Source organism: Tissierella creatinophila DSM 6911, from assembly GCF_001940565.1.
In the GTDB taxonomy this organism is placed as follows: domain Bacteria; phylum Bacillota; class Clostridia; order Tissierellales; family Tissierellaceae; genus Tissierella_A; species Tissierella_A creatinophila.
Window position 1 is genome coordinate 57,672 of sequence record NZ_LTDM01000053.1, and the last position, 57,671, is coordinate 115,342.

At 31.4% G+C, this 57,671-nt stretch carries 63 protein-coding genes and 1 pseudogene (2 of these 64 cut by a window edge); 6 read left to right on the plus strand and 58 right to left on the minus strand.

Annotated features, from left to right (window positions below; all coding sequences use genetic code 11):
• The 8 genes from TICRE_RS10300 to TICRE_RS10325 all read right to left on the minus strand — a co-directional run.
• On the minus strand, positions 1-1,515 hold the 5' portion of the coding sequence (locus tag TICRE_RS10300; RefSeq protein WP_075727773.1) for a metallophosphoesterase. 1,503 nt of this gene lie to the left of the window's left edge; 1,515 of the gene's 3,018 nt are visible here — the first part of the coding sequence; the start codon lies at positions 1,513-1,515; its stop codon lies beyond the left edge, outside the window.
• 122 nt (positions 1,516-1,637) lie between these two features.
• The gene (locus tag TICRE_RS13790; protein ID WP_269843999.1) at positions 1,638-1,769 is read right to left on the minus strand and encodes a hypothetical protein; all 132 of its coding nucleotides are present in this window, start codon (positions 1,767-1,769) and stop codon (positions 1,638-1,640) included.
• Complete coding sequence (locus tag TICRE_RS10305) at positions 1,770-3,422, minus strand: recombinase family protein (protein WP_233120194.1); 1,653 nt, start codon at positions 3,420-3,422, stop codon at positions 1,770-1,772.
• Positions 3,423-3,442: 20 nt separating this feature from the next.
• Entirely contained in the window at positions 3,443-4,348 is a 906-nt protein-coding gene (locus tag TICRE_RS10310; protein WP_075727777.1) for a recombinase family protein, read from the minus strand.
• Positions 4,349-4,358: 10 nt separating this feature from the next.
• Positions 4,359-5,957: a recombinase family protein gene (locus tag TICRE_RS10315; RefSeq protein WP_075727779.1), complete on the minus strand. Its 1,599-nt coding sequence runs from the start codon at positions 5,955-5,957 to the stop codon at positions 4,359-4,361.
• Positions 5,958-6,038: 81 nt separating this feature from the next.
• Entirely contained in the window at positions 6,039-6,200 is a 162-nt protein-coding gene (locus tag TICRE_RS13500; protein ID WP_198927546.1) for an SHOCT domain-containing protein, read from the minus strand.
• Positions 6,201-6,826: 626 nt separating this feature from the next.
• Positions 6,827-7,291 carry a sigma factor-like helix-turn-helix DNA-binding protein gene (locus TICRE_RS10320; protein ID WP_075727781.1) on the minus strand — a complete coding sequence of 155 codons (465 nt, stop codon included), beginning with the start codon at positions 7,289-7,291 and terminating at the stop codon, positions 6,827-6,829.
• A gap of 347 nt (positions 7,292-7,638) precedes the next feature.
• The gene (locus tag TICRE_RS10325) at positions 7,639-8,199 is read right to left on the minus strand and encodes a hypothetical protein (protein WP_075727783.1); all 561 of its coding nucleotides are present in this window, start codon (positions 8,197-8,199) and stop codon (positions 7,639-7,641) included.
• A 208-nt stretch (positions 8,200-8,407) separates the two neighbouring features.
• Here TICRE_RS10325 and TICRE_RS10330 point away from each other — a divergent pair, with 208 nt between their 5' ends.
• The gene (locus tag TICRE_RS10330; protein WP_075727785.1) at positions 8,408-8,821 is read left to right on the plus strand and encodes a helix-turn-helix domain-containing protein; all 414 of its coding nucleotides are present in this window, start codon (positions 8,408-8,410) and stop codon (positions 8,819-8,821) included.
• A 67-nt stretch (positions 8,822-8,888) separates the two neighbouring features.
• On the plus strand, positions 8,889-9,416 hold the full coding sequence (locus TICRE_RS10335) for an ImmA/IrrE family metallo-endopeptidase (RefSeq protein ID WP_198927547.1): 528 nt from the start codon (positions 8,889-8,891) through the stop codon (positions 9,414-9,416).
• Between the two features lie 61 nt (positions 9,417-9,477).
• On the opposite strand, the gene TICRE_RS10340 is transcribed toward TICRE_RS10335, so the two are convergent.
• Genes TICRE_RS10340 through TICRE_RS10350 form a run of 3 tightly spaced genes read right to left on the minus strand, consistent with a single transcriptional unit; the run spans position 9,478 to position 11,396 of the window.
• Positions 9,478-10,179 carry a hypothetical protein gene (locus TICRE_RS10340; protein WP_075727787.1) on the minus strand — a complete coding sequence of 234 codons (702 nt, stop codon included), beginning with the start codon at positions 10,177-10,179 and terminating at the stop codon, positions 9,478-9,480.
• On the minus strand, positions 10,169-11,053 hold the full coding sequence (locus TICRE_RS10345; protein ID WP_075727789.1) for an ImmA/IrrE family metallo-endopeptidase: 885 nt from the start codon (positions 11,051-11,053) through the stop codon (positions 10,169-10,171). Before TICRE_RS10345 ends, TICRE_RS10340 begins: the two co-directional genes overlap by 11 nt.
• Entirely contained in the window at positions 11,031-11,396 is a 366-nt protein-coding gene (locus TICRE_RS10350; RefSeq protein WP_075727791.1) for a helix-turn-helix domain-containing protein, read from the minus strand. The genes TICRE_RS10345 and TICRE_RS10350 overlap by 23 nt, the downstream gene beginning before the upstream one ends.
• Before the next feature lie 190 nt (positions 11,397-11,586).
• Between TICRE_RS10350 and TICRE_RS10355 the strand changes: the two genes are divergently transcribed.
• Complete coding sequence (locus tag TICRE_RS10355) at positions 11,587-12,174, plus strand: restriction endonuclease subunit S (RefSeq protein ID WP_269844001.1); 588 nt, start codon at positions 11,587-11,589, stop codon at positions 12,172-12,174.
• Here the strand turns inward: TICRE_RS10355 and TICRE_RS10360 are convergent.
• From TICRE_RS10360 to TICRE_RS10420, 14 genes and pseudogenes are all read right to left on the minus strand, one after another.
• Complete coding sequence (locus TICRE_RS10360; RefSeq protein WP_075727793.1) at positions 12,114-13,037, minus strand: site-specific integrase; 924 nt, start codon at positions 13,035-13,037, stop codon at positions 12,114-12,116. The two genes, TICRE_RS10355 and TICRE_RS10360, sit on opposite strands and share 61 nt — an antisense overlap.
• A gap of 28 nt (positions 13,038-13,065) precedes the next feature.
• Entirely contained in the window at positions 13,066-13,608 is a 543-nt protein-coding gene (locus tag TICRE_RS10365) for a restriction endonuclease subunit S (protein ID WP_198927557.1), read from the minus strand.
• A 34-nt stretch (positions 13,609-13,642) separates the two neighbouring features.
• A complete protein-coding gene (locus TICRE_RS10370) occupies positions 13,643-16,729 on the minus strand; it encodes a type I restriction endonuclease subunit R (RefSeq protein ID WP_075727797.1) in 3,087 nt (1,028 codons plus the stop codon).
• A gap of 18 nt (positions 16,730-16,747) precedes the next feature.
• On the minus strand, positions 16,748-17,374 hold the full coding sequence (locus TICRE_RS10375) for a restriction endonuclease subunit S (protein WP_075727799.1): 627 nt from the start codon (positions 17,372-17,374) through the stop codon (positions 16,748-16,750).
• Entirely contained in the window at positions 17,371-19,947 is a 2,577-nt protein-coding gene (locus TICRE_RS10380; RefSeq protein WP_075727801.1) for a type I restriction-modification system subunit M, read from the minus strand. Before TICRE_RS10380 ends, TICRE_RS10375 begins: the two co-directional genes overlap by 4 nt.
• A 92-nt stretch (positions 19,948-20,039) precedes the next feature.
• Positions 20,040-20,249, minus strand: coding sequence for a hypothetical protein (locus tag TICRE_RS10385; RefSeq protein WP_075727803.1), 210 nt, complete (start codon positions 20,247-20,249; stop codon positions 20,040-20,042).
• 91 nt (positions 20,250-20,340) lie between these two features.
• Positions 20,341-20,673 (minus strand): helix-turn-helix domain-containing protein, encoded by a 333-nt coding sequence (locus TICRE_RS10390; protein WP_075727805.1) that lies wholly within the window; start codon positions 20,671-20,673, stop codon positions 20,341-20,343.
• Positions 20,674-21,004: 331 nt separating this feature from the next.
• Positions 21,005-21,271, minus strand: coding sequence for a helix-turn-helix domain-containing protein (locus TICRE_RS10395; RefSeq protein WP_075727807.1), 267 nt, complete (start codon positions 21,269-21,271; stop codon positions 21,005-21,007).
• Between the two features lie 12 nt (positions 21,272-21,283).
• A pseudogene (locus tag TICRE_RS10400) lies at positions 21,284-22,189 on the minus strand (type IV secretory system conjugative DNA transfer family protein); the annotation flags it as partial.
• Positions 22,190-22,216: 27 nt separating this feature from the next.
• Positions 22,217-22,429: a hypothetical protein gene (locus TICRE_RS13505; RefSeq protein WP_198927549.1), complete on the minus strand. Its 213-nt coding sequence runs from the start codon at positions 22,427-22,429 to the stop codon at positions 22,217-22,219.
• Positions 22,426-23,274 (minus strand): DEAD/DEAH box helicase family protein, encoded by an 849-nt coding sequence (locus TICRE_RS13510; protein WP_075727809.1) that lies wholly within the window; start codon positions 23,272-23,274, stop codon positions 22,426-22,428. The genes TICRE_RS13505 and TICRE_RS13510 overlap by 4 nt, the downstream gene beginning before the upstream one ends.
• Positions 23,247-23,495 carry a hypothetical protein gene (locus TICRE_RS13515; protein ID WP_075727811.1) on the minus strand — a complete coding sequence of 83 codons (249 nt, stop codon included), beginning with the start codon at positions 23,493-23,495 and terminating at the stop codon, positions 23,247-23,249. The genes TICRE_RS13510 and TICRE_RS13515 overlap by 28 nt, the downstream gene beginning before the upstream one ends.
• 890 nt (positions 23,496-24,385) lie before the next feature.
• Positions 24,386-25,003, minus strand: a complete 618-nt coding sequence (locus TICRE_RS10415) for a class I SAM-dependent methyltransferase (RefSeq protein ID WP_075727813.1) — start codon at positions 25,001-25,003, stop codon at positions 24,386-24,388.
• A 144-nt stretch (positions 25,004-25,147) separates the two neighbouring features.
• The gene (locus TICRE_RS10420; protein ID WP_408645657.1) at positions 25,148-25,384 is read right to left on the minus strand and encodes an SHOCT domain-containing protein; all 237 of its coding nucleotides are present in this window, start codon (positions 25,382-25,384) and stop codon (positions 25,148-25,150) included.
• 490 nt (positions 25,385-25,874) lie between these two features.
• Here TICRE_RS10420 and TICRE_RS10425 point away from each other — a divergent pair, with 490 nt between their 5' ends.
• On the plus strand, positions 25,875-26,567 hold the full coding sequence (locus TICRE_RS10425; RefSeq protein ID WP_198927551.1) for a GGDEF domain-containing protein: 693 nt from the start codon (positions 25,875-25,877) through the stop codon (positions 26,565-26,567).
• Between the two features lie 167 nt (positions 26,568-26,734).
• Here TICRE_RS10425 and TICRE_RS10430 read toward each other — a convergent pair whose 3' ends face one another.
• The 18 genes from TICRE_RS10430 to TICRE_RS10505 form a co-directional block, all read right to left on the minus strand.
• The gene (locus TICRE_RS10430; protein WP_075727899.1) at positions 26,735-26,950 is read right to left on the minus strand and encodes a heavy-metal-associated domain-containing protein; all 216 of its coding nucleotides are present in this window, start codon (positions 26,948-26,950) and stop codon (positions 26,735-26,737) included.
• A gap of 67 nt (positions 26,951-27,017) precedes the next feature.
• Positions 27,018-27,656: a methyltransferase family protein gene (locus TICRE_RS10435; RefSeq protein ID WP_075727817.1), complete on the minus strand. Its 639-nt coding sequence runs from the start codon at positions 27,654-27,656 to the stop codon at positions 27,018-27,020.
• A 35-nt stretch (positions 27,657-27,691) separates the two neighbouring features.
• Positions 27,692-27,850 (minus strand): hypothetical protein, encoded by a 159-nt coding sequence (locus TICRE_RS13310; RefSeq protein WP_158016525.1) that lies wholly within the window; start codon positions 27,848-27,850, stop codon positions 27,692-27,694.
• A 27-nt stretch (positions 27,851-27,877) separates the two neighbouring features.
• The gene (locus TICRE_RS10440) at positions 27,878-28,267 is read right to left on the minus strand and encodes a NusG domain II-containing protein (protein WP_233120198.1); all 390 of its coding nucleotides are present in this window, start codon (positions 28,265-28,267) and stop codon (positions 27,878-27,880) included.
• A gap of 40 nt (positions 28,268-28,307) precedes the next feature.
• The gene (locus tag TICRE_RS10445; protein ID WP_084191934.1) at positions 28,308-28,478 is read right to left on the minus strand and encodes an aspartyl-phosphate phosphatase Spo0E family protein; all 171 of its coding nucleotides are present in this window, start codon (positions 28,476-28,478) and stop codon (positions 28,308-28,310) included.
• Between the two features lie 4 nt (positions 28,479-28,482).
• Positions 28,483-29,316, minus strand: a complete 834-nt coding sequence (gene lgt, locus TICRE_RS10450; RefSeq protein WP_075727821.1) for a prolipoprotein diacylglyceryl transferase — start codon at positions 29,314-29,316, stop codon at positions 28,483-28,485.
• A gap of 45 nt (positions 29,317-29,361) precedes the next feature.
• Positions 29,362-31,608 carry a spermidine synthase family protein gene (locus TICRE_RS10455; RefSeq protein WP_075727823.1) on the minus strand — a complete coding sequence of 749 codons (2,247 nt, stop codon included), beginning with the start codon at positions 31,606-31,608 and terminating at the stop codon, positions 29,362-29,364.
• A 14-nt stretch (positions 31,609-31,622) separates the two neighbouring features.
• On the minus strand, positions 31,623-31,889 hold the full coding sequence (locus TICRE_RS10460; protein ID WP_075727825.1) for a DUF2933 domain-containing protein: 267 nt from the start codon (positions 31,887-31,889) through the stop codon (positions 31,623-31,625).
• A gap of 32 nt (positions 31,890-31,921) precedes the next feature.
• On the minus strand, positions 31,922-32,917 hold the full coding sequence (locus TICRE_RS10465; RefSeq protein ID WP_075727827.1) for a cytochrome D1 domain-containing protein: 996 nt from the start codon (positions 32,915-32,917) through the stop codon (positions 31,922-31,924).
• Positions 32,907-33,554 (minus strand): hypothetical protein, encoded by a 648-nt coding sequence (locus TICRE_RS10470; protein WP_075727829.1) that lies wholly within the window; start codon positions 33,552-33,554, stop codon positions 32,907-32,909. Before TICRE_RS10470 ends, TICRE_RS10465 begins: the two co-directional genes overlap by 11 nt.
• Positions 33,551-33,826 (minus strand): zinc ribbon domain-containing protein, encoded by a 276-nt coding sequence (locus TICRE_RS10475; protein WP_075727831.1) that lies wholly within the window; start codon positions 33,824-33,826, stop codon positions 33,551-33,553. The genes TICRE_RS10470 and TICRE_RS10475 overlap by 4 nt, the downstream gene beginning before the upstream one ends.
• Positions 33,827-33,862: 36 nt before the next feature.
• Positions 33,863-34,003 (minus strand): LDCC motif putative metal-binding protein, encoded by a 141-nt coding sequence (locus tag TICRE_RS13520; protein WP_198927552.1) that lies wholly within the window; start codon positions 34,001-34,003, stop codon positions 33,863-33,865.
• A gap of 214 nt (positions 34,004-34,217) precedes the next feature.
• Positions 34,218-35,582: a sigma-54-dependent transcriptional regulator gene (locus TICRE_RS10480; protein WP_198927553.1), complete on the minus strand. Its 1,365-nt coding sequence runs from the start codon at positions 35,580-35,582 to the stop codon at positions 34,218-34,220.
• Positions 35,548-36,729, minus strand: coding sequence for a two-component system sensor histidine kinase NtrB (locus TICRE_RS10485; protein ID WP_158016527.1), 1,182 nt, complete (start codon positions 36,727-36,729; stop codon positions 35,548-35,550). Before TICRE_RS10485 ends, TICRE_RS10480 begins: the two co-directional genes overlap by 35 nt.
• Positions 36,730-37,102: 373 nt before the next feature.
• Positions 37,103-37,336, minus strand: a complete 234-nt coding sequence (locus TICRE_RS10490) for a heavy-metal-associated domain-containing protein (RefSeq protein ID WP_233120195.1) — start codon at positions 37,334-37,336, stop codon at positions 37,103-37,105.
• 65 nt (positions 37,337-37,401) lie between these two features.
• Complete coding sequence (locus TICRE_RS10495; RefSeq protein ID WP_075727837.1) at positions 37,402-39,849, minus strand: heavy metal translocating P-type ATPase; 2,448 nt, start codon at positions 39,847-39,849, stop codon at positions 37,402-37,404.
• Between the two features lie 31 nt (positions 39,850-39,880).
• A complete protein-coding gene (locus TICRE_RS10500) occupies positions 39,881-40,147 on the minus strand; it encodes a metal-sensing transcriptional repressor (RefSeq protein WP_075727839.1) in 267 nt (88 codons plus the stop codon).
• A gap of 333 nt (positions 40,148-40,480) precedes the next feature.
• The gene (locus tag TICRE_RS10505) at positions 40,481-42,568 is read right to left on the minus strand and encodes a copper-translocating P-type ATPase (RefSeq protein WP_198927554.1); all 2,088 of its coding nucleotides are present in this window, start codon (positions 42,566-42,568) and stop codon (positions 40,481-40,483) included.
• Positions 42,569-42,973: 405 nt separating this feature from the next.
• Here TICRE_RS10505 and TICRE_RS10510 point away from each other — a divergent pair, with 405 nt between their 5' ends.
• A complete protein-coding gene (locus tag TICRE_RS10510) occupies positions 42,974-43,873 on the plus strand; it encodes a YIEGIA domain-containing protein (RefSeq protein ID WP_075727841.1) in 900 nt (299 codons plus the stop codon).
• A 16-nt stretch (positions 43,874-43,889) separates the two neighbouring features.
• A complete protein-coding gene (locus tag TICRE_RS10515) occupies positions 43,890-44,081 on the plus strand; it encodes a capping complex subunit for YIEGIA (protein WP_075727843.1) in 192 nt (63 codons plus the stop codon).
• A gap of 161 nt (positions 44,082-44,242) precedes the next feature.
• Here TICRE_RS10515 and TICRE_RS10520 read toward each other — a convergent pair whose 3' ends face one another.
• The 15 genes from TICRE_RS10520 to TICRE_RS10590 all read right to left on the minus strand — a co-directional run.
• A complete protein-coding gene (locus TICRE_RS10520; RefSeq protein ID WP_075727845.1) occupies positions 44,243-44,512 on the minus strand; it encodes a hypothetical protein in 270 nt (89 codons plus the stop codon).
• A gap of 72 nt (positions 44,513-44,584) precedes the next feature.
• A complete protein-coding gene (gene arsA / locus TICRE_RS10525; RefSeq protein WP_332881343.1) occupies positions 44,585-46,336 on the minus strand; it encodes an arsenical pump-driving ATPase in 1,752 nt (583 codons plus the stop codon).
• A gap of 15 nt (positions 46,337-46,351) precedes the next feature.
• Complete coding sequence (gene arsD / locus TICRE_RS10530) at positions 46,352-46,729, minus strand: arsenite efflux transporter metallochaperone ArsD (protein WP_075727849.1); 378 nt, start codon at positions 46,727-46,729, stop codon at positions 46,352-46,354.
• A gap of 21 nt (positions 46,730-46,750) precedes the next feature.
• Entirely contained in the window at positions 46,751-47,152 is a 402-nt protein-coding gene (locus TICRE_RS10535) for an arsenate reductase ArsC (RefSeq protein ID WP_075727851.1), read from the minus strand.
• 71 nt (positions 47,153-47,223) lie between these two features.
• Positions 47,224-48,288, minus strand: a complete 1,065-nt coding sequence (arsB, locus tag TICRE_RS10540; protein ID WP_075727853.1) for an ACR3 family arsenite efflux transporter — start codon at positions 48,286-48,288, stop codon at positions 47,224-47,226.
• Positions 48,289-48,343: 55 nt separating this feature from the next.
• Entirely contained in the window at positions 48,344-48,709 is a 366-nt protein-coding gene (locus TICRE_RS10545) for an ArsR/SmtB family transcription factor (RefSeq protein WP_075727855.1), read from the minus strand.
• Positions 48,710-49,034: 325 nt separating this feature from the next.
• Positions 49,035-49,301: a helix-turn-helix domain-containing protein gene (locus TICRE_RS10550; protein WP_075727857.1), complete on the minus strand. Its 267-nt coding sequence runs from the start codon at positions 49,299-49,301 to the stop codon at positions 49,035-49,037.
• A gap of 13 nt (positions 49,302-49,314) precedes the next feature.
• Positions 49,315-51,141 (minus strand): VirD4-like conjugal transfer protein, CD1115 family, encoded by a 1,827-nt coding sequence (locus TICRE_RS10555; RefSeq protein WP_075727859.1) that lies wholly within the window; start codon positions 51,139-51,141, stop codon positions 49,315-49,317.
• A 54-nt stretch (positions 51,142-51,195) separates the two neighbouring features.
• Positions 51,196-52,605, minus strand: coding sequence for a toprim domain-containing protein (locus tag TICRE_RS10560; protein WP_075727861.1), 1,410 nt, complete (start codon positions 52,603-52,605; stop codon positions 51,196-51,198).
• Positions 52,606-52,720: 115 nt separating this feature from the next.
• Positions 52,721-54,268 carry an ATP-binding protein gene (locus tag TICRE_RS10565; protein ID WP_075727863.1) on the minus strand — a complete coding sequence of 516 codons (1,548 nt, stop codon included), beginning with the start codon at positions 54,266-54,268 and terminating at the stop codon, positions 52,721-52,723.
• An 86-nt stretch (positions 54,269-54,354) separates the two neighbouring features.
• Positions 54,355-56,052 (minus strand): MobP3 family relaxase, encoded by a 1,698-nt coding sequence (gene mobP3 / locus TICRE_RS10570; protein ID WP_075727865.1) that lies wholly within the window; start codon positions 56,050-56,052, stop codon positions 54,355-54,357.
• Positions 56,053-56,058: 6 nt separating this feature from the next.
• A complete protein-coding gene (locus TICRE_RS10575) occupies positions 56,059-56,481 on the minus strand; it encodes a hypothetical protein (RefSeq protein WP_233120196.1) in 423 nt (140 codons plus the stop codon).
• 407 nt (positions 56,482-56,888) lie between these two features.
• Positions 56,889-57,143: a DUF6103 family protein gene (locus TICRE_RS10580; protein ID WP_075727867.1), complete on the minus strand. Its 255-nt coding sequence runs from the start codon at positions 57,141-57,143 to the stop codon at positions 56,889-56,891.
• Positions 57,144-57,185: 42 nt separating this feature from the next.
• Complete coding sequence (locus TICRE_RS10585; RefSeq protein WP_075727869.1) at positions 57,186-57,572, minus strand: DUF6103 family protein; 387 nt, start codon at positions 57,570-57,572, stop codon at positions 57,186-57,188.
• Positions 57,573-57,584: 12 nt separating this feature from the next.
• On the minus strand, positions 57,585-57,671 hold the final stretch of the coding sequence (locus TICRE_RS10590; RefSeq protein WP_075727871.1) for a DUF3846 domain-containing protein. It continues 294 nt past the right edge of the window; only the last 87 of its 381 coding nucleotides appear in the window; the start codon falls outside the window, past its right edge; its stop codon occupies positions 57,585-57,587.

The window sequence follows — 57,671 nt, forward strand, 5'->3', positions numbered from 1 at the left end:
ATCCTTATAAAAATCTGAGATAATATAGTTTTCTATATCAGATTCATATTTCAAAGCATTCTTTACAGGCTCTATTAAATTAACATCAAATATTTCATTACTTGATAGTATTACATATCCAACATTATTAACAAGATACTCTAATAACTTATCTCGGCTCCCAATATGGTTTATACTATTAAAGTCATCAACAAAAACTATTTTTTTATCCCTATCCAATTGTTCATATCTGTTAAAATCTACTGATTCTTCACTATATTGTTCTTCAAATAAATCCCTAAGTAATTTATTGATTTTCTTGGATTTATAATCATCACTTCCTAAATATAGTGGTGTAAAGCCCCTCCCTAACGATGCCTTATAGAGATACTTTAAAAGTGCTGATTTTCCACTACTGTTTCTTCCAGTAATATTAATACATTTAATTTCAGACAAAACACTAAAAAAGCCTTCCTCATCTAAAATCTTTTTCTTAATTTCAGATTGGGCCTTGTATTTAGTGTTTAATTCTGGAAAAACAAAATAATCAGTAACATCATCTGCTAAATTCTGATTATCTGCATAAAATTGTTCTATAAAATCATCATTAGGTTCAAACTCATTATTTTTCTTTTTAATTTTATGAGGACCAAACAAATCTTCTTTAATAAATATACTCTCTTTCTTATTCCATTTAAAAATGGTATTTTCAATGGTAAAATCAGTAGAATCAAATATCATTGCAGAAAAAGTACTTTCATGGGTAAATCTACCACTATACTCTCCACCTTTAGAAATAATTGTTCCATTTTTATTATTTTCTATTTGTTGAACTCCCTTGGCTATATGCTCATGTCCTTGAAAAACAACTTCTGAATTTTTAAGTAAAGTATCTTCTAAATTATTTTTAGTATCCCATCTAAACCATTCTGTACTATGATGCATAACAGTGATAGCTAAATCCACAGTTTCCTTCTTTAATAATGAGTACAGTTTATCTTCTGGAAAATAATGAAGCTCTTTATTATCCATTTTTTTAGTTGAAAAAGGGGCAGTATTAATAAGATTAGCCTGAATAGTAAAATTACCAAATTGGATTATTTTTACATCACATGATCTATTATGTTTAAAACAATTTTTAGAATTAGCATAATCCCAAAAATTTTTCATTAAGGCATGGTCTTTTTCAAGCTCATCATCAATATTTTTACCGTTTTTAAATAGTTCAATAATATCTTCGGAAGTACGACTACTTGTCCCATAACTAATATCATGATTGCCAGGTACAATTAATAATTTGATATATTTATCAAGTTTTTTACCCAGTTTCGATAAAATTGTACCTATAAATCCTCGCACAACTTTATATTCATTTATAGCTCCTGAATATGCTAAATCACCTGAAGCTACTAGTATACATTCATCAATGTCGCCAAGCGAATTAAGAGAATTAATCATTTGCTCAAGTTTATGATTATTTAAATCTGAACCGTCTTTGCAATGTATATCCGTTAAATGTAAAAATAAAATTTTCATATGACTAGATTTCAACTCCCTATAAATATTAATGACTATGGTTTGAAATAGCCATACTTCAATTTTATATCATACTCTATCTTTTCTCAACCTAAAAACCCATTATCCTCCAAATATATAGATTATTCTGTCGACTTATTTCTACAAAATATGCCAACATCAAAACCCTCAGTCTTATCTAAGAACTTTAATCTTGGTATATTATGACCATTGGAGCAGTAACTTTTCTTTAATTCGTTACTACTCTTTATCATTTAGTCATAGTAGTCCACCATCTGTTCCATCACTATTCCTGATTCAAATTGTATCTCTAGTCTTTCCCTTCGATTGACTCTAATAGTATTAATTAATCTTCTTACTAGGTCTTCATCAAATTCCCTTACCTGGGGTCTTACTGTCTTTATGGTGCTTTCCATTTCATCTAGTCGTTCTTCATATCTTTCAGCTTGTTTTTTCTCTTGTACGAGCCTTAATTTTTCCTCTTTAAGCTGATTTATCTCTTCTGATATCCTTTTATACTCATCATCAAAGTCTTCTGCTACAGCTCCTAGCTTTGCATTTTCTTCTATTAGTTCTAGCATCTCTTTTTGAAGTAATTCTATATCTTTATCATATTCTGTAGGTATTTCTTTTATTGAATATCCACCAATTACCCTTATAACATTCTCTCTAAATGCTCCTATAAAATCTCCTGTATCTTCTACAACACTGTTTATGGCTTTCATTATAGCATCATGTAATAATTCTTCTTTAAGGGTTGGTGAGTGTTTACAGTTTGATTTCGTTCCATTCTTTAGTCTGTTTTCACATCTCCATACTGCATATTTTTGTCCATATTTTGACCATACTTGTCTTCTATAGGGATGTCCACATTCCTCACATATTAAGATTTCAGTTAATGCGTATTTTGAACTGTATTTACTTCTTTCTTTTTTTATTTTATTAGTCTTTCTTGTAACTGCTGATTTATTAAGACTGGATCTTCTAGCTCTCTCTTCCTGTGCTTTATAAAATAATTCCTTTGGTATAATTGCTTCATGATTATCTTCTATATAATATTGAGGTACTATACCATCATTCTTTACTCTTTTTTTAGTTAGGAAATCTACTGTATAGGTTTTCTGTAGTAGGGCATCCCCCATGTATTTTTCGTTTACTAACATTCTACTTATTACACTAGTATTCCACTTATCCTTTCCAGTAACTGTCTTTATTTTATCTTCTTCCAAAGATCTTGTTATCTGCACTAGACTACTTCCTTCTAGGTACATTCTAAATATCCTTCTTACTATTTCTGCTTCTTCTGGTTCTATAGCTAGATTTCCTTTGTCATCCTTAGTGTAGCCCATAAACTTTTTATGATTTACTGATATTATTCCATTTTCAAATCTTCTAGTAATTCCCCATTTAGTATTTTCACTTAAGTTTCTACTTTCTTCTTGTGCCTGGCTGCTTAGTATGGTTATTAGTAGTTCTCCTGAGCCATCTAGGGTGTTTATATTTTCCTTCTCGAATAATATTGCTATATTCTTATCTTTTAACTTCCTTATTGTTTGGAGAGAGTCTACAGTATTTCTAGCAAATCTGCTGACTGATTTTGTTAAAACCATATCTATTTTCCCTGCCATACAGTCATCAATCATAGCATTAAAATCATCTCTCTTTTTAGTATTAGTTGCTGACTTACCATCATCTGCATATATACCAGCACTTTTCCAGTTTAAATTATCTTGTATCTTTTCCGTGTAGTAAGCTACTTGGGCTTCATAGCTACCTTCTTGTGCTTCTAGGGTAGTACTTACTCTACAGTAGGCAGCCACTCTTAGTTCCTTATGTTCAGGCCTTATTCTACTATCATGAATAATCTTTGGTGGTATAATTGCTACATTTTTCTTTACTGCTCTCAAAATTCTTCCTCCTTTCCACTTTATTTATATTCCTCTTCCATGGTAATTCCATTTATCAATTTTACTTCTATCTTTCCATCTTTATATATGATCATTTTCTTTATAATCCTTTTAAATAAATCTTCATCAAATTCTATTAGTTTCTCTTTATCTCTTAATCCTTCTTTTATCTTTTTAGTGTTATAATCGTAATCATCTATTTTAGAAATATCATAATAAGCCTTTGCTCTTTGAAATACTAGACTTGCTAATTCTTTAGATGAGTACATTCCCTTCTCTTCTAATTCTTTAATTCTTTCTTCTATAACTCTAATCTCCATATTAAATTTAGGAGTTTTTTCTTTTTTTCCCCTATCCAGCATCCACATTCTTGATAGCAGGGTATTGGTTCCTGATATAAACATATCTTCTATATCCTCTTGGTCTAGGATTAAGCTTTTACATTTCATTTTCCTCTGATAAGAATGATTATTGCATTTCCATTTAACTTCTTCTTCAGGTTTACCTCCATTAGTGATGTACTGACGATAATATTCTCCACAATCTCCACATATTAATTTATCTATAAATATGCTTTCCTTTTTTCTGTTATTAATTTTATGAGTCCTAGAATATTGCTTACCCCTTAATTTTCTTTGTCTTTGTACTGCTTGGAAGGTTTCTTCATCTATAATTTGTGCGTATATTTCATCTCCCAAGTATTTAGTATTTTCTAATATTCTTCCAATAGATCCATGATTCCAGCTAGGTTTATTATTTGCATTAGGAAATCCCTTATCCGTTAAATCCTCAGCTATTTTCCGTATAGATGACCCCTTCATATAAACATTAAATATCTCTTTTATTACTTCTGATTTCTTAATATCTATTTCTATCTTTCCATTTGCTAGGATATAGCCTAGTGGCATATGTCTTTGCCTTTGCATATTTTCCACCTCACTTTCCTACATATTCTGTCAGCTCTAATGTATTAATAAGTCTGAAGGTAATCTCCTTATTTTTACCTATAATTATTTTATCTACTATATGGATAAATAGATTTTCATTGTAGTCTTCTATAATTTCTGGATTGTTTTCTATAATATCCAGTATCATTAAAGTACCTTCAATTTCCTTTTCAAATCCATTGTTATCTAGCATTTGATTTCTCTTTTTCTTAGTAGCTGTTATTTCTATATTAAGAGCATTTTGTCTCTCTATAAAAATAGCAGGGTCTATATACCCTTTCGAAACTACTCTACTTAGGACAAGACCCTGCTCTGTTAATTCCATTATTCTATTGTTTAAGTCTTTAATTTCGTCTTCCTGGACCTCATCTATCCTTAAGTTTCTTAAAGACTCTAGAAGTGGTACTAATATTTCCTTATAATTACTTATTAGCTTGTTCCACATTGTAATAAAGGCCTCTCTTATTACATCTTCTTTTATCGCCTTCATACTGCATTTACTAACATCCCTTATATGTTGAATGCATGACCATTGGACTGTTTCATAGGATTTCCCTATATAAATCTTTTGTCTTCTAAATGTTCCTCCACATTCACTGCAGATAATATTACTAGAAAATTCATATTTATTTAAATTCTTTCCACTGTCATCTATCCCTATCTGATTTCTTCTATATTCAAAGATTTCACCAACCAGCTTTGCTTCTTCTTTTGTAATAATAGGTTCATGATTATCCTCAATAAAATACCGAGCTTTTTCCCCCTGATTCCTTTTTCTTTGGAAGGGAAGTACCTCGGTTGTATATGTCTTTTGTAATAATAGATTTCCTTCATAAATGGGATTTTGTAAAATATCTTTTACTGCAGTATCTGTCCATTCATTTGCTGATCTTATGGTTGGAATATTGTCATGATTTAAACCCTTGGCAATTAGATATGATCCTTTACCATTTAGGTATTCTTTAAAAATTCTTCGAACTACCTTAGCCTCATCCACTTTTATGATTAATTCCCCATATTCATCATTAATATATCCATAGGCTGGTGTACTAATTTTAAATGTACCTTTTGCGAATTGATCTCTAAATGCCCATTTAATATTTGTAGATATGCTTTCTGATTCACCTTGTGCTAAGGAACTTAATATGGTTAATAGCATTTCACTCTTTTCAGATAAGGTATTAATATTTTCTTTTTCAAAATATACTCCAATTCCTAGTAGCTTTAACTTTCTTATTACTTCTATACTGTCCACCGTGTTCCTTGCAAACCTTGTTACTGATTTGGTAATTATCATATCAATCTTACCAGCTTCACAGTCTTTTATCATTTGAGTAAATTCATCTCTTCTTTTTATCTGTGTACCACTTTTAGCTTCATCTGAATATATTCCAACATATTCCCAGTCATCCCTTTTCCCTATAAATCCCTTGTAATATTCAACTTGTGCATGAAAGGATCCTTGCTGATCTATGGAATCTGTACTTACCCTTGCATAGGCACATACTCTTTTCTTTGGCTGCAATTCTAATATTACCCTTTGTCTTACAGGCTCTATTTTCCTTACTTTCTTTACTTTGTTTTTCATAGGTTTTACCTCCTTTCTCCATATATTTACCTCTTGTTAGCAACATACACTACCACAAGCTTTCATCAATATCTAGTCTTATTACACATATACTTCCGACAATTCTGGAGAAAAACTCTGATGATTTAATTCATCTATTTTTGCAAATTCTTCTTCATTTATAATCCCTCTATTTAATAGTATATTAAGTAGTTTTAAAGACATTTTATATTCTATTTCATTCAGTGTTTGCTCTTTGGTCATGACTTTTTCCTCCATTCTATGTAATTTATATTTTTAAATAATTTAAATATCTTAATATCACAAAAATAGAGACCACCTTATTTGTAAAAAACATATTACTTTGTCTTAAATAGGTGATCTCCATTGCTTCTAATATTAAAATTATTAGATTTTAAAAGTTTGTGTTGCATTTAGACACTACTATCCCCAACACAGAAAGCCTTGTAAAAGGCTTATAGGGCGATTTTATAAACTGAAGCTGGTTATTCTTCATCATAGGCATTTCACCTCCACCGGGATCTCCGCTGGCTGCCCCCATTGGGATATCTGTGGCTAGGCAGAAGTATCATTATAGGCTGATAAGATTATGGCGAACAATCTACCATGGATTGTTTTTAGGAACAGATGGGGACCGCTCTTCACCTTAAAAGGCCGACTTTTATATAAAAGTATATTTTATACAGGTGGTCTTGGCGCATCTTCCTTTGTCGCTTTTCCGTCTCTGGCTTATCAGTTAAAGTATTTATAAAATCGGATATTTAGTTTTCAATGTTCATATCTTTCTTGTTTTAAAATAAAAAACAGAGAAGAGAAATATATCCCTTCATCTGTTTCCACATTTGAACCCCATTTTACGAAGTCTAAATTTAAAACTTTTTTAAATTATTTTCTAGTTTCTTTTTTCCAATGTCTAAACTGTACTGAACTGCACGTATAGAACAGTTTTCCATTTTTGCAATTTCTTTTAGTGAAAATCCGTAATCATAATATAAAAGCAATCTTTTTCTTTGAACATCAGGTAATTCCCCTATAGCCTGCCAGAATAATTTCTTCATTTCCTTTTCCAATATAAGTTCTTCTATTCCTTTTGGCCTTTTAAAGGATCTTTTAATTAATGTTTCATCTGTAAGCTCTGAGTGTTCTAAATTTCTTTCATCTAAACGTGTAAGATTTCTATCTGTTTTATTTAATTCAAATAAAGCAGAATAAATATCTTCATTAATTTCTAATCTTTGAAACTCTCCATATCCATCTGTAAATGAGACAAAGTACTTGTCCTTATTTTTCCCTGTAATTATTTCTAAACTATAATCATTCATAAAATTTGCCATTTCCATTCCTCCAATTTTTTTTTTTTGTTTTTAGAAAAAAATTAGAGTCATGGATATCTGGCTATATAAGTTTCCCAACGTTTCATACTGCCCTCCTAATTTTGGGCAATAAAAAAGCCGAGAATAACATAATCGTTATTCTCGGCTCTTTTATATGCCGTATTATTGGAAAAGGGCATAAATATAGCCCTGGCAAATTTTTATGTGCCAAGGCTTATTAATTCTTATTTAATTTATGCCATACTCTTCCATAATACTTAGTATAGGCTAGTCCATATCCAAAGTCAGTACGGAGTTAGTATGTATTTAGTATGCAATTAGTCCACAGTTTGTCCACAGTTTGTCCACTAGTAAAAGAAATCATTTATTGGTAATACCTCTTCAATGTCACCTTCAAATATTTGTCCGAATCTTGGTAGTGCATATCCCCATAATGCTATTCCAAATAGTTTTACTGCCTCTTTTTTCTTTAAATAATAATTAGATCTTTCCATACCTAATGCTTCAAGCATTTCTCCTTCTACCATAGGATAAGCTGTTACATAAGATTTGGACAAAATCTCATGATAGAGTTTCCCATTATCATGATACTCATATACCTTTAACATTGCTGTATCTATTAAATCTATCATCCATTTAGTCTCGAATATCCCTGATATCTTATCCATAAAATCTTCTTTTCTTTCTGTTGGTGCAAAATCATTTAAATAAGTAAGTGCTACAGCTAAATCATTACTATAATATGATTCACATACTTCTCTAACATTATCTACTTCCTTCAAAGATGCCCATACCACATCCCTATAAATTGTTAGTAACAATTTTGTCTTCCTAAAGACTTGTTCTTCATTAAGCTGCATGTTTTCATACATCCTTGAAATATTTTTCATCATCCTAGTTTTTCTCATTATCCCTTCCCCCTATAACAAATTCCATTGCAATTGGCCTTATCTGCATACTATATATTTCTTGACAGGATATGCAATATGAAGTAAGATATATGCAAGTAAGTTGCGTTGTATAAATTATATGCAATCAAGTTGCTTTTGTCAATATATAAAACAAATGTTTATGCAATTATATTGCATATTCAAAATCTTATTAAGGAGGATGACTATGAAATTCGGTGAAAAACTCCGTGACCTTCGCCAAGAAAGCGGATTAACCCAAGCTGAATTAGCTGAAAAGGCAGGTATCTCTTTAAGAACTATTTCTTATTATGAGAGTGGTACCACCTATCCTAAAAATAGAAATGTATATAAAACTCTTGCCGATATATTAAATGTGGATGCAAATTATCTAAGAAATGAAGGCAATGAATTTATAACATTGGCTAAACAAAAGTATGGTTATCGTGGTGCAAAACAAGCAGAAGAAATTGTAGCAGAAGTTACAGGCTTATTTGCTGGTGGTGAATTATCGGAAGAAGACAAAGATGAAGTTATGCAAGCACTACAACAGGCTTATTGGGATGCAAAGGAAGAAAATAAAAAGTACACTCCTATTAAATATAAAAAAGACAGCGATTAATATTAATCAATGGGTAATCATTTAGTAGAACAAACAAGGAGTAGGCTTCTTTTTGGGAGGTGCTATTTTGGTTGACTCTTATGAAATATTTAATAAAGCGAATAGTATAATAAAGAAATTAGGAACTAGGGATCCTTTTGTCATTGCAGATGAACTTGGTATTAAAGTTTATTTTAATGAATTTAAGGATTTATTAGGTATGTACAGAATTATCCTAAGACAAAGATCCGTTTTCTTAAATAGTAATCTTGATCATCACTGGCGACAAATGGTTTTGGCTCATGAAATTGGTCATGATATATATCATAGACATTTAGGGGAAAGTGGACTTAAGGAATTTACACTTTTTAAGTCTATAAATAATACAGAGTATACTGCAAATACCTTCGCTGCACATCTCCTTTTGGATAATGATTCAGTTCTTGAATATGCAAAGGAAGGCTTTGATCCATCCCAAATTGCCAGTATATTAAATACGGAAACTAATCTTGTGCTTATTAAAATTTGTGAAATGAATAGAATGGGATATGACTTCAAGATTCCGTTCCAACCTGAAAAGAACTTTTTACGGAATATAAAAGTAACAAACTCCTAGAAAATATAATATTTTCTAGGAGTTTGTCTTTTAAATATATATATTTAAATTAACTTCTAATTTAATTAACATAGTCCTCATATAGGATATTCATTTGATTAATGAATTCTCCCCATTCTGGGTTTGTCCTCTTTTCAAATTCAGTTAAATAGTACTGATACTTATACAACATTCTCAGCCGTTTTTTATCTCCCTTATTATTTATATATAAATAATAAATAAGTTCAAACATATGAATGGCATTAACATTATCAAGTCCCGTAGACCATTCTTCTGCTTTTTCTATTAGCTTGAGTGCATTATTATCATGAGCTGCAAAATAAAGAAGACCTTTTACTGCAATATAAGAAAGGCTTTTTACTTCACCACGATCATCCTTATTGTCTATTTCTGGATCATAGTTTGTATAGGGATAAATCTTTGCTTCAATCGTATTTCTAAGAAAGCTTTCAACTTCTGTAAGATTCCTATCAAAATGAATAATAATTTTAGGTGGAATTTCCTCTCTTAATTTCTTAATATATTCTTTTAATTCCAGACTAACAAGTTCTTGTTGAACAGCTTCATGGATTGCAAGATTTGGAAATGTAGTAAAAATCGGATCAAGCCAAGTTTCTCTGTAAAGTGGAAAACTAAAACTGCTCTTTGCATATCTACTTCGGTCAGGAGGTATTAAAAAATTTGCATCTAATGTTATTATCTGTTCAGAATTATTAAAAATGCTTATTAATGATGAATTTGGATTCATTAAATTAATCCTCATCTAGATTTCCTCCAGAAAAGAAATCTTCGAATTCCTCTAAGTCTTCATCAGAAACTGTAATCTTGTATCCAAAATCATCAGGGGTCTTATCAAACAAATCTAATACTTCAGCAAATTTATCTTCATCAATTAAACCATCCTCAAAATTTCTTATGATAATTTCGATATCCTTAGCAGATGTTCCTATTTTATTAGTCTTTTTATTTAATTTACTATATACTTCACTATTAAAAGCAATCCCTATTTTTGCATGCTCACTCTCTAAGTTTCTTACATCAATATCATAAAACCTATTATATTGTTCTTTTGATATTGCACTAATTTCACTTAATCTTTTAACTATGGACCTATAGGGAAGCCACCAAGAGCATTGAAGTCTTACCATAAATCTCATAAGGGTTTTGTCTGAAGTTTTTTCTAGTTTTGATGTTTTAAATTCATTTATTATAATACTTTTTAAAGCTATCTCTGGAAATAAAAACTCTGCTGCAAATCGATTAGCTTTAGCTTCAAGTAAATTATTATCTATGTCATTTAATCTACTTATGTGGGATCCTGTTTTTGTAAAGTAATGATATAATTCATGTGCAATGGCAAATACTTGTTTATCAAAATAGTCTGCAGTATTTAACCCTATAAAAGTTAATTCTTTATTATCTTCTTCTGAGTACATGATTGCAGCAGAAAAATCTGGACTATCACCTTTGGAATATATGGGATATTCCAATAGGATAATATCCAGTTTTTCTAATATTGTAACTATATCATTAGCAATTGGTACTTCACTAGCAATACCTAAATATTCACGTTTATCTTTTGCCAACTTTCTAATCTCTTCTATTTGAACCTCGTTAAGCATTATTAATGGATTCATTTTCAAATTTTCTCCTTAGCATTATTTGTTGCCTTAATGATATCATCATTTTGAAAAGCTTATCTACACCCTCTTCTTCAGCTTCATTTAATGCCTCAGACCTAAGTGCAACGAATGAATTAGTTTTTTCTCTATCAGTAAACATTTCTATTATGTCAAATTCTAGGACTTTTCCTAATTCTTCAAGTTGTACAATTGAAGGCATAAAATCTTCTCGCTCAATTCTACCTATCATTATTCTATTTATACCAGTTAAGTTACCAAGTTCTTCTTTGGTATACCCTTTTTCTTCTCTTAGTTTTGTTACAGTTTCAGCTAATTTTTTAACGGATAATGTTCTCATAACTTAAACCTCCTTTATAGCTATTAAATATCATATCCTTCTACTATTATGATATTCTAAATAACAAACTTTGTCAATATAGTTTTTACGTTAATATTATGTAATAAATAATAACATAAACTTAGTTAATAATCAATAATATGTTTCCCGTTCTAATGTTTAATAAACTATGATATAATAATTTAAAATCATATTTTATAATTATTTTAATGACTATTGGGAACAGCGTAAGTTGGGAGATTTGGGTTCAGTTGCTATGAATAAGAGAATTTTTAAAGACCAAACATCTGAATTAGGAGATATTCCATTTTATAAAATTGGAACATTCGGTGGCAAACCAGATGCCTATATTCCACGTGGATTGTTTGAAGAATATAAGGCGAAATATCCATATCCAGAGGTTGGTGATATATTGATTTCTGCTTCTGGAAGTATAGGTCGAACAGTTGAACATACTGGGAAGGATGAGTACTTTCAAGATTCTAATATAGTATGGTTAAAGCATGATAATAAGTTGAATAATTTATTTCTGAAGCAATTTTATATGATTGTAGAATGGGAAGGATTAGAGGGAAGTACAATTAAACGGCTATACAATAAGAATATTCTAAGGACTCAAATATTTGTACCTTCATTAGCAGAGCAACAGAGAATTGGAATATTTTTTAAAGACCTGGACAACCTTATCACCCTTCATCAGCGTATGTTTTCTATTTTTTATACTAGTTGTGATATCGACCTTATAATTAAATCTGTATCTTGGTTCTCCAATTCATGAATAATATGCAAATAAGTTTTCTGGGTTGTTGTCATACTTGAGTGTCCTAACCTACGTGCAACACTAGCCATTGAAACCCCAGCGAACAAAAGTAAAGAAGCATGAGTATGTCTTAGTCCATGGATTGAAATTATTGGTATTCCTAATTCTTTACAATGCCTAGCAAGTTTATTATTTATAGTAGAATTATACACCTTACCATTAATAAAAATAGGTTCATTTTCATTGAAACCTTTAACTAACCTAACAAATTGGCTTGTTGTTTGCCAGTCAATTTGTATTTTTCTTATTGATGATTTATTCTTCGTTGGTAAAAATCCTCCATGCCCCTTATAATCCCATGTTTTATTTACAGAAACAGTTTGATAAGAAAAATCAAAGTCATTTGGAGTTAAGCCTAAAGCTTCAGAAAATCTCATCCCAGTCTTTGCAAGCAATAAAATTAACCAATCCCAATTAATTTCATCTGATAAATTTAAATTCTTGATTAATGTATTTAATTCAAATTGATTTAAAAACTTAGGTTTCTTTTCTTTTGGTGGTTTACCCTTTATAATTGCTTTTCTTGTAGGATCCCTATCTATAAATCCATCATCAACAGCATCTAGTATAGCCCCTTTTAATTGATGATGAAAATCCATAGTTGTTTGTTTTTCATGAGATAAGGCATATTCATTTAATAATTGCTGGTATGCTGTTCTATTTAATTCATAAACCTTGAGTGTTGGTAGTAATTCTTTAACCCACTTCAATGTCATCCTATATTTTCTCATCGTAATTTCTCTGACTGCACCCTCTTTATACATTTCTATCCATTGTTCGTAATATAAAAAAAATAATTCATCCTTTTTTATTATCCTCATTAATTTCCCCTCCCAATTTTACTAGAAATTACATACGCTGATGAAGGGTGATAAGATCGTCGAGGTTGGAAAAGAAGGTTCCAATTTGATTTTGTTCTGCAATAGACGGAATTGCTATCTCCATTTTATTTATTTGCCAAAGTGAAAGTGAAGGCTGTGCACCAATGGTAGTTTCACTTGCTATATACGACTTGCTACATGGAGTTTTAAAAGCATTCATGGCAAAATATGGATTTATTTCTTTCAAACGTATAATCGAAATTTGCTGATTTGTATTGGCTGGCAGATCTTTTGCTTTTACCAATCCTACACGTCCAAGCGTTCCCACAATAGAAAACAATACATCATTATACTTTAACTGCGATCGCTTCAAGAATCCTTCGTGCTCTTCAAGACTAGTATTAGAAGTATTGGTCAAATTTCCAGATTCTTTATCTATGCTTTCTGTTTTAATATAATTTACGGGTCCTACCCAATTTTTATCAATTGGCGTCGTTCCTTTAGTAATAGTTTCTGTAATATCATCAAGCTTACGCTGTTCCCAATAGAAAATAGAAATGGTACTGTATATACAGTACCATTTCTATTTTCTATTATTATTTTATTCAATTATATTTTTTCTTAATTTCTATAATCCATTCAGGTAAGGCTTTATTTAATAAATTCATCCTATGCTCTAACTCATTTCCAGCTTCTTGATTCGTGGCTATGTTAAAATCAACGCTTTCTGATAATTCATCAATGTAAGGCACACCCTCATCCCTAACTATAGAAAAATTATCTACTGATTTAGATAAGAGTGATTCATCTATGCCCCAATATTGTGCAAATCCTTTTATTTCTCTTTCTACTCTTTCTTGCTTCCATTTATCAAATGATTCATCAAAACTTAAATTACTTGATAAGTTTCCTGGAAGTAATTCCACTTCTACAAATTCTTTCAGTAGTTTTGCCTGTTCATCCTCACCCATATCACTTAGTTCTTGAATTTCCTCATAGATTAATCTTAAAGTTTCACTGTCTACAGTTTGAACTCCTTTATCAGTTTTTACCCTGGAACCAATTAAACTCAAAATATGATTTGCATCTATTACTTGCGTTCCCGATAATTTTATTCCTCCTATTAAAGGAATTATGGGTTCATCTTCTGGTGGATCAACAATTTTAAATATCAAGTTTTTATAGGCACCTACATATTTTAGCCATCCATGTTCATCTATACCAAATCCTTCATTGTCCCATTTATATTCATAATACTGCATAACTAATCTTAACTGATCATTTGCATCCATAAAGGATAAGATGAATAATTCTTCTACTTCACTATCCATTTGTAATTCCTGCCATTTCGTAGGGTCTTCTAGAACTTTTAGCATTTCCAAAACTTTAATAGAGAACTTTTCTACTGCAGTCTTATAATCTTCAACTATAGCCCTACTACTTTTACCTCCACTTCCATATAGTTTTAGGGCAATATTCACACGCTCTTCAGTAATCTTAGGATATTGAAAATTAATAATAGATCCAAATTCTTTGTTTTTTCCATATATACGGTTAGTGCGTGAATAGGCTTGAATTAAATTTTGTAATCTTAAATCCCTATCTATATATAATGTATTTAAGAATCTAGAATCATATCCTGTTAGTAGTTGTTCTGCAACAATTATAAGGTCTATATTCTTTTTATTACGACCGCTTCCACCACGAGTACCCCTAGAAACTATATCTTCAAAATACGCTTCTTCCCCTCTTCTTCTGTCACCACTAATAAACTCTATACCAGTAAATTTTGCATAATCTTTAAACATAAGCTCAATTATTTCAGGTGGAATATTATTTATATCATTTTCATTTCCAAAAGAAAATGTCATGGCTATGTTTATTTTATTATCTTGTCCATTTAGTTGCCTTTTAAATTCATCGTAATACGCTAGAACCCGCGATCTTTCAGCAACTGTTAAAATTGCATTAAAGTGTCTTTCTTGTGATTGTTCTTCCCAATTTAAAAGTATTTCTTCTACAACTCTTGGGATATGTGTTTCATCTTGGTAAACAAGGATTTTTCTCTTTTTAGCTTCCTTCTCAACTTCAAGATCATTCCACCCACGCACTAAATGATCTATTTCTCGAATTGTCATTTCTGGTTTTTCTTCTTGTACTTTATCCTTTACTTGGTCTCGCAAATCCTCGTAATGTAAGAATTCTCCTGTATTAATATAATCTACATGAAACCCTAATACATTTCCATCTCCAATTGCCTGATTTATTGTATATTTATGGAGTTCTGGTCCAAATAGTTTTTCTGTAGTATCTATAACTTCAGATTTTTCATTAATCATTCCTGTCACTTCATTTTCATCAAATAAAGGTGTCCCTGTATAGCCATAAAATAAGCTATTTTTCTTAAAATAGGACCTAATATTTACCATCATTTCACCCATAGTTGTTCTATGAGCTTCATCTATTATAAAAATCAATCTTTTTTTAGCAAGCCCATAGTCCTGTGCTTCCAATAGATTCTTTACTAGATTACTTAATTTATAAGTAGTAGTAACTATTATTCCTTTTTTAACAGATAAAAGTTGTTTTCTTAAATGATAAGTATGTTTTGTATCATCAACTGTTACAGGCTCATATGATGCATAAGCTTTAAAATTTTCACTGGTTTTTTTATCTAGCTCTTTTCTATCTACTAAAAATATAACTTTATCGAATCCACCACGGGTGGATAAAAATAAGGCAGTTTTAAAACTTGTAATAGTTTTCCCTGAACCAGTAGTATGCCAAACATATCCACCATGGGGTATTTTATCTTCATTATCCCAACCAAATGCAGCACCTTCTACAGCCTGTAATGCATAAACCTGATATGGTCGCATAATCATATGCCTTCTATTTTCCTCTTCTTCTGCCTCATCTATGATCAGATAATCACCCACTAACTGATGTGCCATGGGTATCATTAAAAGGTGGGCTACTATTTCTTGCCAGCTATTTATAGGTTTATTGTGTTTGTCTGCCCACCCAAATACAAAGCTCAAATTAAAATCATTAATGGACTTTGGAGTTGCAAAATATCTTGTTGCTACCTCCGAAGTAATGACCATCATTTGAGAAAAGACCATAAAACTATTTACATACTCTCCATCTCGATAATACCTTTTAAACTGTCCAAAGGCTTCATCTAAGGTTTTATCTGCACGCTTTTGCTCAATATTGATTAAAGGTAAACCATTAATTAAAAGTACAATATCAAACCTGTTTCCCTTATCTGTAGAAATTTCTCTAGCTATTTTATAACTTGAATCTCCACCTCTTACTTCAGCTTTTTTAAAGATGGTAAGGGTGATTTGTTTTCTTGTGATTCTAGGATTATTATCTCTATATATTCCATCAATTTTTCCCGTAGAACCTTCCATAGCAAGTATCTTTGCAGCCTCAAAACTATTGTCTATTTGACTTACCTTTGCCATGACCTGTGCAAATTCACTATCAGTTAGTTCTATTCCTTCCAATTGGTCCGCATTAATACGATTAAGTTCTGATCTCCAATGATTGATTAGATCATTTACTGTTACTTTTTGCTTATTCCCATCTAATTCATCTGGAGCTATCCATCTATATTTTTCTAGTTCTTTGGTAAATCTTTCTTGGAAGTTTCTTTCAGTTGAAGTTTTATCATAGTTTCCCACAAAATACCTCCTTTCTATCTAGATAAACATTTCATTTAAATAGGCTTTTTTAATATTCTTTAATTTTTCTAGTTTACGCTGATGAAGGGTGATAAGATCGTCGAGGTTGGAAAAGAAGGTTCCAATTTGATTTTGTTCTGCAATAGACGGAATTGCTATCTCCATTTTATTTATTTGCCAAAGTGAAAGTGAAGGCTGTGCACCAATGGTAGTTTCACTTGCTATATACGACTTGCTACATGGAGTTTTAAAAGCATTCATGGCAAAATATGGATTTATTTCTTTCAAACGTATAATCGAAATTTGCTGATTTGTATTGGCTGGCAGATCTTTTGCTTTTACCAATCCTACACGTCCAAGCGTTCCCACAATAGAAAACAATACATCATTATACTTTAACTGCGATCGCTTCAAGAATCCTTCGTGCTCTTCAAGACTAGTATTAGAGGTATTGGTCAAATTTCCAGATTCTTTATCTATGCTTTCTGTTTTAATATAATTTACGGGTCCTACCCAATTTTTATCAATTGGCGTCGTTCCTTTAGTAATAGTTTCTGTAATATCATCAAGCTTACGCTGTTCCCAAGCTTCACTATTTTCAAATTCATTAAACCTTCTTTTAGGTACTAATTTGTCTTCTTTCATATTGTCACCAACTCAGATAGAAAAGCTTCAAAGCTAGAATTTAGCTCATTATATTCTTCTTCTAAATTATCTAATGTGGATTTATATCTGTCATCTAGCATCTTTAATATTTCTAGCTCATCCTTTAATGGTTTTTCAATTAAGTTAATCATGGCTTCCACTAACCCACCAAACCATTTTTCGTAAACTAGAGAATTTATTTCTTCTTCTGTTAATATTAAAATACGTTCTTGTATCAATTCTTTCAGTTCTTTTTCTTTTTCTCGTACTTCTCTATTAATTCTTGTTCTATTTGACATTAATTTTTCTATTTTTTTCAATAGTTTAAATTCGTCAGTGTCTTTTTTGTATTCTTCTTGTTCGTCTTTAATAGCTTTTGCAGTAAAGGAATTCCCCGCTTCTCCTTCTTTGTTTTTTGTTAAACATTCATATAATATTTCATTTTCTTCAGAGCCTTCTACTTTTGCTGATTCAATTAATTCATCTAATTCTATTTCAATTTCCGATACTTCTAATTTCAAATTTTCAATATGTGAAGCTTCTAAATTAAATAATTGTCTAACGATAATCTCATCTGGAATAAGACTACTTATCCATCCATCTTGTTCTTCCCTTTTAGTTTTCCCTGATCCTTTGGTAATCATATTGGGTTCTCTTGTGCGAGCTGCTGTATAAAAATTACTTAGAGATATTATTTCCAAATCTTTTGTCAAAGAATTTTTCCATATTTCAGCAACATTTTGATATCCATCATAAATATTTACAAATTCAAAATTAGATAGGATTTCCTTGATATCCAATAACATCTCTTCCATGATTTCTTTAATATTAGATTGTTTATCAACTTTTATTAAAGTATTCCAATATTCATTAATATATATATTTGTTTTTTCTTTAACATCCTTAGATTTTGAAATTACTTGTTCGCTTTCTATTATTTCATCCGTCAATTTGCTAATTTCTTTATTCAGCTCAAAATATCCAGTACGTTTCTGAATTACACTATTTGCTAATACATCTGGAACAATGGTATTAAGTATTTTTAAGTTTTTGATATCCTTTTCAGGTATTCCACCTAATAAATGTCCATCTACATCATGAGCTATTTCATCACTTTTACTTGTAATATATCTTGGAATGTTCATATTATAGTCATTTTCTAGAATATCTCCCCTATAAACTAATGAACTATATCCTTCTTCTTTGTTTCTTTCTAAGTAAGTATCTACTATTTTGGCAATATGTTTTTCCTGTAATACATTTTGTTTTCCTACTTTTATAAATTCTTGAGATGCATCAATAACAAGTACTGGATCGTCTAATTTTCTATTTTTCTTTAATATTAGAACTACTACAGGTATACCAGTGTTAGTAAATAAATTACTAGGTAACCCTATTATAGTATCAATATAATTCTTATCTATTAATCTTTTACGAATTTCTCCTTCTGCTCCACCACGGAATAATATTCCATGTGGTAGAACTATTGCCATAGTTCCACTTTGTCTAAGATGAAATAATCCATGTAAAAGAAAAGCAAAGTCACCTTTTGAATCTGGAGGCAGTACCCCTGCTACTTCAAAACGTGGGTCACTTATTTTTAAATCTGATCGATTCCAGTTTTTAAAAGAATATGGCGGATTCATAACTACTGCATCAAATTGTACTCCTTCATTAGGTTTTTCTGGATCTTCAGGCCAGTCGTGAGAAAGAGTGTCCCCATTTCTTATGGTCATTTTTTCTGGTCTGACTCCATGAAGCAATAAATTCATACGAGTTAGATTATAAGTGGCAGTGTTTTTTTCTTGCCCATAATAATTAAGATTTCTTTGCTGGTCATACTTTAAATGCTTTCCTACAGTTAGTAGTAAAGACCCTGATCCTACAGTCGGGTCATATATTGATTCAATATTAGAAGATTTAGCAACAATTTGTGCCATAACTTCACTAACTTGATATGGTGTATAAAATTCCCCAGCCTTTTTACCAGATTCCATTGCAAATTGGCCAATTAAATATTCATATGCATCTCCTAAAATATCTCCTTTTTGGAGAGTAACCATATTTAAATCTGCAAAAAGCATGATTAAGGCTTGTATGTTTTTACTTCGTTCATTTAAATTGCTTCCCAGTGCTGTATCTGTTAAATCTATTGTAGAGCTTGAAAACAAGCCCTTAAAATCATTAGATCCCGTTTCAATAGATATGCTTCTCTCAAAACTATGTAAACTATCGGTAACCTTTTGAACTTCGAAATCTCCTGAATTTATATCCTTTACCCATACTTGATACAAGTATTCTGGTGCCACACAATAGCCCAGAACAAGTTGTATTGTTTGTTCTAACCTGTCTCCATATTTTTCTCTAGCTTTTTTATATTCTTCTACTGCTTCTTCATCTTTTATATCTTTCATTCCTGCTGATATTCTAAACTCATCCAAGGTTTTATCACTTAAAAACTTATAAAACATTAATCCTAGCATATAGTCCTTATATCTACTTGCATCCATCGAACCTCTAAGTTCATTGGCTCCATCCCACAAACGTCTTTTTATCTCTTCCGATGTAATCATAATAACACCAACCTTTATATATTTCTAATTTATCTAACATTTAGCTTATACAGAGTAATTGTTCAATTTCATTTAATATTCTTTTAATACTGTTATGTCAATAATATTACACATCTATGTTCTAATTGCATAATTTTTACACAATGATAATTTAAAATTTTATCTACCCTTGATAATTTTTTTGATACAATAATTTTACCATCACTTAGTAAGGAATCCATCTCCCTACGATATATCTTTATAAAAAACCAATGCACTTTAATACAAGTCTTAGTATATGCAATCTTGAATTTTATTTTCATAATCTAATTGCCTCCCTGTAATTCTATCAGTGTTTCTGCAACACCTTTAGATACATTATAGCACAAGGCAATTGTATGTTGCTACTTAAGATTAAAGATCCTCAACTGCAACTTCTATCATTATTTCAACTACTCGGAAAATTCTTTGTTGCTCTTTAGGGGTTAATTCATGTATCTTTTTAGAAAGAATTGATGACTTTATCTCATTACCAGTCCTTAGAACATCCATTAAAAGTAAGTCTGCCGGTATATTTAAAGCATTTGTAATCCGTATGAATGTCTCTAATCTTGGTATCTTTACCCCACGCTCTATAGCACTCATATAATTCGGACTTAAATTAACATATTCAGCAAGTTCTTCCTGTTTCATGCCAAGTTCTTCCCTACGCACTTGAATTCTTTTTCCAATAGTCTTTAATTCCATTATCTCCACCTCCAATAGAATTACTGTAATACTTATAGTATAAAATCTATTTAGACTTCATTACAGTATCTATTGGAGTTGCACTAACTCTATTTGGGTTATAATTGCTCTGATAGCCATAATTTATATAAATACCTCTATTTATATATGATCCAATATAGTTTTTTACAAAATACATTTTATATTTAATATTATACAATTGTTCTTTTTCTGCCTATAAATATATTCTTAAAGTGAGTCCTTCTTGGTGGTTCAAGGTGGACTCCACCTCAGTCCAGGTAAAAGACAAACTATCCCCTTGGTGGATAATTTGTCTTTTATCTATATCCTATTATCTTTTTAAAAAATATCTATTAGATGAATTACTTCCATTTTCCCTATAGCGTGACTCTTTAGTTAAGAGTCCACACCGTATAAGATCTGCTACCCCTCGCTTTACTGTACTCCTTGACATAGAAGTCTCTTTTGCAATGGTATTTATAGCTGGCCAGCATTCTCCCTCTGCATTACTCCTATCCTTTAGATACATATATACAGTCTTAGCTCGAGATGGCAACTCATCTGATGAGTAGGAATAAATCTTTCCAAAATAACTCAATTCTTTCCCCTCCTATGTTCTTAATGTCGGCCTTCGTATTTTATTTGTTGTTTCTGTTTTGTCTGATGGACCATGAATTAAGCCACCACTGTTGTTTTTACTGTTTATAGAATTACTTTCTTCTGTATCTTCGTCATCTTCTTTTAATATATTTACCTCTAATCTTTCTTTATTAGCATATGAAACCTTACGATGAGACTTTTCCTCTACAATATATTGTTCTCCAAAGGTAATCCCCCAATCTAAGAATAACCGGAGTACGGTTTTTATTGGATGTGTTCCTGTTTTCATAATCACGAAATTTCCTTTAGGTAGTGACTTTAATTCATCTGCTGTCATAAGAGGTCGTTCCATCATCTGCAAGCTTTGGGAAGGATCATTCTTTCCTCTGCTTATAGTACCACTCATAACAGTCCTACTTCCTAATGCTTTAGATAATACTTGAGCTGTTTCAGAATTAGGAGCAAATCCACCAAATATTGTACCTTGGCAGTTATCTACAATTATTTCGGAACCTTCTTTACCATAGTTCTTTTGTAGTTGCCCAAAGCTTTGAATGATTGGTACCAAACTTAATCTACGGGACCTACTGGCAGAGAATATAAGCTCTAGTGATTCAATAGGTGGTAATGTACCAAGTTCATCTAGATAAAAAATAACTCTATTTTTTAGTTGACCACCTTGCTCATCAGCTACAGATAATATCTCACGATATAGTTGTTGAATCATAAGGGATACCATAAAGTATTTCGTTAGATCTTCCTCTGGTAATACAATAAAAAAGGCAGATTTTTCATTACAAAACTTCTCCGCATCTATTGCAGTTTCAAAACACAATATCTGCTCCATCTCACTATCTAGAAAGGCATTGAGTCTTGATAGGACTGTGGATAATACAGATGCCATAGCTTGTTCTGCAGAGTTTAATGCTGCCCCAGCAAACCATCATGCTTTATGCTCACCAAGACCCTTTACAATATTTTCAAGGGTATCTCTAAAATCATTAGAACAAGTCAATGTGTATGATAAATTAAGGGCTTCAGTTTTATGTTTTTGTGCGTATGGCAGACGGAGTACTCTTCCAAGTATTTGCTCTACATCAACCTTTGAAGTTTTATTAGCATGAGTTGCAAGAATATATGCAAAGGACAGTCTCAACCTTCTTTTAAGGCATTTACTGTAATAATATATCGTATCTCACAATCCTTACTCATTAGATCGATGCCTTTAATTTCGTTAACATTAGAGGTTTTAATTGCAATTTGTTCATTTGGTATTCCATGACCTATAAGTTCTTCTTTTAGCTTCTCAAAAGTCGCATTATCTTCTCTGCCTTTTGGCTGTGCCTGAAAAAGAACAATAGGACAAATATATTTACCTGTTCTTTGTTCTTCTTCTATGGCTTGTTTTTCAAGGTTACCACGAAGCTGAATTGCATCTATAACAACTTCTTGCTTACTATTACGGTTATATACTACAACAGGTAACTTCACCATGTTTTCTTTTTTTAGTTCCCTTGCATCTACATAGGAGATAATATTACTATTTGCCTTTGGAGTTGCAGTCAAGTCGAGAACAAAGGATGGGTTAAGATTGTTTAGCATTTCTACACTTAAATCTGACTGGGCATTATGGCTTTCATCAACAACCACAACAGGTGAAAGCTGATTTAATACTTGAATAAGGGCAGTATTATCTACATCTTCAATCAAGGTTTCAAGGTTTTCAAAATATGGCTCAAATTGTGCCAGTTGACTGTTTTGTTGATAGACCTTTCTTCCATCTTTTTTATTGGACCTGATGGAATCAAATCTAAAAACACAAATTATCAGCTGCTCTTTAACAGAAGTAAGGTTAAATCCTTGTCCATTTAGAAGCTGTTCTTTTGCCAGCACTTCAACTCTACCACTAAAGTCCATATCTATTTTCTGTCTATAGGGGTGATCTACATTGCTTAAGGTACGAATCGTCTGTTCTAAATCGCATTTGATGGTACAAGCCATGCAACTACCTTGGTTTTAGATAAAGGCATCTGTTCAAAGAATGGCTTTAGTGATGCACAGGCTATAAAAGTTTTTCCACCACCTGTGGGTACTTTAAAGCAAACATGTGGCGCACCTATTATGGCATCTTTATATTCGGGCACACCACCATAGCCTACACTAATATTTTTATCGTTCCAGTGTTTTGTATAGGCTGTTTTTATATTACTGGTTTCATTCAATATCTTTAAATAGCTTGAAAGATCTTTTAATACTTGTTTTTATATCCTTTTAGTTCCATCTCATATGGATATAAATAACACATTGATCTAATTCTTTTAAACAAACATAGTTCTTATGAACTGCACAATAAGCAATAAATTAGCAGATGTAAATTACCCCCGAAATGAATGGGATTAATTTATTATAGGGACAAATCAAAGATATGGTTATCGTGGCGCAAAACAAGCAGAAGAATTTATATTGGAAATCGGTGGTATATTTGCAGGGGATGAATTATCTAAAGCTGACAAGGATGCTGTTATGCGTTCCTTACAACAGGCCTATTAGGACTCAAAAGAATAAAATAAAAAGTACACTCCTAAAAAATATAGAAAAGATAATAATCAAGTCCCAAAAACGGATTAATTATTGGGCATAACAATTTCAATTACCAAGGTTTACTAGGCATACATACCTATCGTTGGAAACAAAATATGAAAAAAGATACTGAATATGTTGCCAACGCTTTTGGGGCTCATCTACTTTTAGATAATGATTAGGTCTTGCTGATTAAGATGTAGGAGATGAACAATATGGGATATAACTTTAATGTTCCATGTCATCCTGAAAGTAATTTTTTAAAAAAATAAAGGTATAAAAGATCCTGCAAGTATGTTAAGGCTGGCAGGATTTTCTTAATATCATCTTTCAAATAATTCATATAGATTCCTAACATATCGTCAAATAAAACTCTAAATTTTTATTAATCAAATTGATCGATAAAATCATTGTTTTAGATTTTGAAATCAGAGGGTACTAATTAACCACATATTCTTTTGCATTTCTAATCCTTTAATAACATTTCACATGATAAATATGGAGTAAATATGAAGATTTTAATTTATTAATTCTATTTTTCATTAACAATAATTATTTTCTTTACAATATCCCCAGTCAAATTTATAACCTCAACTTTATTGTACCCTGCCTTTTCAATATTTTCTACAGTACGCCTATTGATATTTGCACCATATAGATTTACAGTTATAGGATTGAATATATCCATAATAAGTCCTAATACTTTTCCTTCACTTCGTACATGTTCAATCATAATTATTTTTCCATCAGGTTTACATACCCGTCGTATCTCCTTTAATCCTTTTATCGGATCAGGTACAGAGCAGAACACACAAGTAGTAAATATCATATCAAATGTATTGTCAGGAAAGTCCATGTTTTGTGCATCCATCTGAATCAATTCTACCTTTTTATTGATTTTTTTTGCCTTTTCCCTTGCTCTAGAGAGCATCTTGTCGCTAAAGTCAATCGCTATTATATCCAAATTATCTGGATAGTAGGGTATATTCTTACCTGTACCAACCCCCACTTCTAAAACTTTACCTTTTAGGTCTTTCGTAACTTCTAACCGCCACTTTTTTAATGACATAACTTCCATAGGCTTTTCAAATAAATCATACACCTTTGAAACCCTATCATATCTTTTTCTAATTTTATCGGTGCTATTCATTGTATATCCCCTTGTATCTTATTAGACATTCCTTTTCTATATTTTATAGCATTCGGAAAATCGTGTCTTCAATATTATACTAACATCAACTATCGTATAAACAATTATTAAATCTAACTAAGATAAAATAAACACTTGCATTCGTCAATCTCTTAACATCTCTTTCTTCGTAGTATATTCTTCTTCAGAAATTTCCCCATTCGCAAACCTTTGGTTTAAGATATCGAGAGCATCACTCCCTCCTTTGTGACTGTTATAATTCACGCCACCATTTTGTGATAATTTAACAATTGCATAAATAACCAAACCTATCAATAACAACGGAATAATCATTCCGAATACCCCCATCATGCCATATCCATATCCCATCATATTTATCATTCCTTTCAATTTTTTTGCTCTGAAATAACCGGTTCAACTTTTCAGTGCCAGTCATGATACTACACATCTTATCTCCAGTATTTATTTCATATAATACTGAATTTTTCCTACTCATTAATATGAATTTATTTTATTTGTTAATATTTTTTTTTACTCCTCCTATTCCCATGGTCATTTATATCAACACCTTGATATTAATATTGTAATATATGATTATGAAGATACTATGAATAATTTATATGTTTCTATGCGGTTATTTTTCTTTATGTAAGCATTCACTTCTTATTCTGAATAATCACACAGAAGAATATTTTCATCCCTTTACTCTTGAATAGTTTTTACATTAATGGTATATTTATGCTAGTACCTTGTTAAATAATCTTTAAACATTTTATATTATTATTAAATTGGAAGTTCATGTACCTGTAAGAGAGAAAAACAAAGAATACACCAGATACCATCTCTAATAATGAAGAAGGAATGATATAAATTGAAACTAACACAAAACTTTGCCATCTTAATCAGTATGCTCATAATTGGACTTGTTTATGGCTTAACTTATCATGTTATTATTATGCCTTTACTTGGTAGTAGACTAATCCTTTGCATAATCCAAAGCATTGGATTCGGACTAATAAACTACTTTGCAGCTATTGCCATTTATAAAAAATATAATGTATTGCAAAAATCAAATACATTATTGCAGAAAACATTACAGATTGATAAACTAACAGGATTATTTAATCGAAGGTCCTTTGACAATCATATTCAGAAATTGCCCTTGGATGATACATATTCTATTATATTCATAGACATCGATAATTTCAAAAATTTCAACAATAGTTTTGGGCACCAGATTGGTGATACTGTCTTAAAGAAAGTTGGTCAGACCATTAAAGCCACAGTAAGGTCTAATGATAGTGTATATAGGTATGGTGGTGAAGAAATTGTCATAATATTAAATGACTGTGATAAAAAGAACGCATTTGCAATTGCTGAAAAAGTAAGGTTGAATATCTCTGAACTGGACAACTCACCTTTTCCAGTTATAACAATCTCTTTAGGCATATCAAGCTACCCAGAGGATGGAACTGAAATTGATAAGATTATTGAAGCTAGTGACATGGCCCTTCTTACAGCAAAAAAATTAGGGAAGAATCAAGTTGCTATGTCTACAAAATAGAAAATACACCCAAGTACTAAAAACAAATCAATTCATAAGCTAAAATGGTACTTAAGAAGATCTTTTCTAATTACCCCATCTACAGGTATTATTTTGAAACTTACAATCGAAGAAACTTGTTTTGTTTAAATGTTTGATTAGTAGAGTATTAAGGTATTATATATATCCTAAATTGATTTTACTATGATGGTCTTGTATCCTGCATTGTTAATGGCAGTTGAAAGTTTATTGTCATCTATATTAAAATCTAATTTAATTATAGCATTTTTTTCATCTAGGTTAATCCATACATTTATTACTCCACAAATATCCTTTAATATATCAGTTATATGTGTAATGCAATAACTGGAAGTAATACCTTCTATAGTAATTTTTTTCTTCATAATGTATTCTCCTTTTATTATATAAAACACTCCATCTACTATTGCATAATCCTCCATATGGGAACCTTTAATTTATTTTAGTTTTCAATGATGGTACAAATCTTGGTACTATATCCATATATTCTAAGTATTTACCCCCAAACTCTTCTATCATTACACTTTCTTCATTTTTTGATAGTTTTATATACATTATTGTTAAAACTGGTGCCATTATCAGTGTAATTATTGTAGGCCATTGAATGAGAAATCCCAGTATGATTATCATAAATCCACTATATTGAGGATGTCTTACATACTTATATATTCCATCAGTTATTAGGTCTCCATTACCACCATGTATACCCTTCCATCCCTTCCCAATAATTGCAATCCCTGCAAATATTAGAATATTACTTAATGGATGTAATATTGAATATACCATTGTAGATCCACCGGCAATAGCTACCCATAGATGCCCATTTATATGTGTAAATGGATCTAGTACAGGATATCTATTACCTAGAATTGATGTTAAAATATATATAGTTAGGGGAAATCCAAACATTTCTGCAAACAATGCTACTAAAAACGAAGTAAAGGCGCCTAAGGTGCGCCAGTCTTTTTTACTTTGGGGTTTAAATACTAAAAAAACAAATCCCCCAAACATCAGAATGTTAAATACAACTGATCCCCATAATCCATAAGCATACTGATCTAAAAAATGCATATACTACCTCCCTTAATTTATTAGTATCGGATATATTAAATTACAAATTTATATACAATTAAACCAAGAAATAGTAATACTGCTATTATTAACATTGGATTTAGTTTTAAGCCAGTTTGATTTTTATTTTCTTCATTTCCCCATTCTTTCATTTGTTTATCACTTTGATTATTACTCCCACCGCAACAGCTCATAAAAACACTCCTTCCAATTATTTATATTTAGTTCCTTACTATAATGTCTATATCTTGCTTCTCATTTGTTTCGATTGTAACAATAACTTTATTAGGTAAACAAACTATCATTTGGTAGCTATTTTCAATCCAACCAGTATCAGAACAGATTCGTTCAGGACAAATTTTTATATCCATTGGTAACATCCTAACACGATCACCAAATATTTCTAGTTCACCAATATTTTCTCCAAATTTGAAATCATATATTGTAGATTGTTTGTCTGTTTTTAATGGTATTTTAGCTATTTCTATCCCATCAAAACGAACTATTACATCTTTTCCCAATGAATCAGTCGTTGTTCTCGTAATATAAAAAATTGAAGTAATGCTTAATATAATTATTACTACGATAAGAAATTTATCACCTACAGTCATTATTTTCAATGCTACCCTCCGTCTACAATATCTCCATTATTTATGGATGTTGTATGTTTTCTAAATAATATAGATTTAAAAGACCATCTAATTCCACACTCAATTTTAAAATTAAGTCTTTGTCACTTTTTATTAACACCAATTCATTCAATTCTTCTCTCTTAACTTCAATTTCATTATTAATTATCTTTAGTGTATTCGCTTTGTACATTTTCCTACCTCCATACCCAGAAATAATATAGAAGTAATGATACGATAATCATGGATAAAATTAACACAATTTCTCCAGTAGTGATACTAAACATTTTGCCTTTAATTTTATTCTTAGTCTTGTTCCCTTTTTTTAATATTATTAATCCAATTATCGATATAACTATTAACGCAGCACTAGTTGCGTGTGCAACAGTAAATGGATCTATAAACATAGGGTTGGCTCTGAAAAATTCTACAATAAATCTATTTATTGAAAATCCTATTAAATAAGTAAAGAACAGTTGCCCATCATATTTAACTGACTTTCTTCTTGCCCACAGGATGCCAAACAGAATATAATTTAGTATCGATTCATAAATTTGAGCTGGATGTAGTAGTCTGCCATCCATTAATACCCCCCAAAAGTATTTGTTTTTCATTACTACTCCAAAAACATCACAACCAACTCTACCTATAGCTTGTCCCAGAATTATACCTGGAGCCATAATATCAGCTGCTTTCCATAGATTTATCTTCTTTATTTTAGAATATATTAGTGTTGCAATTCCTCCTCCAATCAAAGCTCCTTGTATTGATAAACCACCATCCCAAACTGCAACTATTTTACCTAGATTATCTAAATAATAATCTAAATTAAATACTAATACATAATATAACCTTGCCCCTATTATTCCAAAAACTATTACATATAATATTAAATCTGTAATAGTATCCGTTGAGAATTCTTTTCTTTTGGTCTCTTTTAATGTAATAAGATATCCTACTAATATTCCTATTGCTATAAACAATCCAAATACATTTATAGAATAGTGTCCTATGCTAAATATTGTTTTCATATAATCATCCTTTCTTTAGAGAAGTTAAATCATATTTAAATGCAATTAGTAATCAAAAATAAAAACACTTAAATACAATAATCCTCCAATTAAATTTGCAACTGTAAAGCCTAATTTCATAGATATTATTAATGCTAATACTGACCCCATGACAGACAGTATTCCGTTTATTCCCCACATTAGCGGTATATATCGTTCTTGTTTATTTGCATTTAGTTTGGCAATCCCCTTTGGAAAGGCCATCCCTAAAAAGAAACCCAGTGGGAACAACAATCCAGCTAATAATAATAATTTGAAACCATCTCCTACTATTCTATATTTACTTATCATAATTGGTATTACTATCTGCAATAAGATAGTCAAGACAGGAATTATCATAAATATAATCTGTCTATGCTTTATTTTAATATTGAATATTTTCTTATTGCTATAATAGCTACCTATCCCACAACTTAATAATAGTGAGAATAATACATAACTAAAAGATTTAGTTGGATTTCCTAAAAATAGCATACTCTTTTGTATAAGTGGTATTTCTATCATCATAAAACCTACGCCAATTGTTCCAAAATAAAGAGTAGACTTATAAATTTCGCTTTCTTTAACCTTTTTATAAATTACCAATGTAACTGAAAGTATTATCATAAACAATCCCAACAAAGTTAAAGGTATCCCTTTCCCAAAATCGAAGAAAAAAGGCTTATCATCTGTAGCGGGTATTGTGTTAATTGGCATTCCCTTATAAATATCTGATAGATCAATTTCCCCTGTGCTATATTTATAGTATACATCTATGTACACCTTTCCCGGGATATTCTCTATTCTTCTATTTTGAGCCATAGCTTTATTGCTGATACTTTCTATTTCTTTAGATGTAAATTGTTGTTTTTTAAATACTACTACGGGCATATCTATAAAGTTCTGATATTCTTCTGCCATATCTAACGTAAGATTATTCACTACTACAAAATGATTTGGAATATCTTCTCTTTTAATACCTCTATCTAGTAACACCTCTATTCCTGTATTAATTCCTTTATACATATCTTGGACATCATGAAACATAAAACTTAGATATCCATCGTCTTTAAGATGTTCAAAATAAGTTCTATATGCTTCTTTTGTATAAATATAGTTTTCAGACATACTCAGTCCACCATTATTAACTGAATTAGTCATTACCATAGATAAATATATATTGTTATATTTTTTTTCTGTTTTCTCTATGAAATTTCTTCCATCATCAATATAGGTATTTACTCCCCTTTGGTTATAAATATCTCCGTTAAAATCTTTAAATTCAAGTGCAGCATCTATGGTTCCTGGATTTATCTCCACTGCATCTATCGCTTTGCTACCACCTAATAGTGCAAGTAAAATATCTTTTCCCCCTCCTGATCCAATCAACAAAGTATCTTCATTATCACCGATTGAAAAGGGAAGAAATTCTATTTCATTTTCAAGATACTCTACCTTGTCCAGATCTCCATCAAACTTTAGCATCGGTGCACCTGCTCCACCATCTGTAATAATAATTTTTTGATCCTCACTTTCATCTACAACATCGGTTCTTGAAATAGAGTCCCATTTTGTATAGGAAACTTTTACATCTGGATTATCCATTATCTTAAGATGTTCTATCACTGTGGTTGGACTAGTAAAATACGCAGTAAAGTTGTATTCTAATTCACCCAAAATTTCTCCTTGGAATATTAATACCATTAATGCAACTAAAACCAATCCAGATACTATCCTATTTTTTTTATGATTTGTTCGAGACAATAGGATTATGTTTGATATTACTGCCAATGAGGTAATTAAAAATAAAGTTTTCATGAATCCTAGATTATCCATTAATGGAATTATCAGAATGCTTCCCAATGTAGAACCTAATAAATCAGAAAAATAAAGCTTGTTACTTATCTCCTTGTTATTTAAGAAGACTAGTGACAGAATCATCCCACCTATAATAAAAGGTATACTTGATATTAATGCATATAATGCATACACTTTTATATATGGTAATCTGTAAATCATCATAACTGTTCCGATATAGGATAGCCCCAATAACATAGAAAGCTTTTCATACAAAATCTTTTCTGTATACCTATATGCAATAAATCCACCAACACCTAATCCTAAAATAGATAGAGATATTGTAAAAAATACGAGATGCTTTAATAACATTGCAGATAAAAGTCTTGTAATTAATATTTCATATAGAAATAGGGATGCTGATAGTATAAATATACCTATAAGTATAGGTGTTTCTTTTGTTCTTGTGTTTATCATAGTTTCCCCCTGTTCTATTTATTAGAACCTTCTATTTCACTATTATCTTCATCCGATCCTCCATGACAATTATCTTTACCATGCCCCATCATACCTTTCATCATAAATAGATGCATTAATGGACATATAAGAATCATTAGAAAAAATGGTGCTTTAGATAAAACTGGACTTGAAATATTAAAATATCTTAGTCCTACAATCACCAATATAGGAACTAAACAACCGAGTAGCATTAAAATCATATGTTTTCCATGTCCATGTTGATGTTTATCATTTTTCATAATTTGTACCTCCAATATCTTATTTTATTATCTTATTTGTTTTTTACAAATTTTATCTCATGCGGCTCCTTGCCTATTTTTATTGTATTAACTATTTTATACTTTTTCATATCTATAACAGAAATATCTTCTGATTCAAGGTTCGATACATAGGCCAAATTACTATTAGGTAGTATGGATATATGGTTAGCCTGTCCATTTGTTTTTATTGTTTTTACCACTTCTTTATTTTCTATGTCTATAACACTTACATCTTTTGAAAACATATTGGTAGTCCATAAATACCTGCCATCACTTGACACTGCTAACCCATGTGTCCCCTCTCCTGCTTTTATTTTATCTACTTCTCTTCCCCTTTTTATATCTACAATAGAAACAGTGCTATCTTGAACATTAGCCACATATAAATATTTGTCATCGGGTGAAAGTTCTGATTCATTGGGCATTATCCCTACATCAAATGTAGATATTAATTCAAAATTCTCTATATCTAACATGCTAACATTTCCTGACATTACATTGTTTACAAATGCAAATTTACTGTCTTTAGTAAAGTCAATATGAGAAGGACTTTTACCATTGGACCGTATTGTTTTAATAATCTCATCTTCTTGTGTATCTATGACATTAATATAATTAAATTCTTCACCTTCTTGTAGGTCTCCACTAGTAGTTAATAAATATTTTCCATCTGGGGTAATATCTATCCCGTGAAGATTTCTTCCCGTATCTATCATTTTCAATATTTCTTTACTCTTCACATCTATTACGAATACTTTGCCGTCCTCTAGGTTGCCTGTATATATCTTATCTCCATCATAAGATACTGCTATACCATGAGATACAGAATCTCCTACCTTAATCTCATCTATCAATTTATTTGCAGAAACATCAATTATAGAGATAGTCCCATCTCCTGCATTTGGTACATATGCTAAATACCCACCTTTACTTTTTGTCTGTTTATATGCAAAAACAATAGCTACAGTAGCTAGCAATATTATAACTACCCTAACTTTATTTTTCATCCCCCGTGCCTCCATTATTATATTGGTCAATTACTTCTTTATCCCATTTGAATGTCAGACTACCGACACTTTTTATGCCCACAATATCAAGTTGAATGCTATCAGTATTTGCACTTATTACATTATTTGCACCAATAGATTTTGGAAGTTTTAAATATCCTGAAACATGATGTCCGCTTCCACCCTCTAATTCCCATTGGAACCCTTCGGTAATTATAGTACCATCACTAATCCTTAACTTCGCTAGTTCGGCATATTTTATATTTTCCAAATCAATCCTATGATTATTTATCATTACCTTAAAAACAAGATAATCTTTATCCTCTTCTAATGGATTGTTGAAAATCACTGCCATGTCTATACCATTCTGACTATCAAGTCTCATTAAACTTTCTTCATCAAATTTCGATTCCTCTAATTCTATGTTTTCATTCTCCTCACCTGATTGAAATTCATCTGGTTCTATGCTTTCACTTTCTTCTCCATTTTTGACTTCCTTTAATTCGATTTCCTCATTCTCTTCTATTTTTATATCAGTGTTATCATCTATAGGAATTCCATTTTTACCAAATACAATCCATATACTTGAAAAAGCTAATATTGATACTAAAACTATCATAACAATTGATTTTTTCACTTCTTACCTCCCGTAATTTTAAATATTTCTGCAGTTTGTTCATTATCTTCACAAAAAGGGCAATATCTCCAATCAATATCTATTAAACTTCCACATCTGTCACATCTTTTCTTAATTTCTTCTTGGCAATAAGGACAGTTTAAAGAATTGGTATCTATTTTCATTCCACAATTTCTACATTTTTCTTTCACATTAGCTATATATGATTGGTCATCTTGCTTAATTATCAAATATATTATAACTGCAAATATTGAATATTGTATTAGACTCAAATCCTCCACATCCTATAAAATTTAAATATCATACACCTATTTAATTGACTTTTTATTATTTACCTTAACCTTGTCACTTTCTCTTCCTAATTGGCAGCAATCTAATCGCCCTGTACCAAAGCTCTCCTTATTTGCTTCCCCAAGTTTTTCTAACCATTTTTTAATAATATTTTTCATTTATATCCTCCTTATATATAGTTATTTGTTATTGCCATTATATAATGCAATTAACATGCCAATATATATCTTGGTTAAATGCACGTAAAATATAAAGAGAGTGTAGCATATGCTACACTCTTTTTATATAAATGGTTTGTTTTCCTACATTAACTTATTAAATTTAGCATTAATACATTGATATAAAGACATATGCTAAGCTTTTCATTTATCATTATTTGATATCAATATTATACTTTTCCAACCTATATATTAAAGTATGTCTCGTTATTCCCAATAACTTGGCTGCCTTTGTTTGATTAAATTCTGTTCTCTCAAGAGCTTGAATTATTAGATTTCGTTCTACATCTTCAAGCAATATTCCTTCGTCTGGTAGTATATAGTTTGAATCAAAAGTATTCAATGTTCCTTTAATATCCTCAGGTAAGATATCCTCAGTTATTTCCTGTCCCCAGGATAATATTACACACCTCTCAATAATGTTTTGCAACTCCCTTATGTTTCCTTTCCATTCATAGTTCATCATCTTTTCCAAAGCAACCTTACTTATCTTCATCTTTGGTTTTCCCATTTGGCCTGAATATTTTCCTATAAAATAATCTATTAATAATGGTATATCTTGCCTTCTATGACGAAGTGCTGGAATACTAATTGGTATTACATTCAATCTATAATATAGATCCTCTCTAAAATCATTCCTATCTACCATCATTTTTAAATCTTTATTGGTGGCAGCAATAACTCTAAAGTCACCCTTTATAGTTTCTTCACCACCAACTCTCTCAAATTCTTTTTCTTGTAATACCCTTAATAGTTTTATCTGCATTGATTCACTTATTTCACCTATCTCGTCGAGAAATATTGTGCCCCCTTGGGCTAATTCAAATTTCCCTTTCTTTCTAGAGACAGCTCCAGTAAATGCACCTTTTTCGTATCCAAATAATTCACTTTCCAGAAGATTCTCCGGAAGGGCTCCACAATTTATCTTTATCAAGGGGCCTTTACTTCTATTGCTATATTCATGAAGCGCATTTGCTATAAGTTCCTTTCCTGTACCACTTTCAGCTAGTACTAAAACAGTTGCATCAGTAGGTGCTACTTTATAAACCAAATTTAACAAATCCTCCATGATTTTACTTTGATATATTATTTTTGGGTTATCTTCCTTCAATTTACCCCTTAAATAATTTACTTCATCATTTAAATGCTTGTATTCTAAAGCTCTTCTAATTACTACTCTAAGTTCCTCAATATCAAATGGTTTAGAGATATAATCTAGGGCTCCTAATTTCATAGCTTCAACAGCTAGCTTAGTTGATCCATGGGCAGTTATCATTATTACTGGAATCTTGGGATTTATATTTTTAATATTTTCTAAGACTTCCATGCCATCCATTTTTGGCATTTTCAGATCCAAGATTACTAAATCAGGTTCATGTTTTTTAAAGCTATCTAATGCTCCTAATCCATCTTCAGCACTTATTATTTCGTACCCTTCTTTTGTTAGTGCCTTTTTTAATGCCCATATCATATTAACTTCATCATCAGCTATTAATATTTTGCTTTTTATTTTTAACACCTGCTTTCTGTTGCATTGGTAAGTAAATATCTATTTGGGTTCCTTCTCCTTCTATACTATCTACGGCTAAATAGCCATTATGGTCTTGTATAATTCTATCAGAGACACTAAGTCCTAAACCAACGCCTTTTTCTTTTGTTGTAAAGAAGGGATTAAAAACCTTCTTAAGATTCTCTTTTTTAATCCCCCTTCCTGTATCTTTAAAGCTAATATTTACACCTTTTTCTCTTAATTCAGTTGTTACAAAGATCTTCCCGCCTTTGTCCATTGCTTGAACTCCATTGAAAATAAGATTTATAAAAACCTGTTTCAATTTTTCTTTGTCGGCCTCAATATTAACATCTTGTCCTATAGATAGTTCCATATTGGCATTATTTGTACTCAAATACTTATCAGTTATAAGAACTACTTCCTTAAACAATTCAGTTAATGATATTTCCTTCATTTCATTATCTGGTGGTTTTGCAAAGTTTAGTATACCGTTTATAACTTTATTGGCTCTATCTACTTCCTTTACTATTATTTCAAGCCCTTCAGTTAGATCTTTTTCATCACTTTCTTCCAAGAGCGTTTGGCTTATTGTTTTTATTATTCCCATTGGATTTCTTATTTCATGGGCAATACCAGATGCAAGCTCCCCTACAGCAACTAACCTATCTGCTCTTACAGTCTGAGCTTCAAGATTTTTTTCCCTAGATTTATCCTGAATTATTATGACAAGTCCTTGAACCTTATTTAATATGTTAAATAATGGTAACACTGTTATAGAAAGAAACTTATCTTCACCATCTACATTAATATTAGTTTTAATGTTTGTAAATTGAAGCTTTTGTTCTTTGGCTTGATTTAATATATCAAGAACATTTTTATCATTTAGTATATTGGTGATATTAATTTCATCTTTTTCATCTATACCTAATATATCTTCACCTTTTCTATTTATAGAAGTAATGAAAAAATTTGTATCAGTAGATATAACACCATTATTTATACTATCCACAATATTCTTAGTGTAATTTTGAAGTTTTGTAATCTCAATAACTTTATTTTCAAATAACTTCTGCTTTCTATAATCAAGTTCTACAAGCTTTCCAGTGATAAACCCTATAGCTAAGTATAATGTAATCTCTAGATATTGGTTTATCATAGTTATACTTACCACACCACCGAACATTAATAAATGAGGTGCATATAGTATTGAAATAAGTATCGAAGAAATAAGTCCTCCCTTTAATCTATACCTAAATGATGATAATATAATTGGTATATAATATAATTTCCTGTAAAAAATGTGAATTTCCCATTCTGACATTAGATTTGAGTAATGAAGACCAGTAATTATTAAAATCAATAACGTGATTATCCAGAAATATCTGTCCTTTAAAATGTTTTTATTTATCATTCTATTACCTCACTAAGTCTTATAGTATCATTAACATTTACTATTAACTGTTACAATGCTATAATGTCCAGTATTTTTCAATGCTGGACATTATTTATTTATAGTTTCTGGTATTTAATTAAGCCTCTTGAATTCCTACAACTTCATATCCTACTTCGTCAATTGCAAACTTAATATCTTTGTCTTGAACATCTGAAGTAGCATCAAATAGTGCTGTTTTTGCTTCTAAATTTACATCTACATTTGAAACTCCATTTAATTCACTTAATGCTTCAGATACATGTTTAACGCAATGCCCACAACTCATACCTTCAATTAATATTTTCTTTTTCATTTTATTTTCTCCCTTCAAATTTTATTATTTATATAAATTAACCTGAATATTATTATCAGATTATTTATTACATTTGTACTCTACTATCTAATAGGTTTAAACCCTTTTAATCTCAAAGCATTCAATAATACTGAGACCGAGCTAATACTCATAGCTGCGGCTGCAAATATAGGACTTAAAAGTGGTCCATTAAAGATATATAGTACCCCCATTGCCACTGGTATTCCAAGGGTATTATAAGCAAATGCCCAGAATAAGTTTTCCTTGATATTTCTAATAGTACTTTTACTTAACTGTATAGCCGTTGGTACATCCATTAAATCACTTCTCATAAGAACTATATCTGCGGATTCCATAGCAACATCTGTTCCTGAGCCTATGGCAATACCAATGTCTGCTTGTGCTAATGCTGGTGCATCATTAATTCCATCCCCAACCATAGCTACCTTCTTACCTTCTGCTTGAAGCTTCTTAACTTCGTTAGCCTTGTCTTCAGGAAGAACTTCAGCTAATACAATATCAATTCCTACCTGCTTTGCAATTGCTTTAGCAGTTCTTTTATTATCTCCAGTAATCATTGCGACTTCAATACCCATCTCATGTAATTTCTCTATGGCTCTTTTACTATTTTCTTTCACTGTGTCTGCTACTGCAATGATTCCTGCCATTTTATTGTCTATAGCTACGTACATTGGTGTTTTTCCTTCTTCGGCCAATTTATTAGAGGTTTCCTCTAAGGAATCTAGTGTTATTTTTCTTTCCACCATAAGTTTTCTATTCCCAGCCAAAATGTTTTTCCCATCTATAGTAACTTCAATTCCGTGTCCTGGTATAGCATTGAAGAAATCTACCTTTTTCAATGTTATTCCTTTTTCTTCTGCACTTTTTACTATTGCTTCACCAAGTGGATGCTCCGACCCTTTTTCCGCTGATGCTGTTAATTGAAGTAATTCATCTTGTTTTACCCCATTTACAACAACTATATCTGTTACGATAGGCTTACCTTCAGTTAGAGTACCCGTTTTATCAAAAATAATAGTTTGTATCTTATGAGCAGTTTCTAATGCAGCTCCGCTTTTTATAAGCACACCATTTTCTGCCCCCTTACCTGTACCAACCATTATAGCTGTTGGAGTTGCTAATCCAAGAGCACATGGACACGCTATTACAAGAACAGAAATAAATATTGTTAAAGCAAACACTGTAGTCTGTCCACCTATGAAGTACCAAGCTAAAGCTGAAGCAATCGCAAGTACGATTACCACTGGAACAAAGTACCCTGAAATTGTATCTGCAAGCTTAGCAATTGGTGCTTTAGATCCTTGTGCATCTTCTACAAGCTTAATAATTTGAGCTAATGCTGTATCTTTTCCAACTCTAGTCGCTTTATATTTTATGGATCCATTTTTATTAATACTAGCACCAATAATACTGCCTCCAATATTTTTTTCTACCGGTATGCTTTCACCAGTAAGCATTGATTCATCTACAGAAGTAATACCTTCTACAACTACACCGTCGACAGGCATCTTTTCACCCGGCTTAACAACAATTATATCTCCTACCTCTACTTCTTCAATACTAATTTCTACTTCTTTACCATCTTTTATAACAATAGCCGTTTTAGGTGAGAGACCCATAAGCTTCTTTATTGCCTCTGATGTTTTACCCTTTGTAACTGATTCTAGATACTTGCCAAGAAGTATTAATGTTATGATTACACCAGCCGCCTCAAAGTATAAATCATTAGTATAGTCAGTATTCCCTTGGAATATTTGTGTTATAGCAAATATCCCATATAAAAAAGCTGCGGAAGTTCCTATTGCTATTAGAGAATCCATATTGGGAGTTCTTCTAAATAATGACTTAAATCCTACTGAAAAAAACTTATTTCCAGCTATCATCACAGGTAAAACTAAAATTAATTGTATTAAACCAAAGTTTCTAGGATTTATCATCGGGTCTACAGCTATTGGTAGTGGAACCCCTAACATATGACCCATTGTAATATATAATAATGGTATTGTGAATATTGCAGATATTACGAACTTCTTCCATAAAAGTTTCATTTCTTTTTCTTTTCTTATCTTATCTTCATCAATTGATGTATCTTCTTCTATAGCCTTATACCCTGCTTTTTCTATTACCTTCCTTATGTCTGAAATTTTAACTTTTGACGGTTCATAGCTTATTGTTAATTTCTCAGTTGCAAAATTTACATTTGCCCCGGTAACACCATCAAGCTTTTTAGTTGCTTTTTCAATAGTTTGTGCACATGAAGAGCAGGTCATTCCTTCTATTTTCATAGTTTTACTGACTGTATCAGAAAGTGCTTTGTATCCTGCTTTTTCAACAGCAGCTTGGATATCTTCTACAGATACTATTGTCTCATCAAAGCTAATATTTAACTTTTCAGTAGCAATATTAACACTCGATTCAGTAACCCCTTGTAACTTTTTAGTAGCTTTTTCTACGGTTATTGCACAAGATGCGCAAGTCATTCCTTCTATTTTTAATAACTTAGTTTCCATCCATTTCCACTCCTTTTAAGTTTATATAGTTCTATTTACCAATTATCTTTGATAAAATTCCTATAATTTCATCTATTTTTTCACTACCACTATCTTGGTGAAACGCTTCTGTGACACAATGATTCATGTGTTGTTTTAGAATCAACAAGTTGGCTTTTCTTAATAGTGATTGTGCTGCCATAATTTGATTTGATACATCAACACAATATCTATCCTCTTCAACCATTTTAATTGTTGCTTCTATTTGACCTTTTGATGTTTTTAATGATAATAATGCTTTTTTCTGTTCACTATTCATTTATCTCTCCCCCCTCCACCCCCGGGGTGGGCCTAATATATTTATATTGTATTCCTATTTCTATAAATTGTCAACACCATTTATTATTTTAGAAATCAATTACAGTAATCCTTTTACTGATTAACAAAACGTTGACTCCCACAATGGAGAAGTTACTGACCTAATAAATGAATATTAAAACACCCTGTTAAATATTTAGAAGTAAATTTCTTACTACTAAACATAACAGGATGAAGTTATCATAAAGATTTTTATAAATACTTATTCACAAATTAAATAACTAATTGAATAATATAAGGACAGTCCCTGTCTATTCATCTCTTACCAAGACTTTTAGTCAATATTAAGAAATTTAGCATTAATGGATACGATTATCGTACTCAGTGACATGAAAACAGCACCTAATGCTGGGCTAATAATGATTCCCTGATTATATAAAACTCCTGCTGCTAATGGAAGAGCAATCACATTATATCCAGTTGCCCAAATTAAATTCTGAATCATCTTTTTATAGGTGGCTTTTGAAAGTTTAATGATATTTACAACATCTAATGGATTACTTCTTACAAGAATAATATCCGCAGACTCAATAGCTACATCTGTGCCTGCCCCTATTGCAATCCCCAAATCTGCCTTAGCTAATGAAGGTGCATCATTTACTCCATCACCAGTCATTGCAACCTTCTTGCCTTGCTTAATAAGTTCATCAATTCTATCTGACTTTTCCTGCGGTAATACTTCAGCAATTACTTTATCTATTTTGAGTATCTTACCTACATAAGATGCAACTCTTTGATTATCACCAGTTAGCATGATTGATTCTATATTCATAGATTTTAAAGACTTTATAGCTTCTTTTGCTGTTTCTCTTACAATATCAGATAATGCAATATATCCTATAAGTGTATTGTTTTGTAATACAAACACGACAGTCTTACCTTCCTGGGCTAACTTTTCATAATGGTTTTGATCAAAATAAATCTTTTGAGTTCTTATATAACCTGGACTTACTATCATTATTTCATTACCTTCTACAGTTGCCTTTAAACCCTTTCCTGGTAAACTTTGAAAATTACTAACTTCTTTGGTTTTTAGATTTAGTTTCTTCCCTTCTTTTACAATACCTTTTGCAATTGGGTGTTCTGAATTCGCCTCAACTGAATATACAATTTCAAGTAACCTTTCTTGTGATATACCAATTTCCTGTATATCAGTTATTCCAAATTCACCTTCAGTAAGGGTACCTGTTTTATCAAACACAACTGTATCTAAATTTCTAGCACTTTCAAACGCAGCGCGGTTTCTTATCAATAGCCCTCTCTTTGCTCCTATACTAGTTGAAACTGCAGTAACTAATGGGGTTGCAAGTCCTAATGCATGTGGACAAGATATGATGATTACTGTTACAGCTCTTTCAATTGCAAAGTTTAAATCCTTACTAATTAGCATCCATAAAACAAACGTCGCTGTTCCGGCAGTCATAGCTATATAAAATAACCATTTGGCTGCTGTGTCCGCTAATCTTTGAGTATTTGACTTTGATGCTTGAGCATCTTTTACCAGCTTGATAATCTGAGATATAAAAGTTTCATCTCCAACTTTGCTCACTTTAAACTTTAGCAATCCTTCTCCATTGATGGATCCACCAATTATCTCATCACCAACTTCTTTCTTGACAGGAACTGATTCTCCTGTAATCATAGATTCATTAACTTCTGACATTCCATCATACACTATACCATCTATTGGAATCTTTTCTCCTGGTTTTACTAACACAGAATCTCCAGCACTTAGTTGATTTACTGGAATATCGATATTTTCACCGTTATCTTTTATAAGATGAGCTTCCTCAGGCATTAATTTTAGCAACTCATCAAGGGCTCTCGATGCACCCATGATAGACTTCATTTCAATCCAATGACCTAATAACATAATAACTATTAAAGTTCCTAACTCCCAAAAGAAATCATTTCCACTTAGTATAAATACTGTTAAAGTACTATAGATATACGCTACGGATATAGCAAATGATATTAATGTCATCATTGCGGGCGACTTTTTCTTTAGTTCATCTTTTGCACCTGTAAGAAATGGTTTCCCTCCATAAATAAATAATATAGTTGATAGACCAAACAATATATAAGAATCTCCTGCAAAATTCCATTCAACCCCTAAAAACATTTGAATCATTGGAGATAATAGTAATATAGGTACAGTAATAATTAATGAAAAATAGAATCTTCGTTTAAAGTCTTCCACCATCATAGCATGATGGTCACTATGGCCTTCATGCTCCTGGTCTTCATGGTGTTGATGGCTATTATGATTCATGTCTTGATGGTTACTCGCTTCATGATTCATATTCTCGTGATTTTGATGATTTTGATTACTGTGTTTTTCTTTATTTTCTTTGTTATCCAAAATAATTCCTCCTTACTCAATTTATCTTTGTGGAATAGTAGTAGCTCACATTTGAACTAAAATTTTAATATCAATTAAAACAAGTCACATTATTTAAATTCTACCCCTAAAAAACAAACTAAATCATATGGTAAGATCACAATTTCATTCTAAATTTATGCGTCTATTAGTAGAGGATCTTATTGTTCATAGTTGTCACAACATCATGAGGCTCCTTCCAAATAAGCTTATTTTATTCTTCAAAGGTATTATTAGGAATATGAGCACTTTTATTCATACATTGTTCATTGTCTTTTTAAACCAAATATAAATTCTTTAGCTGAACACATTTAAATGCCATAAAGTTTTGAATAAGATATATACATGTGGGTTAAAATAATAAAAATTCTAATTAGGGAGAATACCATGGAAGAAAAACAAATACTAGAAACTTACGTACTAATATTCATTTCAATGGGAATTATTGTGGGATTTCTTAGTAGACTTTGGATGTTAAAGAGTGATATTAGACAATATCCCACTTTACCAAATGGTTATTTAATACATGTAACAACTGGATTTATTGCTGCAGCTGTGGGAGCTGTTGCATATCCTGCGCTTAGAAGCAAAAATTATGTAGCGGTGACTTTTCTAGCAGCTGCTATTCAACAATTTAGAGATATACGTAAAATGGAACGTGATTCACTTGTATCACTTGAAAGTAGCTCATATACCCCTAGAGGTGAATCATATATTGATGGTATAGCTAAAACTTTTGAGGCTCGTAACTATATTGTTATTATAGTTTCTCTAGCTACTACATTATCTGCATTCGCTCTAAAAAAATTTATTAAGACAAACTGGATTATTATCATATGCTCTGTTTCAATAGGATTCTTAATTGCATATATGTTAAAACAGTATACTAAAGGAGAATCTTTAGGAGACATTATACATATAGAAGAGGTTCCTTTGGAATTTAAAGATAAATATAATTTATATATAGATGATATATTTATAATGAATGTAGGTTTATCGTCAACTAGGGATGTCTTATTAAAAAATGGTATTGGTTTTATCTTAAAGTCTAAAAATGAGAATGCTAATGAAACAATAATTTTAAACCATAGAGGTCAAATTACTGCGCTTGTTCATGAATGTTCTAGATTACTTGGATTGGAGAGACATATACGTACTAGAAGAGATTTTAAAACTGGAAGGGTCGGTCTAGTAATAGTTCCTATTATAAAAGACAGTGAAAAATTAAAAGAAATTATTTTGAATGTACCAATTTTGGAAACCAACAGAAAAGTAAATTTATCGTAAAGTAGGAGATAATATAATGGATAAAAGTCCAATTAAACAAATATTAGCTATAGTAACATTAGATGAAGATGTAGTTGTTAAAGGTGGAGTCCCTATTTTTTTTGCAAGAGATATAGATGAGCAAGAAAAAATTGCCTCTGATTTAGCTAAGCCTTTAAGAGGTAATATCTATGCGCTTGTAAACGGAGTTATTATCATTACTAATTGAATATGTTATAATCATATATTCATACAAAACTAAGCTGATATTTAATGAGATTATTTTACAAGATGTTTTATGTATATTTATATACTGATGAATAAAAAACAAGCTAATGTGTTTTTGCATTAGCTTGTACTATATTGCTTTTACTTTGTTTTATATTCATCTTACCAACCCATATGGTTTCTTCCCATTCCTCTTCTGCTTCCTTGATTATATCCATCACCACAATGATTGTTTAGGTAGCCATTTTCTTCTCCTGCTCTTTTTAGATTATTCTCCTGATATTGTAGATTATCTTCTCCCCATGATTGGGTAAAGTCATTTATCGAGTCGCCATAGAGATCCTTTCCATCTAACGAACCATCTGCATATGCAAATGTTGTGAATAATCCAACTACAATAGCTAAACTAAGAGCCATCATTCCTTTTTTCATTTATATCTCTCCTCCTTGTTTTCTTTAATTAAATTATAGATAAAGATTATGAAGGAATTATGAAGATATAATTTATTTTAATATCTTACTTAAATTTTCACCTTTTAATTCTTCAGGAATCCACTTAATCATTGCAAAATTTCCCTTAGATATTTCATTTACTTTGTTAATCCATTGTGCCTCATTACTGGCTTTCACCTTTAAAATCTCATTTGTTGTGCTAGTTGCGTAGAAACTCGAATTAATAACCCACCACTTACTATATATCCCAGCCCTATTTAAATCCTCTTGTAACCTAGTAGCTTCATAGACTGGGGTAGCTTCTGGCAGGGTAATTATAATAACCTCTGTCAAGTTCTTATCTTTTAACTTAGGTAATAATGATTTAACTGATTTTGGAATATCACCTTGAGTACGTTCAATTTCGTTATTATAGCTTTGAGTTGATTCTAATAATAATAAAGTGTGACCTGTTGGGGCTGTATCGATAACTACTATTGCATCTTCTGAACCTTCTACTATTTCAGCTAATGCTCTAAATACAGCAATCTCTTGAGTACATGGCGATCTTAAGTCTTCCTCTATATAGGCAATATCGTCATCACTCATTGTTTCTCTAGCTTTACTTAATACTTCTTCTCTATACTTTTCCAGCTCTTTTTTCTCATCAATACTACTTATCTTAACACCATGACCTTCTTCTAAAACAAATTTTAAATGTGATGCAGGATCAGTTGTTGTTAGATGTACCTTCTCACCTTTTTTTGCCAACTCCTGTGCAATAGTAGCAGCTATAGTAGTTTTACCTACGCCACCCTTACCCATAGTAAAAATAACCTTTTTATTGGATTTATATAGATCCTCTATTACATCATTAAGATTTAGTATATTATCAATCTTCAATGTTTCATCATTATATTTAATATTATTACTTTTAAATAGGGATCTTATATTTTCTAGTCCAGTTATATTATATGGTCTTAGTGGAATTTCAAAAGTTTCAATATCTTTAAGCCCTATTGGTATATCTTTTAGTGCATCTTGTTGTTTTGTATAGATTGCGTTAGAAAGATAATCATCGTGTTCTTTAAGTATTCCATTTACTATTAATAGTTGATTATCTACTCCTATATCATGTAATTCTAAAGAAGCTCTTTCAGCTTCTTTTAAAGCTGATATTTCAGGGCGAGATATTAGTATAAGTGTAGTTTTTTCTCCATCAGCCAAGTTATCCACAGCATTTTTATAAATCTCTTTTTTGTCTTCAAGCCCTGATAACTGTCCTAAACATGATGCACCATGAGTGCTTTCACTAATAAAGTTGGTCCATGCTGAAGGAAGTTGAAGCATTCTTAGTGTATGACCAGTAGGTGCTGTGTCAAATATAATATGATCATATTTATCTGCTGTTTTTTTATCAGTTATAAAGCTAGAAAACTCATTAAAAGCTGCTATTTCAACTGTACATGAACCCGAAAGTTGTTCTTCCATACTTTGTATTGCTGCATTTGGTAGTTTTCCCCTATATGGTGCTAATACACTTTCTTTATATTCAGCAGCTGCCTCTTCCGGTTCAAAGTTTGCTACTACTAAATTAGGAACTTCTTTTATAGGTATTCCTTTATTATTTAACTCTGTATCAAATACATCTTGAAGGTTAGAAGCAGGATCAGTACTTACAAGCATTATTTCCCTACCACTATCAGCGAGTGCTACTGCAACTGCACAAGCTGTTGATGTCTTACCTACTCCACCTTTCCCCGTAAAAAATAAATATTTAGTTAAATCTATATCTTTTAAATCAAAATTTCTAAAAATAATAATCTTCCTCCTTCTGTTTTAGCAACATCCATCTTCTCCAGAACAACGATTCTTTCTTATAGATGACCTTCTACCTGAGACTACATATTCCTTTGGAACATCAAGAAATTTACAAAACTCTTCATTTGTTGGATATTCTTTTGTCTTTACAACTTTTCCATCAACAGTTGTGATAGGTAAAATATCTATTCCCTCATTGTTTATCAACTGGTTTATTTCTTTATTATCTACAAATATTTTAGGATTGTCAGTTAGATTGTGCCTTTCTATTAATATATCTTTCTTTTTTAGTCTATTTATAACAACCGAAACCCTTAAGAGGTTTTCATCAACTGATGGTCCACAAACCCCTGTTGAACAACACATAGCTGGATCAAAGATTACCATTTTATTCATAATAATACACTCCTCTATTTTCTAAATTTCATTATCTTTTAATCTTCTGATTAGAACTTTTACTTTTTCTTCTATTAAATCTCTAGTTTCTCTAAAATCTTCTATAGTCCCTCCCGAAGGATCTGTAAGTCCCCAATCTTCTTGATGCTTGGAAGGAATAAAAGGACAAATTACTTCACAACCCATGGTTATTAGTATATCTACCTCATCTGGTATCGCTGTTAAAAGCTTAGGGTAATGACTATCCATGGATATTCCTATCTCTTCCATAACCTCTACAGCTAGGGGTTTTACTTCTATATATTCTTCTGTTCCTGCTGAGTAGCTTTCTAATACATCACTGCCTAGATGTCTGGCTAATCCTTCTGCCATTTGTGATCTACATGAATTATGAACACATATAAATGCTACCTTAGACTTCATTTCATCATCCCCTTTTCTTATGACTACATTCGATTATAATCATATAGTCGTGTAAAAATATTTCGTTAATTTTAATTATCCTTTACAGGATTTGGAAACCAATCTCTTGTATTATTAGCTATTTTAACTAATTGAAGCATAACTGGAACTTCAACTAAGACACCAACAACAGTTGCAAGTGCAGCCCCAGAACCTAATCCAAATACTGAAATTGCTACTGCTACTGCTAGTTCAAAGAAATTCGATGCTCCTATCATTCCTGCTGGTGCAGCCACATTATGTGGTAACTTCCACGCTTTTGCCCATAAATAAGCAATAAAGAATATTAAGAAAGTCTGAATGATTAGTGGTATTGCAATTAATACAATATTTAGTGGATTATCAACAATAATTCGTCCTTGAAATGAGAATATAATTATTAAAGTTAACAGCAATCCAATTATTGTTACATTACTAAATTTGGGAATAAAGGTTTTTTCAAAGTATTCTAACCCTTTACTTTTTGTTATTACAGTCCTTGAAATAACACCTGCTGCTAAAGGTATAACTACAAATAAAACAACTGATAGAAATAAAGTACTCCAAGGAATTGATATATTGCTTATCCCTAATAAAAATGCAACTATAGGAACAAATCCAACCAAGATAATAAGATCATTTGTTGCCACTTGAACAAGTGTATATGCAGGGTCTCCTTTAGTTAAATGACTCCAAACAAATACCATAGCAGTACATGGTGCTGCTCCTAAAAGAACGGCTCCTGCAAGATATTCTTTTGCAAGTTCCGGTGGTATAAAGTTTTTAAATACTACATTAAAGAAAAACAAGGCTAATCCATACATAGTAAAAGGTTTAATTAGCCAGTTTGAAACCCATGTAATTACAAGTCCTTTAGGATTTTCTCCGACCTTTTTAATACTGTGAAAATCTACTTTTAACATCATTGGATAAATCATTAACCATATAAGAATTGCTACAGGCACTGAAACCTTTGCATATTCAAAATTTCCTAAAAACTTAGGGATACTTGGTAAGTATACTCCGATAAGTACTCCTATTGCCATACATATTGCTACCCATACTGTAAGGTATCTTTCAAAAAATCCAATACCTACTGGTATTTCCTTTTTTCCCATAATTATTCCGCCCTTCAATTATTATTTAACTACAATCACCTTAAATACTGCTTTTTCATTTAAAGTTAACCTTATTTAATTCCTCTATATTATCACAACTCATGCCACTTTCTTTATATACTGATAATTTTTTCAGATCTCTTGTAAATTTACTATTTCGATCCATTTTAGCTATTAAATATTCATATAGCAACTTATTATCTTCAATAAATTTTGGATCTATCTCATAATATATCCATTGAGACTTCTTTTTAAAAATTACAATCTCTTCATTCCTCAGTCTAGTTAAATGTCTTGATACATTAGATTGAGTTGTATCTAAAATAGCTTCAATCTCACAAACACACAATTCTTCTTTCCGCAGTAAATTTATTATTCTGAGTCTGTTTTCATCCCCTAGTGATTTGAATAAGTTGTCCATTATTTCCACCCTCCAACACATTACTATATTTGATTATACTCATATAGTATTCTTAAATATAATTTTTGTCAATGCTTTTTTATCTTAGTGGAGGTGAATAATAAGATGGATATTACGTGGATATGTTGAACTATTTGATACTTTATCTGATAGGTTACGTTAATACCAAATATCGTATTTTTATTCTTGTATTATTCTTTCTCTGATGTTAAATATATTCTTAAAGTGAGTCCTTCTGGTAGGTTCACTATGGACTCCACCTCAGTCCATTGAAAACACAAACTAATCCCTTGGTGGACAGTTTGTATTTTTTTACCCATGAACATTACCTTTTTAAAAAATATCTGTTAGATGAATTGCTCCCATTCTCCCTATAACGTGGTTCTTTGGTAAGTAAACCACATCGTATAAGATCAGCTATTCCTCGCTTAACCGTACTCCTTGACATAGATGTATCCTTTGCAATGGTATTTATAGCTGGCCAGCATTCACCCTTTGCATCAGTTTTATCTTTTAAATACATATACACCGTCTTCGCACGAGTCGGAAGCTCATCGGCAGAATAGGAGTAAATCGTTCTAAAGTAACTCAAATTTTTCCACCTCCTATGTTCTTAATTTCGGCCTTTTATTATTTTTATTTGATTCCACTTTTGATGAAATTACTGAGTCGTGTGATATTCCTCCCTTTTTTCTTTCTTCAGATTCTAGTTCCTCCACATCTTCCATTTCAAGTATATTGTCTTGATTGATAATATTCTCTTCCAGGGTTCTCTTATCCGCATATGCTACTTTGCGATGAGATTTTTCCTCTATGAAATATGGTTCTCCAAATGAAATACCCCAATCTAAAAATAAATGAAGTACTGTTTTAATTGGATGTGTTCCTGTCTTCATAATTACAAAGCTACCTTTAGGTAATGATTTTAATTCATCAGCTGTCATAAGAGGCCGTTCTATCATCTGTAAACTTTGCGATGGATCATTTTTACCTCTACTGATAGAACCACTCATCACAGTTCTATTTCCCAGGGCTTTGGATAGTACCTGTGCTGTTTCTGAGTTTGGAGCAAATCCTCCAAATATAGTATCTTGACAGTTATCTACAATAATCTCAGATCCTTCTTTACCATAGTTTTTCTGTAGCTGTCCAAAACTTTGAATAATTGGAACTAATGTCAACCTACGAGACCTGCTTGCAGAGAATATAAGCTCTAAGGATTCAATAGGTGGAAGTGTTCCAAGCTCATCACAATAAAATATAACTCTGTTGTTTAGTTTCCCACCTTGCTCATCAGCCACAGATAATATTTCACGATATAGTTGTTGTATCATAAGTGAAACCATGAAATATTTTGTTAAATCTTCTTCTGGGAGTACAATAAATAAAGCTGATTTTTCATTGCAAAACCTTTCTGCATCAATTGCCGTATCAAAACACAAAATCTGTTCCATTTCACTGTCGAGAAAAGCATTCAGTCTTGACAGCACTGTAGATAAAACTGATGCCATTGCTTGCTCTGCAGAGTTTAATGCAGCACCTGCAAACCATCTTGCTTTATGCTCATTTGGCAGTTTATCCATCAGTAACTGAAACTGGCTTTTCCCTTTTACTTTACTTGGTGCAAGTAAGTCCTGCACCATTTTAAATACACTGATAATGTGACGGCAATCTATTACTTTTCCATCTACTTCAGTAGGAGGAAGGTATTCTGCAATTAATAAAATTACTGCAGTAAGCAGTCCTTCTGCTGCATCATAGAAAAATGCATTTTGTCCATAATTAGAACTATCACCAGATGAATTAATAATAGTTTTTGAAATAATCTTTGCATACTTTTCAGCTTTTGCTTTTACAGATAGTTTGTTATTATCTTTTAAATATTCATCCATATACTTATTTACTAAATGAAGCATATTGTTTCCATCACTTCGTGTAGGATTTCTTAAATCAATTACTGCTACATTGTAGCCATAATAATCCTTTGCAATTTTTCCATAGTTTCTAAATAGATCTCCCTTTGTGTCAGTAGTTAGAAAACTCATACCCGTTGCACAAGCATATTCAAGATTTGGATATAAGAAAAAGGCAGTTTTACCAACCCCTGATGCACCAATCATAAGACAATGAACATCATCAGTATCTACAAGTGCTACTACATTATTTTTAGCACCTTTACTACCAAGGATAATTCCCTGCTCTGTTGGTAGATTTTTTCCGTTTCTCCAATCTGCAACATTAAATGGTATATGCTTATATGTTTGTATGACTTCCTTCTTTGTAGCAAACCTAGCTGTACCATGCTGACCATCTCCAACAGTTTTTGATTTAATTCCATTTAAAGTGTAGTAATGGGCGAGTAATGAAAGACCCCCTATCACTGAAAACATTAAAGCTGATATGCCAATAAGCATATATACTTGTGATACCATATGTTAAACCTCCTTTTCCAGTTGTATCATAGCGATGCACCACCGTTATTTTTATTACATAGTCATCTCTTTTATTTGCCTATGCACTTTTTTCTGTTCATTTAATTCAATTAGAATAACTGCTTTCAAACAGTTCTGTGCAATAGCTTCATAACTTTCTGCAATGCTTGTTTTTTCTGTCTTAGAAAGTATCCCTTGATACTTACCAATATTCATAAGTTCTTGCCCAATAATATCTAACCGACTATTAATTCTATTACGATTCTCATATGCCTTGAATGTGTAATATAATCTTTCTTTAACAGTATCTATATCTTCACTGACATCCATTTGTCTATATTCCTTTGCAGCTACATGCAAAGAAAAAGCAGATAGTTGTTTTAACGATTCAACCATCTGCTCTGTATTATTTGTTTTACACTTACAAAATAAGTTATTTAGTTTCAATAGGGAATAGTCTGTATTTTTAAGTTCCGAGGTAAGGGAATATATCTCTAAACAACTTTCATCTCGTAAGAGATACTGAGGATGTTCTTCTGATGGAATTGCTGGGAGATTATAACTTGCCTTTATGTCTTCATTCCAGTCTTTATATTTTGGAACTAGTTTATCACACTTAATTTTCTTATCCATTAATATATCATTAAATTTTTCACTAGTTTCAATTCCCGTTACATCATGATCTAAGCATAATATTACATGGGTAAGATTTGGATTTGTTTCAAGTATCTTCATCATCGCCTGTTCAGATACCCCACATAATGACACATAACTATGTTGCTCCCAATCTTTTTTATACATGGTAATAAAGGACAGCATATCAATGGGTGCCTCAAATACATAAAGTCTGTTACTTTTACCAATATAATTAAAACTATAGCCAGGATCACAACTATCTACATTTCCTTTGAAGCTCCTACCTTTAGTATAAACGCCATGTTTATGTGCATGACGTGGAATTCCATTTTCATCGAACCCTACAAATACTGCATTATGATATTCCTTTGTTTTGTCCTGAGATTGCTCACAACTTTCATAAAGTATCTTTTCCTTTGCAAATGAACTAATTACATCTCTATCTATATGCCTTTGTTTAATAAGATAAGCAAATACTCTTCTCATATCAGAATGACTTTGAGGCAATGTAAAAGGCTTTCTTTCCCCCTGTTCTTTTATATCTGCCACCTTATATATTTCACCTTGTTCACCACCAAGTAATCTAGTTACAGCATCTGGAAAACTCAGTCCATAAAAACTTTGTAAAAAATCAATAGCAAGTCCACCTTGGTCCGTTTCATGATCATACCATCTATTTCCTCTAACAGTAATACTACGATCACTAGCAAGTCTTTTTTCCCTACCTGATCGCAACAATTTTTCTCCATGCCTTTGTAAGAAATCCACAAGATCAATCTCATTTGCTCTTTGCTTTTGTTCCTCTGTAAAATGAATATAAGTACTCATCATTTCCTCCTTTTAAAATTAAATTTGAATTTAAAAATGACCCTCAAAAAATAAAAGGTCATTTTTACATATTATTTATTTTTAAATTATCTTATTTCAATAAAAATCACATTCACTATTGTGCAGTTTCTGCATTCTTATTTTCATTAATAAAATATCTCATAAGACATATTGATTCTTTTAACTGTTCTGTGCTATACCTTGGATTATGTGTGTTTTCTGGATGATGAATTTGGTGCCTAATGTATTCTGTTAAAGTTATTTGTGTCTCTCTAACATTATTATCTCGCATTATCTTTTTATACTGAATTGTAGGTTGCTCAGATTTGTAAGAAACTAATTGCTCTTCCGCCTCTATAAATCCATATAACTCATTATGATATTCCTCCGAAACTTCTGAAAAGGCTAAGAAGTTCACTTCATTTAAAGAAGGATATGGTAATTCCATTGGTGAAATATTTTCAATAACTCTACCAGTCTCACCAGTTGAAATTAACCTTAAATTTTCGAATTCTAATTCTTTAACACAATTTGCACTATGTGTTGTAATTATTATTTGCGTATTCTCAGATGAAGCCAATTCTATAAATGCATTTATCAACATCTTTTGATGTTCAGTATGTTGTGAAGTTTCAGGCTCCTCAATTGCATAAATAATGCCTTCACTATTTGTTTCAGCTCTCCTACGCTCTGCTTCTGCTCTGAAGAAGTTTAATAAAATTAAACGTTTTACACCACTCCCTCTTTTATTAATCGGAATATCTTCATCTCCTGAAATAGACACATTTTTAAAAACATCTGTCCATTTAAGGCTTTCTAACGGTGGAATCACAGGATTTAAACTATTAGCCACATCGGGATTCATTTCTCTCAATTTTTCTAGGGTTCTATCTGAAACCTCTTTAAGTTTAACTTCTACTTCGGCGGCAACATCATTTAACTTTTGTCTTAGTTCTTCATTCATTAGAATCTGTTTTACAGCTTCTTTTAATGGATCTTGTACTTCACTATCACCATCACTATTTTTTCTGTCTGATTGAAATAAGGAGTAAGTTGGCAGGTATCTTTGTAGTTTTTCCCAAATAGGTTTTGTATCACCTTTTGTAATATCAATTTCTATTTCACTTAATTGTAAATCATCAGTATAATGATTCCAAATAGCTTCTCGCATAACAGCATTTTTTGTTTTATCATCACAAATAATATCATTACTTTCTATTATTTTCCTAAGCTCAGTATCCTTTTTCTGAAGAAGATTATTACATTGGGTGTTTGTTGGATGATATGCTTTAATAAAAACCTTTTGAACACCAGCATTGGGATACTTCTTAATTATTTCAAGTTGCCCATTTATATTAGTTAAATATTCAGCTTCCAATGTTGTTTCATTTGTAGCATCAATAATAATTTTATTTGGTAGTTCTTCAAATGAAATAGAAAAAGAAATCTCGGTTTCTCCTTCTTGAACTGCTCGTTTATTTATATCCTCTTTATCCATCTTTATTATCCCTTTTCCTTCATTTAAAAAGATATCAAGAGCTTCTAATATTGTAGATTTTCCTATATCATTCTTTCCAACGAAAGTTGTTAAATCACAAAATTCGACCGACATTTCATCTCTGTAACCCCTAAAGTTTTTCAACCTCAATGTTTTCATCTTCATAAGTACCCTCTCCTTATTAGTAGTTTATGGAAAATTCCATCTCGGTTAAAAGTATATCACACTTTGCTATTTCTGGCAGATTCCAGCTACAATTTCAGCTCATTATCATTTCTCTTATGTCCCTGTCCAACTTTCTTTTCCCTCAATTTTCTCATAAGCTTACTATCAATCTTCAAGCCTACTCCCGATGATTTAAGTGGAATGTTATCTTCAAATATTTTACTCATATGGTGTAGCATCTTTGAAGCTACAAGGCAAATGGATGGATTCTCAAACCTGTCCATATTTTCAAGAAAAGACTTTGCATATTCATTTCCTTGTTCTGCTGATAGATTAAAGTACTGTTTTGCCATTTCTTTATCTTCTGGTATATATTTTCCCATCAAATATAGCTTCCCTAACATATACTGTGCAAACTGATTTCCATTGTCTGATCCTACCATTAAATATTTAATAGCCTTTTTAATATCTTCTTCATCTGGATTTTCTCCTTCAAGAATTAACTTTGCACGAATACAATAAATAAATGTGTTTTCTAAAATTAGTTTTATATCTACTGCATTGTTATCTATAATGGCTGTATCATTTGTAATTAAACCATCTACTCCTCTATCATTTGCAATGACAGCAGCATCATTAACTTCTTCAAATGTAATAATCCCTTTGTTTAGATTATCAGCTTCCTTGATTATCATATTTTTAATTGACTTGAATTCTTTTTGCTGTGATAAAGGAATAGGTTCAGGTAGATTATCCATATAGCTGTGGAGTACTTCATTACGCATTTCATACCACAAATCATATGCCTTACTAACTCTTTCATCTTTTGCAAGCTCATCTACAATCTCATCTACCATTGCTTTTAAGTTTGGTTGCAAGTATCCATACTGTTTTTTACCTTTACTAAGTTTCAAACGTTCTGCAAGATTTATAAATTGTTCTTCAATTTTACTATTTTGTAAAATGCCACTTTTTATTTCACCGATTGACTGTAATAACAGTTTTTCAGATTGTACCTTCAGCTCATCTCGTCTTTTACTTTGTTCTATATAGATTTCCTTTAGCTCTTGACCAAAGATATTTTTTACAAATCCTGACTTCATCTTTTCTATACCATTTTTAGTTAAGTATCCTTCTTTTGGATCTGTTGAATAACAAACCATATGAACATGGGGATGATGTCCCTCATTATGAAATGCTGCATACCATCTAAAGTTCTCAGGCTGTATCTTTAATGATTCAGCAATATCTATTGCATAGTAAGAAAGCATATTATGCCAGCTTTCGGCATTATCAAAACTAAGCCTTGTAGCATCTTCCCGTCTTAGTGAAATAATTGGAGTCCATACATTGCCCTCATGATTTGCAACTGCATCTGCTATTCTACTAAGAACAAGATTATCATCTCCACCAGTAAATAAGCCATGTTTTCCTATTCTTTCTGCCCCTGGTCTATTTGCAATATAATCCACATAGTTTTTTCGTTTTCCAATCTTACCAAAGTTTTCTTCTACTGCTATAGAAATAAATTCAGAGGCATTTTCTATTGTAGGATTCTTTATATAATCTTCATACTCAAATAAATTTTTAGTATTTGGAAACTCTTTAATTATTTGATTTATTAATTGATTTTGTTTTTCTGAGGATAAGTTATCTATATCTTTAACTAGTATTTTTTCTACTCCATCACGAGTCGCAATATAATTTACTAAATTTCCAAGATGGGCTGATGCTCTTTTACTTCCACCTTTAAAATAAGGACATTTTAAAATTAGCTTTGCCATAGATTATCACTCTCCAATTCCTTGCTGAAACTTTATCGCCTCCTCCATAGATATCTTTCCTCTTGTCTTTCTTACTTCCTGCACACATCTTCCCCTAAGACTTCCAAGTTCTTCATCACTAATTTCTAAACCTGCTGCAAGTATATTCATCATCATACTCATTTCAACTGATAGTCGAAATAAATTATTAGCATTTCTATTTTCTGTTTCTTTAAGTATTCCCTGCATAGCTGAGATCAGTATTTTAGATAGATATCCTGTAGTATCTTCAGTTACTAAATATCCCATATAAAAATTTAAAGCCTTATCTATAAATTCACTTCTACTTTTACAATTATCCCTTTCCAATAAACTATCCATTTCATCCATTGTCTCAGGATATAACCATACTGCTGTCCGTTTTTTTACTGAATTCTTTTTCTCTGTCAATTTATCACACCTCAAACATCTATTAGTTCTCCTTGACCACCTATAGGGTACACCTATCAAACCTTTGTTTTATGGGGTTATTACTAGATAACAACCACCTATGACAGCATAACCCTTATTTTCCGACCACCTATCTTAAATCCTTCACCCACGGCACTGCCAGGGGATGTGGCTGGAAGGTGGAATGTTTTGACCACCTTCCTTTATCCTGCACTAAAATCAATAGGGTGGTTCACCCCTATTCCCCATATTAAATGCCTTATAATAAATTGTTAAACCAATTTAATAGTACCACCAATTTGTCGGCACACTTCCCCCAACCTTCCAATTACTTCACATTAGGTATAAACATACCACATACCTCATTTAAATCGCACACAGGGGCAACGTGGCTCTCAAAGCTTGTCTTATTCTTGTATTATAGATGGGTTACTGGATTCCACCTGCTTTTTAGTAGATTTCTTAGGTTTTCTCTTCCTTTTTTCCTCTTCTTGCTTATCGTCAATATATTCCCTCACATTGGCTGGGACATATTTATCATAAAGTTTTTCTAGTTGATCCACTAATTCATCTTCTAAGTCTATTTCCTTTTTCTCCATATAGGTCTTAACTGCCCTAAGTTTTTCAGCATTAAAACTTATTTTCATAGATTCCTTTTTCATATTGAGATCCTCTCCTTACCCATTTTTACACATTTCCACTAACTACATGGTCATTACCATTCCCTGATTTTCTTCTTGGACTTGTTCTACTACTTCCCCATCCTCTACTGGCTCATTGACTACTTGCCCTTCTATTTCTTGAGATTTTGTTGCCTTTCTTCTACCTTTACTTGTATCATTTTTTGTGTTTTCGGATATAATTTCATTATTTACTATAGTTATTTCAGCCTGAAGTTCTTCTCCGTTATCATTTCTGTCTAGGTATCTTCTAGTTGGTGCCGGTACATATTTTTGATAGATACTATCCACATACTTCTGTAATTCTCCTTCTACTGTTAGTTCCTTTTCACCCATATAAAATCTTAATGCTTCCAATTTTTCATTTGGAAAACTTACTTTTAATAGAGTTTTTTCATTTGGAGCACTCATCTATTTCCCCCCTTAAAATTCAAATTCTCTAAACTCCATCCAAGCTTGTGCCTCTGGTTCTTCCCCAGTAAACTCTTGGATTTCACTAAATTCTTTTTT

Bases quoted from the DNA above. Each gene is read 5' to 3' on its own strand.
- TICRE_RS13790 (WP_269843999.1), bottom strand. From the start codon at position 1,769: ATGATAAAGAGTAGTAACGAATTAAAGAAAAGTTACTGCTCCAATGGT.
- TICRE_RS10310 (WP_075727777.1), bottom strand. From the start codon at position 4,348: ATGCAAAGGCAAAGACATATGCCACTAGGCTATATCCTAGCAAATGGA.
- TICRE_RS10315 (WP_075727779.1), bottom strand. From the start codon at position 5,957: ATGAAAAACAAAGTAAAGAAAGTAAGGAAAATAGAGCCTGTAAGACAA.
- TICRE_RS13500 (WP_198927546.1), bottom strand. From the start codon at position 6,200: ATGACCAAAGAGCAAACACTGAATGAAATAGAATATAAAATGTCTTTA.
- TICRE_RS10320 (WP_075727781.1), bottom strand. From the start codon at position 7,291: ATGGCAAATTTTATGAATGATTATAGTTTAGAAATAATTACAGGGAAA.
- TICRE_RS10325 (WP_075727783.1), bottom strand. From the start codon at position 8,199: ATGAGAAAAACTAGGATGATGAAAAATATTTCAAGGATGTATGAAAAC.
- TICRE_RS10330 (WP_075727785.1), top strand. From the start codon at position 8,408: ATGAAATTCGGTGAAAAACTCCGTGACCTTCGCCAAGAAAGCGGATTA.
- TICRE_RS10340 (WP_075727787.1), bottom strand. From the start codon at position 10,179: ATGAGGATTAATTTAATGAATCCAAATTCATCATTAATAAGCATTTTT.
- TICRE_RS10345 (WP_075727789.1), bottom strand. From the start codon at position 11,053: ATGAATCCATTAATAATGCTTAACGAGGTTCAAATAGAAGAGATTAGA.
- TICRE_RS10350 (WP_075727791.1), bottom strand. From the start codon at position 11,396: ATGAGAACATTATCCGTTAAAAAATTAGCTGAAACTGTAACAAAACTA.
- TICRE_RS10360 (WP_075727793.1), bottom strand. From the start codon at position 13,037: ATGAGGATAATAAAAAAGGATGAATTATTTTTTTTATATTACGAACAA.
- TICRE_RS10375 (WP_075727799.1), bottom strand. From the start codon at position 17,374: ATGAAAGAAGACAAATTAGTACCTAAAAGAAGGTTTAATGAATTTGAA.
- TICRE_RS10380 (WP_075727801.1), bottom strand. From the start codon at position 19,947: ATGATTACATCGGAAGAGATAAAAAGACGTTTGTGGGATGGAGCCAAT.
- TICRE_RS10385 (WP_075727803.1), bottom strand. From the start codon at position 20,249: ATGAAAATAAAATTCAAGATTGCATATACTAAGACTTGTATTAAAGTG.
- TICRE_RS10390 (WP_075727805.1), bottom strand. From the start codon at position 20,673: ATGGAATTAAAGACTATTGGAAAAAGAATTCAAGTGCGTAGGGAAGAA.
- TICRE_RS13510 (WP_075727809.1), bottom strand. From the start codon at position 23,274: ATGGCTTGTACCATCAAATGCGATTTAGAACAGACGATTCGTACCTTA.
- TICRE_RS10415 (WP_075727813.1), bottom strand. From the start codon at position 25,003: ATGAATAGCACCGATAAAATTAGAAAAAGATATGATAGGGTTTCAAAG.
- TICRE_RS10420 (WP_408645657.1), bottom strand. From the start codon at position 25,384: ATGATAAATATGATGGGATATGGATATGGCATGATGGGGGTATTCGGA.
- TICRE_RS10430 (WP_075727899.1), bottom strand. From the start codon at position 26,950: ATGAAGAAAAAAATTACTATAGAAGGTATTACTTCCAGTTATTGCATT.
- TICRE_RS10435 (WP_075727817.1), bottom strand. From the start codon at position 27,656: ATGCATTTTTTAGATCAGTATGCTTATGGATTATGGGGATCAGTTGTA.
- TICRE_RS13310 (WP_158016525.1), bottom strand. From the start codon at position 27,850: ATGAGCTGTTGCGGTGGGAGTAATAATCAAAGTGATAAACAAATGAAA.
- TICRE_RS10440 (WP_233120198.1), bottom strand. From the start codon at position 28,267: ATGACTGTAGGTGATAAATTTCTTATCGTAGTAATAATTATATTAAGC.
- TICRE_RS10445 (WP_084191934.1), bottom strand. From the start codon at position 28,478: ATGTACAAAGCGAATACACTAAAGATAATTAATAATGAAATTGAAGTT.
- lgt (WP_075727821.1), bottom strand. From the start codon at position 29,316: ATGAAAACAATATTTAGCATAGGACACTATTCTATAAATGTATTTGGA.
- TICRE_RS10455 (WP_075727823.1), bottom strand. From the start codon at position 31,608: ATGATAAACACAAGAACAAAAGAAACACCTATACTTATAGGTATATTT.
- TICRE_RS10460 (WP_075727825.1), bottom strand. From the start codon at position 31,889: ATGAAAAATGATAAACATCAACATGGACATGGAAAACATATGATTTTA.
- TICRE_RS10465 (WP_075727827.1), bottom strand. From the start codon at position 32,917: ATGAAAAATAAAGTTAGGGTAGTTATAATATTGCTAGCTACTGTAGCT.
- TICRE_RS13520 (WP_198927552.1), bottom strand. From the start codon at position 34,003: ATGAAAAATATTATTAAAAAATGGTTAGAAAAACTTGGGGAAGCAAAT.
- TICRE_RS10485 (WP_158016527.1), bottom strand. From the start codon at position 36,729: ATGATAAACCAATATCTAGAGATTACATTATACTTAGCTATAGGGTTT.
- TICRE_RS10495 (WP_075727837.1), bottom strand. From the start codon at position 39,849: ATGGAAACTAAGTTATTAAAAATAGAAGGAATGACTTGCGCATCTTGT.
- TICRE_RS10500 (WP_075727839.1), bottom strand. From the start codon at position 40,147: ATGAATAGTGAACAGAAAAAAGCATTATTATCATTAAAAACATCAAAA.
- TICRE_RS10510 (WP_075727841.1), top strand. From the start codon at position 42,974: ATGGAAGAAAAACAAATACTAGAAACTTACGTACTAATATTCATTTCA.
- TICRE_RS10515 (WP_075727843.1), top strand. From the start codon at position 43,890: ATGGATAAAAGTCCAATTAAACAAATATTAGCTATAGTAACATTAGAT.
- TICRE_RS10520 (WP_075727845.1), bottom strand. From the start codon at position 44,512: ATGAAAAAAGGAATGATGGCTCTTAGTTTAGCTATTGTAGTTGGATTA.
- arsD (WP_075727849.1), bottom strand. From the start codon at position 46,729: ATGAATAAAATGGTAATCTTTGATCCAGCTATGTGTTGTTCAACAGGG.
- TICRE_RS10535 (WP_075727851.1), bottom strand. From the start codon at position 47,152: ATGAAGTCTAAGGTAGCATTTATATGTGTTCATAATTCATGTAGATCA.
- arsB (WP_075727853.1), bottom strand. From the start codon at position 48,288: ATGGGAAAAAAGGAAATACCAGTAGGTATTGGATTTTTTGAAAGATAC.
- TICRE_RS10545 (WP_075727855.1), bottom strand. From the start codon at position 48,709: ATGGACAACTTATTCAAATCACTAGGGGATGAAAACAGACTCAGAATA.
- TICRE_RS10555 (WP_075727859.1), bottom strand. From the start codon at position 51,141: ATGGTATCACAAGTATATATGCTTATTGGCATATCAGCTTTAATGTTT.
- TICRE_RS10560 (WP_075727861.1), bottom strand. From the start codon at position 52,605: ATGAGTACTTATATTCATTTTACAGAGGAACAAAAGCAAAGAGCAAAT.
- TICRE_RS10565 (WP_075727863.1), bottom strand. From the start codon at position 54,268: ATGAAGATGAAAACATTGAGGTTGAAAAACTTTAGGGGTTACAGAGAT.
- mobP3 (WP_075727865.1), bottom strand. From the start codon at position 56,052: ATGGCAAAGCTAATTTTAAAATGTCCTTATTTTAAAGGTGGAAGTAAA.
- TICRE_RS10580 (WP_075727867.1), bottom strand. From the start codon at position 57,143: ATGAAAAAGGAATCTATGAAAATAAGTTTTAATGCTGAAAAACTTAGG.
- TICRE_RS10585 (WP_075727869.1), bottom strand. From the start codon at position 57,572: ATGAGTGCTCCAAATGAAAAAACTCTATTAAAAGTAAGTTTTCCAAAT.